This window comes from Actinomadura macra NBRC 14102, from assembly GCF_001552215.1.
Lineage (GTDB): Bacteria > Actinomycetota > Actinomycetes > Streptosporangiales > Streptosporangiaceae > Spirillospora > Spirillospora macra.
Genome location: NZ_BCQT01000029.1, coordinates 1 through 46,276 on the forward strand (window position 1 = coordinate 1; position 46,276 = coordinate 46,276).

42 protein-coding genes and 4 tRNA genes are annotated in these 46,276 nt (G+C 71.6%); 24 read left to right on the forward strand and 22 right to left on the reverse strand.

Annotation, left to right across the window (positions count from 1 at the left end):
- Positions 1-27: 27 nt before the first annotated feature.
- The 7 genes from AMA02S_RS37285 to AMA02S_RS37315 form a co-directional block, all read right to left on the reverse strand.
- On the reverse strand, positions 28-636 hold the full coding sequence (locus AMA02S_RS37285) for a TetR family transcriptional regulator (RefSeq protein WP_067468963.1): 609 nt from the start codon (positions 634-636) through the stop codon (positions 28-30).
- A gap of 6 nt (positions 637-642) precedes the next feature.
- Entirely contained in the window at positions 643-1,422 is a 780-nt protein-coding gene (locus tag AMA02S_RS40970) for a fatty acid desaturase family protein (protein WP_084266001.1), read from the reverse strand.
- Positions 1,419-2,963 carry a phytoene desaturase family protein gene (locus tag AMA02S_RS37295; RefSeq protein ID WP_067468966.1) on the reverse strand — a complete coding sequence of 515 codons (1,545 nt, stop codon included), beginning with the start codon at positions 2,961-2,963 and terminating at the stop codon, positions 1,419-1,421. Before AMA02S_RS37295 ends, AMA02S_RS40970 begins: the two co-directional genes overlap by 4 nt.
- Before the next feature lie 106 nt (positions 2,964-3,069).
- A complete protein-coding gene (locus AMA02S_RS37300) occupies positions 3,070-3,375 on the reverse strand; it encodes a YciI family protein (RefSeq protein ID WP_067468969.1) in 306 nt (101 codons plus the stop codon).
- A gap of 43 nt (positions 3,376-3,418) precedes the next feature.
- A complete protein-coding gene (locus AMA02S_RS37305) occupies positions 3,419-4,105 on the reverse strand; it encodes a DUF998 domain-containing protein (protein ID WP_218005252.1) in 687 nt (228 codons plus the stop codon).
- Between the two features lie 62 nt (positions 4,106-4,167).
- Positions 4,168-4,962: an ArsR/SmtB family transcription factor gene (locus AMA02S_RS37310; RefSeq protein ID WP_067468973.1), complete on the reverse strand. Its 795-nt coding sequence runs from the start codon at positions 4,960-4,962 to the stop codon at positions 4,168-4,170.
- A gap of 93 nt (positions 4,963-5,055) precedes the next feature.
- Positions 5,056-5,682 (reverse strand): TetR/AcrR family transcriptional regulator, encoded by a 627-nt coding sequence (locus AMA02S_RS37315; RefSeq protein ID WP_067468976.1) that lies wholly within the window; start codon positions 5,680-5,682, stop codon positions 5,056-5,058.
- Between the two features lie 101 nt (positions 5,683-5,783).
- Between AMA02S_RS37315 and AMA02S_RS37320 the strand changes: the two genes are divergently transcribed.
- The 5 genes from AMA02S_RS37320 (at position 5,784) to AMA02S_RS37340 (ending at position 13,440) form a co-directional block, all read left to right on the forward strand.
- Positions 5,784-7,502 carry an acyclic terpene utilization AtuA family protein gene (locus AMA02S_RS37320; protein WP_067468979.1) on the forward strand — a complete coding sequence of 573 codons (1,719 nt, stop codon included), beginning with the start codon at positions 5,784-5,786 and terminating at the stop codon, positions 7,500-7,502.
- A 56-nt stretch (positions 7,503-7,558) separates the two neighbouring features.
- Positions 7,559-9,091: an acyl-CoA carboxylase subunit beta gene (locus AMA02S_RS37325; protein ID WP_157431086.1), complete on the forward strand. Its 1,533-nt coding sequence runs from the start codon at positions 7,559-7,561 to the stop codon at positions 9,089-9,091.
- Positions 9,092-9,095: 4 nt separating this feature from the next.
- Positions 9,096-11,057, forward strand: coding sequence for an acetyl/propionyl/methylcrotonyl-CoA carboxylase subunit alpha (locus tag AMA02S_RS37330; RefSeq protein WP_067468984.1), 1,962 nt, complete (start codon positions 9,096-9,098; stop codon positions 11,055-11,057).
- Positions 11,054-12,208 (forward strand): acyl-CoA dehydrogenase family protein, encoded by a 1,155-nt coding sequence (locus AMA02S_RS37335; protein WP_067468987.1) that lies wholly within the window; start codon positions 11,054-11,056, stop codon positions 12,206-12,208. The genes AMA02S_RS37330 and AMA02S_RS37335 overlap by 4 nt, the downstream gene beginning before the upstream one ends.
- A 104-nt stretch (positions 12,209-12,312) precedes the next feature.
- The gene (locus tag AMA02S_RS37340; protein WP_157431082.1) at positions 12,313-13,440 is read left to right on the forward strand and encodes an RDD family protein; all 1,128 of its coding nucleotides are present in this window, start codon (positions 12,313-12,315) and stop codon (positions 13,438-13,440) included.
- Positions 13,441-13,444: 4 nt separating this feature from the next.
- On the opposite strand, the gene AMA02S_RS37345 is transcribed toward AMA02S_RS37340, so the two are convergent.
- The 5 genes from AMA02S_RS37345 to AMA02S_RS37365 all read right to left on the reverse strand — a co-directional run bounded on the left by AMA02S_RS37345 (position 13,445) and on the right by AMA02S_RS37365 (position 18,864).
- The gene (locus AMA02S_RS37345) at positions 13,445-14,005 is read right to left on the reverse strand and encodes a P-loop nucleotide/nucleoside kinase family protein (RefSeq protein ID WP_067468992.1); all 561 of its coding nucleotides are present in this window, start codon (positions 14,003-14,005) and stop codon (positions 13,445-13,447) included.
- Positions 14,002-15,057, reverse strand: coding sequence for an enolase C-terminal domain-like protein (locus AMA02S_RS37350; RefSeq protein ID WP_067469072.1), 1,056 nt, complete (start codon positions 15,055-15,057; stop codon positions 14,002-14,004). Before AMA02S_RS37350 ends, AMA02S_RS37345 begins: the two co-directional genes overlap by 4 nt.
- A gap of 78 nt (positions 15,058-15,135) precedes the next feature.
- On the reverse strand, positions 15,136-15,411 hold the full coding sequence (locus tag AMA02S_RS37355) for a hypothetical protein (RefSeq protein WP_067468995.1): 276 nt from the start codon (positions 15,409-15,411) through the stop codon (positions 15,136-15,138).
- Positions 15,412-15,556: 145 nt separating this feature from the next.
- Complete coding sequence (locus AMA02S_RS37360) at positions 15,557-17,047, reverse strand: LCP family protein (RefSeq protein ID WP_067468998.1); 1,491 nt, start codon at positions 17,045-17,047, stop codon at positions 15,557-15,559.
- 380 nt (positions 17,048-17,427) lie between these two features.
- A complete protein-coding gene (locus tag AMA02S_RS37365) occupies positions 17,428-18,864 on the reverse strand; it encodes a GuaB1 family IMP dehydrogenase-related protein (protein WP_067469001.1) in 1,437 nt (478 codons plus the stop codon).
- A gap of 705 nt (positions 18,865-19,569) precedes the next feature.
- On the opposite strand from AMA02S_RS37365, the gene AMA02S_RS37370 reads away from it, so the two are divergent.
- Complete coding sequence (locus AMA02S_RS37370) at positions 19,570-20,481, forward strand: Lrp/AsnC family transcriptional regulator (RefSeq protein WP_067469004.1); 912 nt, start codon at positions 19,570-19,572, stop codon at positions 20,479-20,481.
- A 130-nt stretch (positions 20,482-20,611) separates the two neighbouring features.
- Here AMA02S_RS37370 and AMA02S_RS37375 read toward each other — a convergent pair whose 3' ends face one another.
- The 5 genes from AMA02S_RS37375 to AMA02S_RS37395 all read right to left on the reverse strand — a co-directional run bounded on the left by AMA02S_RS37375 (position 20,612) and on the right by AMA02S_RS37395 (position 26,110).
- Positions 20,612-22,210 carry a Na+/H+ antiporter gene (locus tag AMA02S_RS37375; protein ID WP_067469007.1) on the reverse strand — a complete coding sequence of 533 codons (1,599 nt, stop codon included), beginning with the start codon at positions 22,208-22,210 and terminating at the stop codon, positions 20,612-20,614.
- A 48-nt stretch (positions 22,211-22,258) separates the two neighbouring features.
- A complete protein-coding gene (locus AMA02S_RS37380; protein ID WP_067469010.1) occupies positions 22,259-23,134 on the reverse strand; it encodes a LysR family transcriptional regulator in 876 nt (291 codons plus the stop codon).
- Between the two features lie 75 nt (positions 23,135-23,209).
- Positions 23,210-24,760, reverse strand: coding sequence for an MFS transporter (locus AMA02S_RS37385; protein ID WP_067469013.1), 1,551 nt, complete (start codon positions 24,758-24,760; stop codon positions 23,210-23,212).
- Positions 24,760-25,023: a ubiquitin carboxyl-terminal hydrolase 14 gene (locus AMA02S_RS37390; protein ID WP_067469015.1), complete on the reverse strand. Its 264-nt coding sequence runs from the start codon at positions 25,021-25,023 to the stop codon at positions 24,760-24,762. Before AMA02S_RS37390 ends, AMA02S_RS37385 begins: the two co-directional genes overlap by 1 nt.
- Positions 25,024-25,075: 52 nt before the next feature.
- On the reverse strand, positions 25,076-26,110 hold the full coding sequence (locus AMA02S_RS37395; protein WP_067469075.1) for a GDP-mannose 4,6-dehydratase: 1,035 nt from the start codon (positions 26,108-26,110) through the stop codon (positions 25,076-25,078).
- Between the two features lie 240 nt (positions 26,111-26,350).
- Here AMA02S_RS37395 and folP point away from each other — a divergent pair, with 240 nt between their 5' ends.
- Positions 26,351-27,190 (forward strand): dihydropteroate synthase, encoded by an 840-nt coding sequence (gene folP / locus AMA02S_RS37400; protein WP_067469078.1) that lies wholly within the window; start codon positions 26,351-26,353, stop codon positions 27,188-27,190.
- A gap of 140 nt (positions 27,191-27,330) precedes the next feature.
- Here folP and AMA02S_RS37405 read toward each other — a convergent pair whose 3' ends face one another.
- Positions 27,331-27,888, reverse strand: a complete 558-nt coding sequence (locus AMA02S_RS37405; protein WP_067469018.1) for a CGNR zinc finger domain-containing protein — start codon at positions 27,886-27,888, stop codon at positions 27,331-27,333.
- Between the two features lie 300 nt (positions 27,889-28,188).
- On the opposite strand from AMA02S_RS37405, the gene AMA02S_RS37410 reads away from it, so the two are divergent.
- Positions 28,189-29,766: a Na+/H+ antiporter gene (locus AMA02S_RS37410; protein ID WP_067469021.1), complete on the forward strand. Its 1,578-nt coding sequence runs from the start codon at positions 28,189-28,191 to the stop codon at positions 29,764-29,766.
- A gap of 52 nt (positions 29,767-29,818) precedes the next feature.
- Here AMA02S_RS37410 and AMA02S_RS37415 read toward each other — a convergent pair whose 3' ends face one another.
- The gene (locus AMA02S_RS37415; protein ID WP_067469024.1) at positions 29,819-30,391 is read right to left on the reverse strand and encodes a hypothetical protein; all 573 of its coding nucleotides are present in this window, start codon (positions 30,389-30,391) and stop codon (positions 29,819-29,821) included.
- 345 nt (positions 30,392-30,736) lie between these two features.
- On the opposite strand from AMA02S_RS37415, the gene AMA02S_RS42515 reads away from it, so the two are divergent.
- The 3 genes from AMA02S_RS42515 to AMA02S_RS37425 all read left to right on the forward strand — a co-directional run bounded on the left by AMA02S_RS42515 (position 30,737) and on the right by AMA02S_RS37425 (position 31,024).
- Positions 30,737-30,808: transfer RNA gene (locus tag AMA02S_RS42515), tRNA-Trp, on the forward strand.
- A gap of 15 nt (positions 30,809-30,823) precedes the next feature.
- A tRNA-Ala gene (locus tag AMA02S_RS37420) sits at positions 30,824-30,894 on the forward strand.
- Positions 30,895-30,939: 45 nt separating this feature from the next.
- Positions 30,940-31,024, forward strand: a tRNA-Ser gene (locus tag AMA02S_RS37425).
- 101 nt (positions 31,025-31,125) lie between these two features.
- On the opposite strand, the gene AMA02S_RS37430 is transcribed toward AMA02S_RS37425, so the two are convergent.
- Positions 31,126-32,463, reverse strand: coding sequence for a pyridoxal phosphate-dependent aminotransferase (locus AMA02S_RS37430; RefSeq protein ID WP_067469027.1), 1,338 nt, complete (start codon positions 32,461-32,463; stop codon positions 31,126-31,128).
- A gap of 169 nt (positions 32,464-32,632) precedes the next feature.
- On the opposite strand from AMA02S_RS37430, the gene AMA02S_RS37435 reads away from it, so the two are divergent.
- The 10 genes from AMA02S_RS37435 to AMA02S_RS37480 all read left to right on the forward strand — a co-directional run bounded on the left by AMA02S_RS37435 (position 32,633) and on the right by AMA02S_RS37480 (position 42,521).
- On the forward strand, positions 32,633-33,559 hold the full coding sequence (locus AMA02S_RS37435) for a LysR family transcriptional regulator (RefSeq protein WP_067469032.1): 927 nt from the start codon (positions 32,633-32,635) through the stop codon (positions 33,557-33,559).
- A gap of 250 nt (positions 33,560-33,809) precedes the next feature.
- The gene (locus tag AMA02S_RS37440) at positions 33,810-34,640 is read left to right on the forward strand and encodes a VC0807 family protein (protein WP_245668005.1); all 831 of its coding nucleotides are present in this window, start codon (positions 33,810-33,812) and stop codon (positions 34,638-34,640) included.
- Between the two features lie 114 nt (positions 34,641-34,754).
- Positions 34,755-35,936, forward strand: a complete 1,182-nt coding sequence (locus AMA02S_RS37445; RefSeq protein ID WP_245668006.1) for a L,D-transpeptidase — start codon at positions 34,755-34,757, stop codon at positions 35,934-35,936.
- A 196-nt stretch (positions 35,937-36,132) separates the two neighbouring features.
- The gene (locus AMA02S_RS37450; protein WP_245668007.1) at positions 36,133-37,314 is read left to right on the forward strand and encodes a L,D-transpeptidase; all 1,182 of its coding nucleotides are present in this window, start codon (positions 36,133-36,135) and stop codon (positions 37,312-37,314) included.
- Positions 37,315-37,350: 36 nt separating this feature from the next.
- Positions 37,351-38,706: a glycosyltransferase family 4 protein gene (locus AMA02S_RS37455; RefSeq protein ID WP_067469040.1), complete on the forward strand. Its 1,356-nt coding sequence runs from the start codon at positions 37,351-37,353 to the stop codon at positions 38,704-38,706.
- Positions 38,707-38,718: 12 nt separating this feature from the next.
- Positions 38,719-38,790 (forward strand) — tRNA-Glu (locus AMA02S_RS37460).
- Between the two features lie 182 nt (positions 38,791-38,972).
- A complete protein-coding gene (locus AMA02S_RS37465; RefSeq protein ID WP_157431083.1) occupies positions 38,973-39,455 on the forward strand; it encodes a hypothetical protein in 483 nt (160 codons plus the stop codon).
- A 147-nt stretch (positions 39,456-39,602) separates the two neighbouring features.
- Positions 39,603-40,787, forward strand: a complete 1,185-nt coding sequence (locus AMA02S_RS37470) for a sensor histidine kinase (RefSeq protein ID WP_067469044.1) — start codon at positions 39,603-39,605, stop codon at positions 40,785-40,787.
- A complete protein-coding gene (locus AMA02S_RS37475; RefSeq protein ID WP_067469046.1) occupies positions 40,780-41,889 on the forward strand; it encodes a hypothetical protein in 1,110 nt (369 codons plus the stop codon). The genes AMA02S_RS37470 and AMA02S_RS37475 overlap by 8 nt, the downstream gene beginning before the upstream one ends.
- Positions 41,874-42,521 (forward strand): response regulator transcription factor, encoded by a 648-nt coding sequence (locus AMA02S_RS37480; RefSeq protein ID WP_067469052.1) that lies wholly within the window; start codon positions 41,874-41,876, stop codon positions 42,519-42,521. The genes AMA02S_RS37475 and AMA02S_RS37480 overlap by 16 nt, the downstream gene beginning before the upstream one ends.
- Positions 42,522-42,599: 78 nt before the next feature.
- On the opposite strand, the gene AMA02S_RS37485 is transcribed toward AMA02S_RS37480, so the two are convergent.
- A complete protein-coding gene (locus AMA02S_RS37485; protein ID WP_157431084.1) occupies positions 42,600-43,010 on the reverse strand; it encodes a hypothetical protein in 411 nt (136 codons plus the stop codon).
- A 424-nt stretch (positions 43,011-43,434) separates the two neighbouring features.
- On the opposite strand from AMA02S_RS37485, the gene AMA02S_RS37490 reads away from it, so the two are divergent.
- The gene (locus AMA02S_RS37490) at positions 43,435-44,499 is read left to right on the forward strand and encodes a S1C family serine protease (protein ID WP_067469058.1); all 1,065 of its coding nucleotides are present in this window, start codon (positions 43,435-43,437) and stop codon (positions 44,497-44,499) included.
- A gap of 163 nt (positions 44,500-44,662) precedes the next feature.
- Positions 44,663-45,052 carry an STAS domain-containing protein gene (locus AMA02S_RS43120; protein WP_067469061.1) on the forward strand — a complete coding sequence of 130 codons (390 nt, stop codon included), beginning with the start codon at positions 44,663-44,665 and terminating at the stop codon, positions 45,050-45,052.
- Positions 45,053-45,070: 18 nt separating this feature from the next.
- Here the strand turns inward: AMA02S_RS43120 and AMA02S_RS37500 are convergent, their stop codons facing one another.
- Positions 45,071-45,580, reverse strand: coding sequence for a mycothiol transferase (locus AMA02S_RS37500; RefSeq protein ID WP_067469064.1), 510 nt, complete (start codon positions 45,578-45,580; stop codon positions 45,071-45,073).
- Positions 45,581-45,748: 168 nt separating this feature from the next.
- Between AMA02S_RS37500 and AMA02S_RS37505 the strand changes: the two genes are divergently transcribed.
- The coding region (locus AMA02S_RS37505; protein ID WP_157431085.1) for an MEDS domain-containing protein at positions 45,749-46,276 on the forward strand (528 nt) is incomplete at its 3' end.

Below are 46,276 nucleotides of genomic sequence, written 5' to 3' on the forward strand. Positions count from 1 at the left end.
GCCGTCACGGCGGGGCCCTTTCTGTTTTCAGAGTGGGGAACTGCCACCGCGGGCGAATGCGTCCCAAAGAATTGCTACCGGCTCCGCCGTGCTGAACAGCGACTCGATCCGGTTGCGGTCACCGTCGAGATGGGTGATGGTCTGGAGGCCGAGGAACATCGCGACGGCCATCAGGCCGATCTCGCGGGACGGGACGAGACTCTCCAGCGCGGTGCCTTCGACGAGGCGGCGGATCGCGGCGGCGGCGAAATCGGCCCACGGCTCCACGTGTGCGAGGAGTTCTGCGCGGAGGCGCGGTGAGGTGGACGAGGCGGCGAAGAGCTCTTGGACCGCGTCGATGTGACCTTGGTCCTGCATGTCCTCCGCGTACAGTTCGCGGAGGCGCGAGAGGAGCTCGGTGGCGTCGGTACAAGAGCCGAGCGCGTCCTCGTAGCAGGCCATTCGGATCTGGCTGGTGTGGCGGAGAGCGGCGAGGAGGAGATCCTCGAGGTCCTCGAAGTGGTAGTAGATGACGCCTGGCGCGAAGCCGCCGTTGCGGGCGATCGATCGAGCGGTTGTGCCGCCGTAGCCCTCGACGGCGAGGGTCCGGACGGCCGCTTCGAGGAGGCGTTTCCTGGCTTCCGCGCGTGGCGCCATCGAAGGTCAGATCACTTTCCAGGGACGGACGCCGGCTTCCGCGAGCACGGGGTCGAGGCGGCGGGCGAGCCGCGCCAGATGGTGGCTCGGCACCTGTGGGTAGAGGTGGTGTTCCAAGTGGTACGTCAGCTCCAGGAACAGCGCGGGGATGACGCGGCCGCGCAGGGTGCGGGTCTGCGTGAGAGGTGTGTCCCCATAGTGCCGGTGCGGCAGGTGGACGGTCAGCAGTGGATACACCCAGCTTCCCACGATCATCATGGTCGCGTACAAGAGGAGCCCTCGCCAGAACAGCATGCCCGCGCCGACCGCGGCGAAGGGGAGCGCAGCCTCGACGAGCAGCCACAGGCGCTGCCGCACACCGCTGTGCTGGTAGGCCCAGAACCATAGCCGGATGAGGAAGACCGGGCCGTACAGGATCGCGCCGAGCGCGGTCAGGTCGGCCGGATGTCCTTCGGGGTCGTCGTCGCTGGGGAACGTCCGGTGGTGTTGCAGGTGGGTGGCGCGGTAGGCGTGCCCGCTCTCCAGGAGCACGGCGCCCAGGAGGAACAGGGCCCATTCCGTCGCGGGTCGGCTGAGGCCGAGGGCGCGGTGGACGACGTCGTGGGTCGCGGTCACCACCGCGACGAAGATTCCGAAGGCGATCGGCGGAGTCAGCCACCACCATCCGGCGAGCGCCGCCGTGACGAACAGGGCGACCCCCGCGTACGGGAGCGACAGGGTGAGCAAGCGGCGCCGGCGCGTGGTGATTAGCAGGTCGGGGCCCAGGTCCGACAGTTTCGGGATCATCGGCGAGCCGCCGTCCGGCGGGCGGCCCTGAGCACGTCGTCCGCGACGATTCTGCTGCCGAGCGCGCAGGCGACGGTGCCGAGGCCCGGCCACGTGGAGTCGCCGACGAGCCACAGGCCCGGGACGCCCAGCGAGTGCGGGACGGCGTTCTGGTTGGTATTGCCGGGTGTCTGGTGGGCTCCACCGACTGCGCCGCGCGGCCGGAACGCGAACCGCTCGTAGGAGCGGGGCGTGCCCACGTCCCAGACGTGCGCCCGTTCACCGAGGGAGGGGTGGACGCGCCGTGCCAGCTCGACGAGACGTTCTCCGATCTCCCGTTTGCGGATCTTGTACGCGGCGTCGGAGAGTCCGGCCCAGCCGGCGAGCCCGGTGTGAGTGGAGATCATCACGGCGCGGTGGCCCGCCGGCGCGCTGTCGGCGTCGTCCGGCGCGGACACCGACACGAACATGTTGTTGCCGTCGCCGAGCGGCCTCCGGTAGTCCTGCAGGAGCTGGTGGTGAGTGAACTCCTGCCCGGCGACCTCGTCCTCAGGTACGCCGAGGAACACGACGATCGCGCCGCCCAGTTCTGGTTCGTCGCGGTCGAGATAGGGGCGAAGCCTGCCCGCGAGGTCGGGGACGACCCGGGCGGTGGTGGTCGCGGGAAGCGCGCTCACCACCTGCCGCGCGTGGACGACGCCGCGCCGGGTGTGCACCTCGAACGCGCCGGCTCGTCCGACGACCCGCTCGGCCGGGCACCCGGTGCGCAGTTGCCCGCCGAGGCCGCGGTAGTGGACGGTGAAGCGCCGCCAGAACCCGCGCATGCCGCCGTGCGCGCGGGTGAGGCCGGCACCGCGGATGGTGACGCCGAGGGCGGCGTTGATGAGCGGGGCCCGGTCGATGGTGCTGTGCACGGTGTCCTCGACCAGCATCGACAGCAGGCCGACGAGCGGTGCGTCGCCGCGCAGGCCGTGCCGGTGCAGCATCTCGCCGAGGGTGGTGTTCATGTGGCGGGCGAGCGGGACGCCGCGCGGTCCGAGAGCCCTCAGGTTGTGCAGGGCGTCCGAGGGCCGCCGGATCGGAAGGCGAACACCGGCTCGGCTCGCGTTCCAGAACACCGAGGCCAGCTGGTCGAGCCGGGTCCAGAAGGCTCTGTGCCGTGGGGTGCCGCCGAGCACGCGCAGCCGCTCGCGGTGCCATGCCCCAGTGTCGCGGTAGAGGGTGACCTCGCGGTCGGGGAGCCAGCCGATGTAGCCGGGCAGCCTGTCCCCGGGAACCGGGTCCATGCCGATGCTGTCGAGCAGTTCCGCTCCGACCCCGCCCGGCTCGAAGTCGACCATGGTCGTCGCTCCCACGTCGAACGAGAACCCGCGTCTGCGGTAGTAGCCCGCACACCCGCCGACATGGCCGTGCGCCTCGATCACCAGCGTGGACAGGCCCGCGGCCTGCAACCGGGCCGCCGTCGCCATTCCTGCGAGCCCGCCGCCGAGCACGGCGACCTCGCAGGAGGCGGGGAACCGCGTGTCCGCCCGCCGCGTTCGCTGAACGTCTGTTCTGAACATGTGTTCAGATTCTTTCCGCGGTGGGTCCCCGTCAATACCGGCGGGCGAGAACGGCAGGATCCGGCCCCGCTCATCGTGTGATGAGCGGGGCCGGAACAGAGGCAGATCAGAAGGAGGCGCCGTTGATGAGGGCGGTGAGGGCGGGGTGGATGCGGCCGGGGTCGACGGTGGTGATGGTGTAGCGGCCCACCCCGGCCCGGACGAAGGGGTCCTCACCAGTGATCTTCTCGGCGGTCGCCCTGTCGACGCCCGCGGCGATGATGAGCCCGCCGCCGGTGGAGGGAACGGTCTCGCCGGACAGCAGGAAGGTCCGGTCCGCGTGATGCCGTTCGAGGTAGGCGACGTGGTCGCGGACGTGGGGGGCCGCGGCCTGCTCCGTCCCGGTGTACTCCATCCGCAGCAGGTGCAGCATGCGCCGTCCTCCCAGGCCGGGTCGCGTTGACCGATCCAGTCTCTCAGCTTCGGACGGAAGGGTCGGTCAGCAGTTTCAGGGACAGCGCGGACGCCCAGAGCCAGACGACCGCACCGCCGACGATCAGCAGCCGGAAGTCCTCCGCGGGAAAGGCGGCGAAGCCCAGGAGGAGATAGAGGGAAGGCGCGGCCACACTGGCGGTCGTCCAGGCCGTGCGGCCCTGGCGGGCGAACCGGCGGGCGAACACCACGCAGGCCACGCTCAGCGCGAGGCCGATCCCGACGGGGGCGAGGTTGTGCAAGGCGCCGTGCCAGGTGACGTGGGCGGCGGCTCCGTCCGGGGTTCCCGCCGGGTAGCCCTCGGCCGGGTCGGTGCGGAAGACGCCCGCCCAGACCAGCCCGGCGCCGTAGGCGGCGATCAGGCGCGGGCCCCATGTCCCGCCGGGCGTGCGGCGGGCGAGGGTTCGTCTCAGACCGAGCGCGGAAGCCAGCACGAGTATGCCGCTGACCAGGAAGTTCGTGGTCTGGATCCAGCCCTGGCCGCCGAGGCTGAGCATGCTGAGCGGGTGCCTGGCCGGGTCGAATCCGGCACGGGTCGCCGCCTGGACCACGATCAGCAGGACGAACAGCGGGCCGGCGGCCACGCCGCAGGCGAGCATGATGCGGGTGCGGGCGTCCATCGGGCGGGTGCGGGCGGTGGGGATGTCGGTGCCAGCGGTACGGATGGTCATGGGAGTGCTCCTTGTGGGGTGGTGCCCGGGGTCGCCGGCGGCGACCCCGGGCTGGGGTGGGGTCAGCGGTAGAGGGCCTCGCCGGTCTCCAGCAACGTCTTCAGGTCGCTGAGGGTCTGGCTCCAGCCGCCGCCGGCCTCGGGGACCTCGCCGGCGCCCTGGGCCGCAGTCTGCGGCGCGCCGGTCACGTCGTGGGTGACGGTCAGCTTCGAGACACCGGTGCCGTCATCGTCGATCTCGTAGGTGAGCCGGGTGAACGGTTCGCCGAGGAACAGCGCGCGCCAGGTCTGGACGAGCCGGCGGGGCGGGTCGGCCTCGATGACCTCGCCGTCGAGCACCACGTCCGGTGCGCCGTGCTCCTTCATCGCCTCGCTGGCCAGCCCGCGGAAGGTGCCGCCGGGACGCAGGTCGTACTCCACCGGAGCCTGGTAGCCGAACTTCTCCGTCCACTCGGGCTTGGTGATGGCGTCCCAGATCGCCTCCGGCGTTGCCCGGATGTATACGCGGTAGACCTGGACGGTCTTGTCCTCTGTCGTCGTCATGCTTTGCTCCAGTTCTCTCTTGAGCCCGGCCAGGGCCGCGGCGGGCTGCTCGGTGTACTTGTCGATCCACCGGTCGTGGATCAGGCGGATCGGCACCGGGTTGAGGAAGTGCAGCTTCTCCCGGCCCGAGCGGCGCGTGACGACCAGCCCCGCGTCCTCCAGCACCCGTAGATGCTTGGCGACGCCGAATCGCGTCATCTCCAGTTCCGCCTCCAGTTCGCCCTGGGTGCGCCCGTCTCGGGTGAACAGCAGATCGAGCAGGAAGCGGCGGGTGGGGTCGGCCAGCGCCTTGAACGCCAGATCGTCGTCCGTCACACCTCGAAAATAGGTGACCAAAAGGTCACATGTCAAGCGTGGTTGAGAGGAAGGTGGGCGCGGTGCGTCGGGGATAGCGTCAATCGCCGCAGGTCAGCGGGCGGGGGAGAGGACGGTGTCGAGCGTCTCGGCCCACTGGTGGAGCAGGCGGTCGCGCCGCGTCGAGTCGTCGGTCAGGAGGTCGGCTAGGCCCAGGCCGCGGACCAGGTCCAGGGTCGCCTGGACGGTCTCGCGGACCCCGGGGAGCGATTCGTCCGCGCCGAGGGCCTCGACGGTCAGCCGGTGGGCCTCGCGGCCGACGCGGGCCTCCAGGGGGAGGACCTGGGCGCGCAGCTGCTCGTCGGAGCTGGCCGCGACCCAGAGCTGGAGCGCGGCGCGGAACAGGGGGGCGGTGTACATCTCGCCGAGCAGGGTGACGACGTCCAGGGTGGACGGGCGGCGGCCGGCAAGGGCGTCGAGGCGTTCGCGCATCTGGGTCATCCGCACTTCGGAGCCGTACTCGACCGCGGCGGTCACGAGCTCCTCGCGGGTGTGGAAATGGTGCTGCGCGGCGCCGCGGGAGACCCCCGCGCGCTCGGCGACCACGGCCACCGTGGTGCCCGCCCAGCCGACCGAGGCGAGGCAGTCGACGGCGGCCTCCAGGAGGCGCTGCCGGGTGGCGCGACTGCGGTCCTGCTGGGGTTCGCGGGAGGGGGCGCGGGGCACTGCCTGCGTGGTCATCTCGTCCTCGGCTCGGTGGGGTTCCAGTCAACCAAACGACGGCGGTTAGAAACAATCAAGCGCGATTGATTTTTCTCATCCGGGCTGGCAGGGTGCTGGCCATGGGTGGACCGCTGCGGATCGGCAACGCCTCGGGCTTCTACGGCGACCGCTTCTCCGCGGTGCGGGAGATGCTGGAGGGCGGGCCGCTGGACGTCCTGACCGGCGACTACCTTGCCGAGTTGACGATGCTCATTCTGGGCCGGAGCAGAATGAAGGACCCGGACGGTGGCTACGCCGCCACGTTCCTGCGGCAGATGGAGGAGTGCCTGGGGCTCGCCGCCGAGCGCGGCACCGCGATCGTCACCAATGCGGGCGGGCTCAACCCGCGCGCTCTTGCGGACCGGCTGCGCGAACTGGCCGGGCGTCTCGGCATCGCGGTGGCGGTCGCCCATGTCGAGGGCGACGACCTGCTCCCGGATGCCACACGGCTCGGCCTGGCGGACGGGCGGTACGGGCGGCCGCTCACCGCCAACGCCTATCTGGGCGCCTGGGGGATCGCCGAGTGCCTGCGGGCCGGCGCCGGCGTGGTGGTGACCGGGCGGGTCACCGACGCGTCGCTGGTGGTCGGTCCCACCGCGGCCCATTTCGGCTGGGCGCGCGACGACTGGGACGCCCTCGCCGGCGCGACGGCCGCCGGGCACGTCCTGGAGTGCGGGGCGCAGGCCACCGGCGGCAACTACGCCTTCTTCGAAGAAATCTACAATGTAAAGGCGCCGGGCTTTCCGCTGGCCGAGATGTACGGCGACGGCTCCAGCGTGATTACCAAACATCAGGGCACCGGCGGCACCGTCACCACCGAGACGGTCACCGCCCAGCTTCTCTATGAGCTCAGCGGCCCGGCCTACGCCGGTCCCGACGTCACGGCCCGCTTCGACACCATCGAGCTGCGCCAGGACGGGCCGGATCGTGTCCGGATCAGCGGCGTCCGGGGCACTCCGCCGCCCCCCACCACCAAGGTGTGTCTCAACCACCTTGGCGGGCACCGCAACGAGATGACGTTCGTGCTCACCGGACTCGGTATCGAGGCCAAGGCGGACCTCGCCAAGTCCCGGCTTGAGGACGCGTTCGGCGACGCTCCCCCCGCCCGGGTCGAGTGGACGCTCATCGGCACCGCGAAGCCCGATCCCGCCACGCAGGGCGAGGCCACCGCTCTGCTGCGCTGCGCCGTCCTCGACCCGGACCCGGAGAAGGTCGGCCGCGCGTTCAGCGGCGCGGTCGTGGAACTGGCCCTCGCGGGCTATCCCGGCTTCACGATGACGTCCCCGCCCGGCAAGGGTGCCCCCTACGGTGTCTACACTCCCGCCTACGTTTCCAACGCCGAGGTCGGCCACATTGCCGTGCTGCCAGACGGGGCGCGCGTCGTCCTCGCCCCGGCGCCGGCGACGGCCGAGATCATCGAAGACGGCCCCGCGCACGGTGCGCTCCCCGAGCCCACAGCCGATGCCCGCACCGTGCGTGCGCCGCTCGGACGGGTGGCGGGGGCGCGGAGCGGAGACAAGGGCGGGGACGCCAACATCGGCGTGTGGGCCCGGACGGACGCGCAGTGGCGCTGGCTGGAGCCCTTCCTCACCGTCGGGCGGCTCCGTGAGCTGTTGCCCGAGACGCGTGACCATCCCGTCCGGCGCTCTGTCCTGTCCAATCTCCGTGCGGTGAACTTCGTCGTCGAGGGGCTGCTGCAGGAGGGCGTCTCGGCCTCGACCCGGTTCGATCCCCAAGGCAAGGCCTTGGGGGAGTGGCTGCGGTCCCGGCTCGTCGATATCCCGGAGGCAGTTCTTTGACCTTCACGAGCGCGCTCGACACGCGGAACCCGGAGTACCGCAAGCGCCGCCGCGCCATGCTGGACAAGATCGCGGAGCTGGACGCGGAGCACGCCAAGGTCCTGGAGGGCGGCGGCGAGAAGTACGTCGCGCGGCATCGCGGCCGCGGCAAACTGATGGCGCGCGAACGCGTCGAGCTGCTGCTCGACCCTGACTCGCCGTTCCTGGAACTGAGCCCGCTCGCCGCCTGGGGGAGCGACTTCCCCGTCGGGGCGAGCGTCGTCACCGGGATCGGGGTCGTCGAGGGCGTCGAGTGCCTGATCGTCGCGAACGACCCGACGGTGCGGGGCGGCTCCAGCAATCCGTGGACGGTGAAGAAGAGTTTCCGGGCGTCCGACATCGCGCTGGAGAACCGGCTCCCGGTGATCAACCTGGTCGAGTCCGGCGGCGCGGACCTGCCGACCCAGAAGGAGATATTCATCCCGGGCGGGCGGATGTTCCGTGACCTGACCCGGCTGTCGGCGGCGGGCATCCCGACGATCGCGCTGGTGTTCGGCAACTCCACGGCGGGCGGCGCGTACATCCCGGGAATGTGCGACCACGTCGTCATGGTCAAGGAGCGCGCGAAGGTGTTCCTCGGCGGGCCGCCGCTCGTGAAGATGGCGACCGGGGAGGAGGCGGGCGACGAGGAGCTGGGCGGCGCCGAGATGCACGCCCGCACGTCCGGCCTGGCCGACTACATGGCGGCGGACGAGGTGGACGCGCTGCGGCTGGGCAGGCAGATCGTCCGGGGCCTCAACCACCGGCGCCTCGGCCCGGCACCGGGCCCGGTCACCGAGCCGCTGTACGACGTCGAGGAGCTCGCGGGAATCGTCCCGGAGGACCTGAAGGTGCCCTTCGACCCGCGCGAGGTCATCGTGCGAATCGCCGACGGGTCCCGGTTCGATGAGTTCAAGCCGCTGTACGGGACGAGCCTGGTCACCGGCTGGACGCGCGTCCACGGCTACCCGATCGGGGTCCTCGCGAACGCGCAGGGCGTGCTGTTCGGGGCCGAGGCGCAGAAGGCGGCGCAGTTCATCCAGCTCGCCAACCAGGGCGACACGCCCCTGCTGTTCCTGCACAACACCACCGGCTACATGGTCGGCAAGGAGTACGAACAGGCGGGCATCATCAAGCACGGCGCCTTGATGATCAATGCGGTGGCCAACAGCCGGGTGCCGCATCTCACGGTCGTGATGGGCGCCTCGTACGGGGCCGGGAACTACGGCATGTGCGGCCGCGCCTACGATCCGCGGTTCCTGTTCACCTGGCCGAGCGCGAAGTCGGCGGTGATGGGACCGCAGCAGCTCGCGGGCGTTCTGTCGATCGTCGCGCGGCAGGCCACCGAGGCGCGGGGCCAGGTGTACGACGAGGAGCAGGATCGTGCCATGCGAGAGATGGTCGAGACGCAGATCGAGGCGGAGTCGCTGCCGTTCTTCCTGTCGGGACGGCTGTACGACGACGGTGTGATCGATCCGCGCGACACCCGCACGGTCCTCGGCCTGTGCCTGTCGGTCGTCCACAACGCGCCCGTGCGCGGAGCCGACGGCTTCGGCGTCTTCCGGATGTGAGCAGATGATCAACACTGTGCTCGTCGCCAACCGCGGTGAGATCGCCCGCCGGGTCCTGCGCGCCTGCCGGGATCTCGGCATCGGGACGGTCGCCGTCCACTCCGACCCGGACGCCGGTGCGCCGCACGTCCGGGAGGCGGACGTGGCGGGACGGCTGCCCGGATCGTCCCCGGCGGAGACATACCTGTCGTCCGCGTTGCTCCTGTCCGTGGCCGAGCGCGCGGGGGCCGACGCCGTCCACCCCGGGTACGGGTTCCTGTCGGAGAACGCGGAGTTCGCGCGAACCGTCATGGACGCGGGACTGACCTGGATCGGGCCGCCGCCACAGGCGATGGCCGCGATGGGCTCCAAGATCGAGGCGAAGAGGCTGATGGCCGCCGCGGGCGTCCCGGTGCTGCCCGATCTTGACCCCGCGCGAGTCACGGCCGCCGATCTGCCGCTGCTGGTCAAGGCGTCCGCCGGTGGTGGTGGCCGCGGCATGCGGATCGTCCGGAGCATGGAGGGGAGGGAGGAAGCGGTCGCCGGGGCGCGGCGGGAGGCGGAGTCGGCGTTCGGCGACCCGTCGGTCTTCTGCGAGCCGCTGCTGGAGGGCGCGCGGCACGTCGAGGTGCAGGTCCTCGCCGATGCCCACGGGACGGTCTGGGCTCTGGGGGAGCGGGAGTGCTCCATCCAGCGCCGCCACCAGAAGATCGTCGAGGAGGCGCCGTCGCCGGCGGTCGGGTCGCGGCTGCGCGCCGCGCTGTGCGGCGCGGCGGCGAACGCGGCCCGCGCGATCGGGTATGTCGGGGCGGGCACGGTCGAGTTCCTGCTGGCGCCCGGCGGCCGGTTCTTCTTCCTGGAGGTCAACACGCGGCTACAGGTCGAACACCCGGTCACCGAGTGCGTGTACGGGGTGGACCTCGTCCGGTGGCAGATCGAGATCGCCGAGGGCGCGCGCCTCCCGGATGTGGTGCCGGCGCCGCGCGGCCATGCCATCGAGGTGCGCCTGTACGCCGAGGACCCGGCGCAGGGCTGGCGGCCCGCCACCGGCACCCTGCGTGCGTTCGAGGTGCCGGGCGTGGACGCCGAGTTCGCCGTCCCCTCCTCGTACGGGTTGCGGCTCGACAGTGGTGTGGAGGCCGGTACCGAGATCGGCGTGCACTACGACCCGATGCTCGCCAAGGTGATCGCGTGGGCGCCCACCCGGCCCGCCGCGGCCCGCAGGCTCGCGGCGGGGCTGCGCGGCGCGCGCGTCCACGGCCTGGTCACCAACCGGGACCTGCTCGTCCGGATCTTGGACGAGCCGGCCTTCCTCAGGGGCGAGACCGACACCGGCTACCTCGGCCGCGTCGGGCTCGCGGTGCTCGCCGCGCCCCTCGCCGGGGACGCCGCGGTCCGGGCGTCGGCGCTGGCCGCGGCGCTCGCCGCCGCGGCAGCTGACCGCGCGTCCGCCGGGGTGCTCGGCGGTCTGCCGTCCGGATGGCGGAACGTGCGTTCGCAGCCCCAGCGCCGCACGTACGACGGTCCCACGGGGCGTGTCGACGTCGATTACCACCTCGGCACGGACGGCCTGGTTTCCCGCCTGTGCCCCGGCACGTCGCTGGTGAGCGCGACCCCCGGGCGGGTCGTGCTCGACCACGACGGGCTTCGCGAGACGTTCACGATGGACGTCGCCGGCGACTCCGTGCACGTCCATTCCCGGCTCGGCCCGGTCACGCTCAGGACGCTGCCGCGCTTCGCCGACCCGGACGCCGAGGTCGCGCCGGGGTCACTCCTGGCCCCCATGCCGGGAACGGTCGTCCGGGTGGAGACCGAGCCGGGGGCCGCCGTCTCCGAAGGGCAGACCCTGGTCGTCCTGGAGGCCATGAAGATGGAGCACCGCATCGCCGCCCCCGTCTCCGGGACGGTCGCGGAGCTGAACGCCGGCGCCGGGCACCAGGTCGAGGCCGGAGCCGTCCTCGCCGTCATCGAAGGGACCCCCGCATGAGCTTCGTCGAGTCCGAGGAGCGGCGGGCCCTGCGCGCCGCCGTCGCCGACCTGGGCGCCGAGTACGGCGCGTCCTACTACGTCGGGAAGGCCAAGGCGGGGCAGAAGACCGACGAGTTGTGGACCGAGGCCGGGCGGCTCGGCTATCTCGGCGTCAACGTCCCCGAACAGTACGGCGGCGGGGGCGGCGGTATCGGCGACCTCGCCGCGGTCTGCGAGGAACTCGCCGCCGCGGGCTGCCCGCTGCTGCTCATGGTCGTCTCCCCGGCGATCTGTGCCACGATCATCGCCCGTTCCGGTACCGACGCACAACGTGAGCACTGGCTCCCGCGTTTCGCGGACGGCTCGGTCACGATGGCGTTCGCGATCACCGAGCCCGACGCCGGGTCCAACTCCCACCGCATCACGACCACGGCCCGCCGCGACGGCGGGGGTTGGCTGCTGAAGGGGCAGAAGACCTTCATCTCCGGTGTGGACGAGGCGGACGCCGTGCTGTTCGTCAGCCGCAGCGAGGACCAGAAGGGCACCCTTCGCCCGTCGCTGTTCATCGTCCCGACGGGCACGCCCGGCTTCACCCACACGCCCATCGACATGGAGATCGTGTCGCCTGAGAAGCAGTTCATCTGCCACCTCGACGACGTCCGGCTCCCCTATGACGCCCTCGTCGGCGACGAGGACGGCGGCCTGCTCCAGTTGTTCGCCGGCCTCAACCCCGAGCGGATCATGGCGTCCGCCATGGGGGCCGGGATCGGTCGTCTGGCCCTCGGCAAGGCGGCCGCCTACGCCAGGGACCGCCAGGTCTTCACGACGCCCATCGGCGCCCACCAGGGCCTTGCACATCCCCTCGCCGCCGCGAAGATCGAGCTGGAACTCGCCCGCCTGATGGCTCAGAAGGCGGCCTGGCTGTACGACGCGGGCGACGACGAGGGCGCGGGCGAGGCCGCGAACATGGCCAAGTACGCCACCGCCGAGGCGGCGGTCCACTGCGTCGACCAGGCCATCCAGACCCACGGCGGCAACGGCCTGACCACCGAGTACGGCGTCGGCATGCTCGCCGGCGTCGTCCGCCTCATGCGCATCGCCCCGGTCAGCCGCGAGATGATCCTCAACTATGTCGCCCAGCACTCCCTGGGACTTCCCAAGTCCTACTGAAATCTCGTACTGAATGGGGATGTGGCGAGGATGGGCCGCGCGCCTTACACTCCTGACGATCCCGCGCCTGGATCGTCCAAAGACCGCGATAGTTAGGGGCTTTCGTGTACGGCCCTCCGCCGCCCCCGGTGCACGTCCCGTACCCTCCCATCCCCGAACCGGGCCCTCTCGCGGGAGCTCCCCGCGGGCGCCGCCTGGCCGCGTGGAGCATCGACGCGGCCCTCATGGCCGGCGTCGCCGTCCTGCTCGCCATCATGACGTGGGGCCGCCTCAACGGCCTGCTGTCGGACGGCCTGTGGACGGACGCGCTCAGCTCGACCGGCGGCCTCCTGCTGTCGGGCGGCGATGTCGGGCAGGCCGCCGGGGACTTCGGCGTCAACCTGTGGGCGAAGGTCGCCTCAGCGATCGAGCAGGCCCTGCTCCTGCTCGTGCTCGCGGAGTTGCTCTACCAGTTCGCCGCGCAGGCGTTGGCGGGCCGCACTCTCGGCAAGGCCGTATTGGACCTGCGGGTCTGCGCCGTCCAGGGCGTCAAGATCCGCAAGGGGCGGGCCTTCCGCCGCGCGCTGGCCTCCACCGCGGGCGGCACGGGCCTGTACTGCACAGCCTGGATCCTGCTCCTGGAGGGCCTGTTCTTCCTCGCCCTCCTCACGTGGCTCGCCGCACTCGCCCTCCTCACGGCCAACAGCGTCCCGGCGCTCATCGGCGCCCGCCGTCGCACCTTCGCCGACCTGACCGCCGGCACCGTGGTCGTCCGCGCCGACGGCTACCGGCGCGCCGCCGAGGCCGCCCGGCAGGGCATCGGTGTCGCCTGGGACGGGACACAGGCGGCGGGGCAGGTCGCCGGGCAGGCCGTCCTCAGCAACGCCGCCCGCCTCGCCCAGGCAGAGCGGGTCCAGCGCGCCCTGGAGTCCGAACGCGCCCGCCAGGTCCACGACCTCGGCCGCCAATCCGCCGACCTGGTCCGCGGCGCCATGACCGGCGAGCGGTCCCAGCAGGTCCAGGACATGGGCAAGCGTCTGGGCGGCCGGCTCAGGGGCGCCTACGGTCAGCGCCGTGCCGCCAGGGAGGCCCGGCGGGCCGCGCTCCCGCCGCCGTACGGCCCGTTCGCGGCCCTTCCGCCGCCTCAGCCGGACGGTAACCCGTACCAGCAGCCCCTGCAGACCTACCTGCCCTACCCGCCCCCGGCGTCCCCCTATGCCCCTCCCAGGCCCCCGGAGGACGGCACGGGGTGACCGGTCAGGACGTCAGGTCGTCGAGCTGGGATTCGAGGGACCTGGGGGCCTCCAGGCGGTTGTCCACGGCGACGTGGGGGATCGGGGGCGGGACGTCCGGGCGCATCCGGGCGAGGAAAGCGTCGAAGGCGGCAAGCTTCGCGGTGTCGCGGGGGGAGGCGCGCTCGCGGAGCCGTTCGCCGAGCGTGGCGGCGTCGGTTCGGACCCAGACGAGGGTCACCGGCGGGCCGCCCAGGGCCTCGACCCAGGCCGCCCAGCGGTCCGGGGAGCGGACCTGCGCGGTGAAGGGGGCGCCGAGCAGGACGGGGCAGCCATGAGAGCGGATCTCGCGGGCGGTGGCGGTCATCCCCGCGTACTCGTGGGCCTTGACATGCGCGTCGTACCAGGCGCCCTCGCGCTCGCCGGGGTCGCGGGAGGCCGCGGCGAGCGTCGCCGCGACGAACCCGCCGTACATCGTGTCCTTGTCGAGCAGGGCGGGAACGGGACGCAGGCGCCGCAGCAGCAGACCGGCGACCGTGCTCTTGCCGCTGCCGGGCGGGCCGGCGACGACCCAGACGGGCGTCACGCCGACAGCCGCATCCGCCGGGTCGCCAGGCGGCGGATACGCTCCTCGTCGATCTCGTGGCCGAGCCCCGGCTGGGTGAGGGGCACGCCGACGACGCCGCCGGACGAGCGGACGGGCGGGGTCACGAACACCGGCCCGCCCGCCGGATCGGAGACGTCGCTCGGCAGCGTACAGCCGGGGAGGGCGGCCAGGGCGACGGCGGCAGCCTGGCCGATGCCGAACGCGCCGGAGCCGCTGCACCACACGTCCCACCCCGCCGCGTACGCCAGGTCGTGGGCGCTGCGGGCGGCGGTGAGGCCGCCGAGCCGGTCCAGGCGCAGGTGCAGGGCGCGGCCCGCGTCCAGGGAGAGCGCGGCGTCAAGGGTGTCGAGGTCGCCGATGTGGGGGGCGACGGCCGTGCCCAGCCTCGGCTGGAGGCGGGCGTGCGCCGCCAGGTCGGCCGCCGGGAACGGGCGCTCGATCGCCACCAGCCCGTAGGCGTCCAGACCCTCCAGGGCGGCGAGGTGCTCGGGGGACTCGGTGTAGGTGTGCCCGGCGTCGGCCACGAGCGCGAGCGCCGGATAGGACTGCCGGATCACGCGGACGGGCTCGATATCCCAGCCGGGACGGACGTCCAGGGTGACGCGGGTATGGCCGGCGCCGACCGCCTGGTTGACGCGGCCGGCGACCGTCTCCAGGACGGGCTCCGGGGCGATCCGCGCGCCCGTCACGATGGATGTGCGGGTGCCGCCGAGCGCGTGCGCGAGCGGCAGCCCCCGGGCTCGGCACCACAGGTCCCAGCACGCCACGTCGATCGCGGCCGCCGCGTCGCGGGTGCCGAGGTCGGCGGCCGCGGACACGTCCTCTGGACGGTCCCAGTCCAGCCCGATGAGGGCCGGGCCCATGCGCTCCTCGATGTCGGCCCAGACGGGGTCGGCGGTCCCACCGGGGACGGCGGCCTCACCCCAGCCGACCGCGCCGTCCGCGCCGGCGAGGCGGACGAGGACGCTCTCCGGCCGCCGCCCGCGGGGCATCGTCACGCGGAAGACGTCGCAGCCGTGGATCCGGGGCACCCGCACCCGCCCTCTCGGTCGGAAGTGTTCTCCCCCAATGATCCCCCCTCCGGGGACCGGGGATGACACCTCCGCCGGTCAGACGGCCCAGGTGACCTGGCGCAGGTCGCGCTCGACGGCGGCGGCCGCACGCTCGACCTCGCTGACAGGCGCGATACGGTCGGCCCACGACCAGTAGTACCAGCGGTCGCCGTGGCCGTCCCGCTCGCACAGGACCGTGCCGTGGCGGTCGGGCGAGGTCCGGTCGAGGACCTCCAGCCGTGGCCGGGGCCCGGTGACGAGCATCGTGAGGAACCCGTGGCCGGTGAGTGCCTGGCCGAGGTCGTCCAGGATGGAAAGATCCGTCTGCGCCATGGTCGTCGCCCCCTGTGCGGTTCGTGGCGTCAGTCTGTGTGACGCCCGCCACTGCTCCCGGGTTCGCCGGACGGACGGATTCGGCGGGATGAGCGGAGCGACGCGCCCGTGTGCAGCAGGTACGGCAGGTCATGGCCGGGAGCGGTCAGGACGGGCAGCTCGCCTCCAGCGACACCGGCTTGGTCTGCGGGTCGCGGGGCTTGGACGCACCTGGGCTCGGTGTGCCCTGCGCATTCGAACGGCCCCCGGTGGGGGAGGCGGACGGCGAGGCGCTCGGCGACGGGCTCGCCGAGCCCGGGTCGGTGCTGGTGGACTTGTCGGCCAGCTTGCGGATCAGCTCGAAGTCCGGGTTGCCGGTGCTGATCAGCGGCGGTACGAACGACAGGCTGTTGATCTGGGCGCCGTCCTTGACCTTGTTCGACAGCTTCATCAGCGCGGGCAGCAGTTCCTGCGGGATGTCGGTCGACAGGGTCCGCTTGGCGGCCGAGGCGAGCTTGTCGAACTTGGTCAGGACGGTCTGCGGGTCGGCCTGCCGCGCGATGGCCCGCATCAGGCACTTCTGCCGGCCCATCCGGACGTAGTCGTCGCTGTCGGTGCGGGACCGCCCGTACCAGAGGGCCTCCTTGCCCCCGAGCCGCCGCCTGCCGGGCTGGAGCACCGCACCCTCCAACCCGTACGGGATCGGCTGGGTGATCGAGACGGTGACGCCGCCCATGGCGTCGATGATGTCGGCGAAGCCGAACATGTCGACCAGGATGTAGTAGTCGACGCGGATGCCGAGGATCCCGGCGATCGTGGCCTTCAGCAGCTCAGGGCCGCGGTGGTTCTTGGCGACGCCGGGGACGATGTCGGGGTGCTCCTCGGCGTACTGGTAGACCTCGTTGAGCAGCCCGGGCGTCGCGGGACCGTCACCGGTGAAGCCGTAGGGGAAGCGGTCGCGGGCCGGGCCGGGGGGCAGCGGGAACCGCTCCAGGTTGCGCGGCAGGCTCAGCAGAACCGTGTCACCGGTCTTGGTGTCGACGCTGGCGACCGTCATGCTGTCGGTGCGCACGCCCTGCCGGTTCGCGGCGGCGTCGCCGCCGAGCAGCAGCACGTTGACGCGCCGCTCCCCGTTCCAGGGGTCGGAGGCGTCGATATGCCGGCCGTTCTCGCTGCCGCTGCGGAAGATGCTGGTCAGCGCGTCCCGGTACACGTAGGTGCTGTGCGCCGACCATGCCACCGGCACGGCGACGGCGAAGCACAGCACGGCGACGGACGCGCTGCCGAGGGCGCGGGCGCTCACCGACATCCCGTCGGGGCGCAGCACCTGGTAGGACCGGATGACGACCACGATCCACACCAGGCCGAGCGCCACGAGGCCGGCGGAGATCCGCTGCAGCGCGTCGGGCCGGACGGCGAGGTGGACGAGATCGGAGCGGTAGACGGTGAACGCGGTGCCGACCGCGGCGGCGATCAGCAGGTGGGCCGCGAGCAGCAGCCCCCCGGCGAGCCGGCGGCCGGTCGCCAGATGGGCCACTCCCCACAGCAGGGCGGACGCGAGCGTCAGCGCCAGCGCGAGGGGCAGACCCCCCGCCTCGTCGGAGGAACTCCCGGCGTCCTCCGCCGGGGCGGGCCGGCTCGCTGATCGACTCGACATGTACGCTCCGATTCCCCACCCGCGCGAACTCATCCAGCGGCTCAACATTATGGACGCGTGAAACCGGGCGAAGGTTGCGTGGAAGTCGACCGAATGCGAGCTTTTCGCCGCCTCACGTGCAGCTTCTTCCTAGAATATGCAATCTCGGTATGCGTTGGGGCGCCGACCCCGTCTTTCGGGCGGCGAGCCCTGCCAGGCGGGCGGTCCGGCCGTTCGGACAAGATCACCCCGTGCGGCGAATCGATGGGCGGTGACCTGGGCGACCCGCGCCCTTCCGGCCGACACGCCCCGCGCCGGGAGAGAACGCGGGGGAGATCGAAATTGACCGGATATTGGCACGCGAGGGCGTCCGCCGTCTCGGCGCCGGGACGGCGGCCGGGTCACCAGCTGGTGGCCAGCGGCATCCCCTCGGCATAGCCGGACGCGCTCTGGATCCCGACCGTCGCCCGCTCGTGGAACTCCTCCAGCGTCCGAGCGCCGGCGTAGGTGCAGGAGCTGCGCAGCCCCGCGACGATCGAGTCGATCAGGTCCTCCACACCGGGCCGCTGGGGGTCCAGGAACATCCGGGAGGTGGAGATGCCCTCCTCGAACAGCGCCTTGCGGGCCCGCTCGAACGGGGAGTCCTCGGCCGTCCGCAGCCGGACGGCGCGCGCCGAGGCCATCCCGAAGCTCTCCTTGTAGAGCCTGCCGTCGGCGGCCCGCTGGAGGTCGCCGGGCGACTCGTAGGTGCCGGCGAACCAGGAGCCGACCATCACGTTGGCGGCGCCGGCGGCCAGTGCCAGCGCCACGTCGCGGGGGTGCCGGACGCCGCCGTCGGCCCAGACGTGCCGGCCGAGCCGGCGGGCCTCGGCGGCGCACTCCAGCACGGCGGAGAACTGCGGGCGGCCGACGCCGGTCATCATCCGGGTCGTGCACATGGCGCCGGGGCCCACCCCGACCTTGACGATGTCGGCGCCGGCCTCGATCAACTCCCGGGTGCCCTCGGCGGTGACGACGTTCCCGGCCGCCACCGGGACGGACGGGCCCAGGCCCCGCACGGCGGCCAGGGCGCCGAGCATCTTGTCCTGGTGGCCGTGCGCGGTGTCGACGACGATCAGGTCGGCACCCGCCTCCAGCAGCGCCTCGGCCTTGCCCGCCACGTCGCCGTTCACGCCGACCGCCGCGGCGATGCGCAGCCGGTCCGCGCCGTCCACGGCGGGCTGGTAGAGGGTCGCGCGCAGCGCGCCGGTTCGGGTGAGGACGCCGGTGAGACGCCCGGCCGCGTCCACGACCGGGGCGAGCCGGTGGCCGCGCTCGTGCAGCCGGTTGAACGCCTCGCGCGGGTCCACCGCGTCCGGGAGGGTGACCAGGTCGCGGGACATGATGTCGCGAAGCTGGGCGAACCGGTCGACTCCCTGGCAGTCGGCCTCGGTGACCACACCGACCGGACGGTCGTCCTCGACGACGATCACGGCGTTGTGCGCGCGCTTCGGCAGCAGCGCCAGCGCCTCCCCGGCGGTGCTGGAGGGGTCGAGCCGGATGGCGGTGTCGACGACCAGGTCGCGGCGCTTCACCCAGCCGATGACCTCGGCGACGACCTCGGTCGGGATGTCCTGCGGCAGTACCGCGATCCCGCCGCGCCGCGCGACGGTCTCGGCCATCCGGCGACCGGACACGGCTGTCATGTTCGCCACGACCAGCGGCACGGTGGTTCCGCTGCCGTCGCGAGTGGACAGATCGACTTCCAGCCGCGACCCGACCGACGAGCGGCGGGGGACCATGAAGACGTCGTTGTAGGTGAGGTCGTGAGCGGAATGCTCACCGTTCAGCAGGCGCACGGCTGTACTACACACCAATCGCGGATAAAAGTGGCTGGGCCACCGTACATTGTGATCCATACCCGCCGATGCCTCCGCCAAGCCGAGGCGGGACCCGCTCGAACGGCCGCCGGGGCCTGTGCGCTGGGGTGATGACCCTGTGTCCCCGCGGCAGCCTTGAAAGATCCCCCGCGCTCCGTCCAGGCCCTCATGGCCGTAACGGCCGTGACTGGACGTGCAAGGCAGGAAAACAGTGCAACGTGAGGCTTAGCTCTCTGTAAAGTTACCTCTTGACGTAACTGCGCCCCCGATGCACTTTTCTTACATGTGCCTCACGCGAACGGCCGACCCGCCGTAGGGGCGTGACATCAGAACACCGGGAGAAGCGCATGCAGGCCACGCACTTGGACCCGGTCAGCCGCGCTCGTGCGCGCCGCGGGCCGCCCGCCCCGCGAGGTGATCCCCGAAGTGATCACTGCCACCACGCTCGCCCGCCGCCCGGCGCGCCGCCGCGCCGGGCGCGGTGCGTGGCCCGGCAGCGTTGCGCTCTCGTGGTGGTTTACCCGGCGTCGAAAACGTCGCCGCCGGAACCGGAAACCGACGCTTCGACGGTCTCCGGGCAGGACGAACACGGGCAAGATCAATATTTAACGTCAGACCGTCCTGAAATGGAATGATCTTGCAGTTGCTGGCAAAACGATTCATCACATGTCGAGGAGGACAGCCGTGCTGGATGCGGTCGACGCCGTGCTCGTCCGCGAGCTCCAGCGGGATGGCAGGGCGACGTTCCAGGCGCTCGCCGACCGCGTCGGGCTTTCCCGCACGGCCGTGCGGGCACGGGTGCAGAACCTTCTCGAGACACAAGTCGTCCGCGTCGTCGGCATCGTGCACGCCGCCGTCGTCGGCGCGGAGGCGATCGGGCACGTCTCGATCACCGTGGACGGTTCGGCCCGGGAGGTGGCCGCGGCGATCGCCGAGCATCCGGCCGTCAGCTTCACCGCGCTGACCGCGGGCCCGTACGACCTGGTCGTGCAGGTGCGCACCCGCGATGACTCGGCCCTCGCCGCCGAAGTGGACCACATCAGGTCCATCGACGGTGTGCGGACGGCGGAGGTGTTCCGTTCGGTCTCCACCGTGCGCGACACGCACGCGGTGGTTCGGGAGCTCGGCGAGGTCACCCTCGACGACATCGACTGGCGGCTCCTCCAGGAGTTGCAGCGCGACGGACGCGCGCCCTACACGCGGCTCGCGCACATCATCGGGCTGTCGCAGGCGGCCACCCGGGCGCGGGTGGTCCGGCTGATGCGCACCGGCGTCATCCAGGTCACCGGGCTCGCCGATCCGCTGGCGCTCGGCGCCGCCGAGCTCGGCGGTTTCGGCCTGGTGGTGACCGGTGGGCTGCGCAAGGTCGCAGAGGAGGTGGCCGCGCAGGAAGGCGTCCGCTACCTGGCGACCGGCTTCGGCCGCTACGACATCGTCGGGCAGGCCGAGGCGGCGTCCCGTGCGGAGCTGGTCGCGGTGCTGGACGCCATCCGCGCCGTGCCCGGTGTGACGGTGAGGGAGTCCTGGCACCACCTGGACGTGGTGAAGGAGTCCTACGCCGTGGAACTCCCCGAAAGGCCCCAGAACGGCGCTTGAGAGGGCTTCCCGGCCACGGTGCACGCCGTGGCCGGGACAGCGGGCCGGCCCCGGCGGCCCGCCACTTCGGCCTGCCCGCGCCGGGGCGACCCGCCGGGCGTTGCTCGGGCCGCATCGTCTCGACGATCCGCTAGTCGCGGATGAGCGCGACCTCTTCCAGGTCCAGTTCGTGCAGGACGCGGTTCAGAACCTCGTCGTCGATACGACGCTCGTCCCGCATGCGGACGAACACCCGCCGCTCCGCCGCCAGCATCTCTCGCCGCAGCCGCCGGTACGTCGCCGTCGGTACCTCCTCGCCGGCCGGTCCCGTCCCTCCGCCGAGCCGCTCCCAGGCCCGCAGCTGCCGGTGCTCGGCGAGCTGACGCAGCCGGTCCACGACCGCCGCGTCCAGTTCCTCCTCGGCGTCCAACTCCTCCAGCCGGTCCAGCGCGGCCCTGGCGGCGGCGTGCTGCGCGCCGGCCTCGGCCACGGTGTCGGCGTAGCGCTCCTGGGCACTGCCGACGCGCAGCGCCCGGATCAGCGCCGGGAACGTCAACCCCTGCACCAGCAGCGTCGCGAGGACGGTCGTGAACGTCAGGAACAGGATGAGGTCGCGGCCGGGGAACGGCTCGCCGTCCGAGGTCACGAACGGGATCGCGAACGCCGCCGCCAGTGACACCACCCCGCGCATCCCCGCCCACGACACCACGACGCGCCCGCGCCAGCCGACGTCGGCCTCCCGCTCCCGGACCCGTCGTGACAGCCACCGCGGGATGGCGGAGGCGGGGAACACCCACACGAACCGCGCGGCGACGGTCACCGCGAACACCGCCACCGCCCAGCCCGCCAGGTCCACCGGGTCGTGCCCGGACAGGCCGTCGATCATCGGCGGCAGCTGCAACCCGATCAGCAGGAACACCACCGTCTCCAGGACGAAGACCATGACCTTCCAGAACGAGTGCCCGATCAGCCGCGTCACCGCCGGCGACTCGGTGAACCGGTGGCCGAGGTACAACCCGGCGACCACCACCGCGATCACTCCGGACGCGTGCACGGTCTCGGCGATGAGGTAGGCCGCGAACGGTGCCACCAGCGCCACCCCGTTCTCCACGAGCGGGTCGTCCAGCCGGGTGCGCAGCCAGTGCAGCGGCGGGCCGATCAGCATCCCCACCGCCGCGCCCGCCACGGCCGCGAACAGGAACCGCAGCACCCCGTCCGTGAGGGTGAACCCGGCGCCCGTCGCCGCGATGACCGCGACCCGGAACGCCGTGAGCGCCGTCGCGTCGTTGAACAGGCTCTCCCCGACCAGCACCGTCACCGTCCGGCGCGGCAGCCCGAGCCGCTGCGCGACGCTCACCGCCGCGACCGCGTCCGGCGGCGCCACGATCGCGCCGAGCACGAACGCCGCCGACAACGGCAGCCCCGGCACCAGCATCGACGCCGTGTACCCGACGGCGAACGTGGTGAACAGCACGAGCCCCACCGACAGCAGCGATATCGACCGGACGTTCTCGCGCAGGTTGTAGTACGAGCTCTGCCACGCCGCGGAGAAGAGCAACGGTGGCAGGAACACATACAGCACGAACTCGGGGTTGAGCTCGAACTCCGGGACGCCCGGGACGAACGAGAACAGCAGACCGGCGATCACCAGGACCAGCGGCGCCGACAGCCCGAGCCGCCGTGCGCCGGCGGCCACGATCAGGGCGCTGACCGGTACGGCGAGCAGCCAGAGCGCGTGCGTCGTCTCCATCCGCCAGATGATTCCAGCTTTCCCCGGAAGCCGGTCACGGCGGGCCGGTCAGTGGTGGTCGCGGGCGGTCTCCTTGGCGAATGCGAGGAAGTCGCGGGCGGCGGGGGGAAGCTGCCGGTGCGCGTGCACGAAGCCGATCATGCGCGTGATCGGCGGCATGAACGAGCGGACGACCACGCCCTCGGTGTCGTCCAGCTGGTTGCGGTACCACAGCAGCGAGCCCATACCGGCGCGCACCCAGCCCAGCCAGGACCCGCGCTCGTCGGACTCCACCGCGGCCACGGGCGTCGCGCCGATCCGCCGCAGCATCCCGTCGATCTCGGCGCGGCGGGCGCTGCCCCGCGCGGGCAGGACGAGCCGCATGCCGTCCAACGCCGTCGGCGGCACGGGCTCGCGCACCCGCAGCGCGGGCGGTGAGATCAGCACCACCTCGCGCTGCTCGAACGGGTGCGCCGCCATGTCGCCGGGCACCGGCAGCTCGGCGAGCGCGAGGTCGGCGCGGCCGGCGCGGACCGCCGCCGCGACCTGGTCGCGGTCCTCGCAGCGCACCACCCGGATCCGGACGGCGGGCTGGTCGCGGGCGAAGCGGGGAATGAGCCGGCCGGTCAGCTCGGGCTCCAGGGACGTGGTGGTGGCGATGCGCAGCTCCGCGCCGGGCCTCCCGTTGGCGCGCGCGACCGACAGGCCCTCGATCGCGTCGACGGCCTCCAGCGCGACGCGCGCCTGCTGGACGACCTGCTCGCCGACCGAGGTCAGGACGACGCCGCGCCCCGAGCGCGCGAACAGTTCGACGCCGAGTTCGCGCTCCAGCTCCCGGACGGCCCGCGACAACGCGGGCTGGGCGACATAGAGCGCCTGGGCCGCCGACGTCATCGTGCCGTGGTCGGCGGTCGCCACGACGTAGCGCAGCTGCCGCAGATTCATGCCCCGACCGTATGCCAAGGCGCCGATCCGGTCCTGGACATAGCCGGATTCGGACCAAGATTCGCGCTCGGCCCGTTACACGGCGTCCCTCCCGGCGGCGGGAACGGTCTCCGGTTCGGGCTGCAACTGGGGCGCGCCGATGCCGCACTGCCTCCTGCACTGCGGCTCCCGGCGCTCGCCCGCCGGGCCGCGCAACGCATCGTCGCGGACGGTGAGGAAGCTCAGGACTGCCCCCGCGCCCAGGAGCGCCGCGCAGCTCGTCATCGCCAGCCGGAACCCGTCGGAGAACACGGCGGGGTTGGTGTAGGCGTCGCCGGTCAGGCCGGTGAGCGGCGGGATCGCCGCCACCGCCAGCAGCCCCGCGGCCCGCGCGACCGCGTTGTTGATGCCGCTGGCGACGCCCGCATGCCGCTCGTCGGCGGTGGCGAGGACGGTGGCGGTCAGCGGCGCGACCACCGCCGAGAGGCCCAGCCCGAACACGGCCACGGCCGGCAGGACGTCGGTCGTGTACGAGGCGCCCGCGCCGATCCGCCCGACGAGGAGCATTCCCACGCCCGCGACGACCAGCCCGACGGTCATCGGCAGCCGGGGACCGATCTTCTGGGCGAGCGCGCCCGCCCGCGCCGACAGCAGCAGCATCAGGACCGTCACGGGCAGCAGCGCCGTTCCCGCCGCGATCGGCGAGAACCCCCCGACCACCTGGAGGTTGAGGACGAACAGGAAGAACAGCACGCCCATCCCGCCGTACACGACGAACGTCACGACGTTGACGGCGGAGAACTGGCGGGAGGCGAACACCTCCAGCGGCAGCATCGGACGCGGCACCTCGCCGCGGGACCGGACGCCCGGCAGGTTCCGGCCGCGCCCTCGGGCACGCTCCACCAGCACGAACACGACGGCACCGAAAAGGCCCGCCGCGCCCGCGGACACGATGACCGCCGGCGCTGCACCGCCGCCGGGCGCCTCGGTCAGCGCGTAGGTCGTCCCGGCCAGGGCGAGCGCGGCCAGCGCCGCGCCCAACACGTCGAAGCGGCCTCGGGCGTCGGGGTCGACGCTCTCGGGGACGTGCCGCACCGCCACCAGGACCACGACCACCACGAGCGGGACGTTGAGCAGGAACACCCAGCGCCAGCCCGCCGCCTCCACCAGCCAGCCGCCCGCGAACGGCCCGACCGCCCCCGCGACGCCGCCGAGCCCCGACCAGGCGCCGACCGCGCGGGGCCGGTCGTCGGAGACGAAGGACGCCTGGATGATCGCCAGCGAGCCCGGTGTCAGCAGCGCGCCGCCGACGCCCTGCAACGCCCGCGACACCACCAGCATCCCGACATCCTGCGCCGCACCGCACAGCACCGAGGCCACCGCGAACCACACCACCCCGATGAGGAAGATCCGGCGCCGTCCGTACCGGTCGCCCAGCGATCCGCCGAGCAGGATGAACCCGGCGAGCGTCAGCGTGTAGGCGTTCACCGTCCACTGCAGGCCGGCCATGTCGGCGTCCAGGTCGCGGGCAATCCTCGGCAGTGCCACGTTCACGACGGTGGCGTCGAGCATCGCCACGCTCGATCCCAGCACCGTCGCCAGCAGGATCCAGCGCCCCGGTCCGGTACCCAGCCGGACGTCCGGCATCAGACGATCAGTTCGTCGACGAAACACCACCGCCAGTCCTCGCCCGGCTCGAACGACCGGACGATCGGGTGGCCCTCCTTCCCGAAGTGCCGGGTTGCGTGCCGCTGGGGCGAGGAATCGCAGCAGCCGACGTGTCCGCAGCTCAGACACAGCCGCAGGTGCACCCACCGGGTGCCCTCCGCCAGGCACTCCTCGCATCCCTGCGGGGTGTTCGGAGACGGGTCCTGCGCCGGGACGAACCGTACATGCTCACAGGTAGCCATGGCAGCATCGTCGCACGCCACCGGCCCTTCGATCACGGACGCCGGGCGGAGATCACCAGTGGTCGGGAGCGAACGGCTCGTCCTCGGGGCGCGCGGACTCCGACAGCAGCCGCAGATCCGACTCGACCATCATCGTCACCAGGCCCTCGAAGGTCACCTCGGGCTCCCAGCCGAGCTGCTCGCGCGCCTTCTTCGGGTCGGCGCACAGCAGGTCGACCTCGGCCGGGCGGGTGTACCGGGCGTCCAGGACGACGTGCTCCTCCCAGTCCAGGCCCGCCGTACGGAACGCGAAGTCCACCAGTTCCCGGACCGACTGCGTCTGCCCGGTTCCGATGACGTAGTCCTCCGGCGCGTCCTGCGCCAGCATGAGCCGCATCGCGCGGGCGTAGTCGCCGGCGTAGCCCCAGTCGCGCCGCGCCTCCAGGTTGCCGAGCCGCAACTCGCTCGCCACCCCCAGTTTGATGCGCGCCACGCCGAGCGACACCTTCCGGGTGACGAACTCCGCGCCGCGGCGCGGCGACTCGTGGTTGAACAGGATCCCGCTCACCGCGAACATCCCGTAGGACTCGCGGTAGTTCTGCGTGATGTAGTGCCCGTAGCTCTTGGCGACGCCGTACGGGCTGCGGGGGTGGAACGGCGTCTTCTCGTTCTGCGGCGTCTCCCGGACCATCCCGAACATCTCCGAGGAGGACGCCTGGTAGAAGCGGATCTGCCCGCCCCCAGGGGTCCGGGACGGGCTGATGCCCGACACCACGCGGATCGCCTCCAGGGTCCGCAGTACGCCCATCCCGGTCACCTCGGCGGTCAGCTCCGCCTGCTGCCACGACATGGGGACGTAGGAGATCGCGCCGAGGTTGTAGACCTCGTCCGGCTGGACCCGCTCCACCGCCGAGATCAGGCTGCCCTGGTCCAGCAGGTCCCCGGTGGTGATCTGGACGTCGCCGATGTGCTTGCGCAGCCGGGACACGTGCGGATTCGCCTGCCCGCGCACCAGACCCCACACCTCGTACCCCTGCTCAAGCAGATGCTCGGCCAGGTACGAGCCGTCCTGCCCGGTGATGCCGGTGATGAGTGCTCGCCTGGACAGCGGATCCTCCATGGCCGAAGGGAACAGACGCGTGACCGCCACGGGAAGAATCCCGCGGCGAGCGTGGCTTATGAGGTTAGCGACCCCCTTGCGATGCTGACGAGGGAGGGCGTCGTTTGAACCGAATTTGCTTCTGGTTCATGCCGGCGGTCCGTCCGCGCAGGTGCGCGGGGCCCGTCACATGGCGCGGGGCCGGTCACGTGGCGCGGGGTGCCCTCCCTGTGCCACGGTGTGATCACCATGAGCGATCCACACCTGGCCCCGCTGCGGCTGAACGGGCGCGAGATCGGTCCCCGGGCCATCATGGCGGTGGTGAACCGCACGCCCGACTCCTTCTTCGACAAGGGCGCCACCTACGCCTTCGACGCGGCCCTGGACGCCGCTGGACGGGCCGTCGAGGACGGCGCCGACATCATCGACATCGGCGGTGTCAAGGCCGGGCCCGGCGAGGACGTCGGCGTCGCCGAGGAACTGCGGCGCGTGGTGGACCTCGTCGCCGCCGTCCGCGACCGGTATCCCACCGTGGTGATCAGCGTCGACACCTGGCGGGCCGAGGTCGGCGAGGCCGTCGCGCGGGCGGGTGCGGACCTGCTGAACGACACCTGGGGCGGTCCCGACCCACGCCTCGCCGAGGTCGCCGCCGCGCACGGGATCGGGCTGGTCTGCTCGCACGCCGGCGCCCTGGACCCGCGCACCCGACCGCACCGGATCGGCTACGGCGACGTCATGGCGGACGTGATCGGCCATGTCACCGCCGAGGCCGAGCGCGCCGTGGCGCTCGGGGTGCGCCGCGACGCGATCCTCATCGACCCCGCCCACGACTTCGGCAAGAACACCCGCCACTCGCTGGAGATCAGCCGCCGGCTCGGCGAGATGACCGCGACCGGATGGCCGGTATTGGTCGCGGTATCCAACAAGGACTTCATCGGGGAGACCCTCGGCAGACCCGTCGACAAGCGCGGCGCCGGCACCCTGGCCGTCCTGGGCGTCTCCGCCTGGCTGGGCGCCCGCGTCTTCCGCGTTCACGACGTCCCCGCGGCCCGCAGCGCCCTGACCGCCGTCCAGGCCCTGACCCCCTGAATCGACATGCACGGACCGGTTGAGCATCGGCTGCCTGCCATCTGACGGACGCAACGACCGCACGTTCACGTGATGCCGCGCTCGCCCAAGCGCGGTCAGAGGGCGCGCCGCCAGGCGAGCCCCCCTGGGCCGGGATTGGGTTAGTGCGCAGCCTCTCGCTGGCGGGCGCGGTAGGCGGCCACGTGCATGCGGTTGCCGCAGGTGCGGCTGTCGCAGTAGCGGCGGCAGCGGTTGCGCGACAGGTCCACCAGGACGCGCGAGCAGTCCGGCGCCTCGCAGGTGCGCAGCCGGTCGAGCTCGCCCGCGGCCACCACGTACGCCAGCGCCATGCCGCAGTCGGCCGCCAGGTGCTCGCCCATCGGCGCACCGGGCGCGAAGAAGTGCACGTGCCAGTCGTAGCCGTCGTGATCGGTCAGGTGCGGGGTGGCGCGAACGCCGCCGATCACTTCGTTGACGAGCCGCACCGCGGTCGGCACATCGGTGGCGCGGAACACGGCGTGGAACTGGTCGCGCAGCCTCCTGGCCTGGGCCACGTCGGCCTCGGTGAGGTCGGGCACGTCGCTGAAGGCGTTGCGCCCGATGAACGCGCGCAGGCCGGGCAGCCCGTCGAGCTCCTCCGCGCCAGACGCCGCGGCACTGGTGTTGATCAGGTCGACGACGACGGCGAGCGCGTGCTCGGTGTCATGAGTGAAGATCACGATGACTCCAGTCTCGGGGGACCGGGGCCTCTGGCTCCAGGGGTTCCACCCCCAGACCCCCGGCGCGGTACGGGGGTCGTACGCCCGGCGTCGTCGCCGGGACCGGAACGCGGCCCGGCCTCAACCATATGACGGCGGAGCACCTCGTCCGCGCAGGGTTCGCACTGAGACCTCCGGCGAGCCGCGCCCCGCGGTCCCGCCGTCGCTCGCCAGCGGGCCGGCGTGCGCCCTGCCGGAACGTTCCAGCAGCGGTTGCGGGCGCGCGCGAGTACCCCGCGGCGTTCGGGACATGATCACGCCGTGGGGGAGGACCGGCTCTTCATCGTCTTCCTGGTCGTCGCCGTGGTGGTGCTGCTGGCCCGCGCGCTCGCCGGGCGGCTGCGCGTGCCCGACGCGATCCTGCTCGTCCTGCTCGGCATGGCGGCGGGTTTCGTGCCCGCGCTGCCCGAGGTGGTGGTCTCGCCCGACCTGGTGCTGTTCGGTTTCCTGCCGCCGCTGGTCTACCACGCCGCGTTCTTCACCGCGCCCCGTGAGGCCCGCGCCGACATCGTGCCCATCGTCACCCTGGCGTTCGGGCTCACCACCGTCACCACGGTCGCGGTCGCGGGGACGGTGCACGCCCTGCTGCCCGGGCTCGGCTGGGCCGCCGCGCTGGCATTCGGCGCGGCCGTTTCGCCCACCGACCCGGTGGCCGCGACGTCGGTGATGCAGCGGCTCGGTGCGCCGCCCCGGATGGTCACGATCCTGGAGGGCGAGAGCCTCATCAACGACGGCGCGGCGCTGACCATATTCGGCCTCGCGGCCGAGGCGCTCGGCACCGGCTTCACACCTGCCGAGGGCGCCGGACGGGTCGTCCAGGTCGTCGCCGGGGGAGTGGCGTACGGGCTGGTGCTCGGGATCGTGATCCGCCGGGTACGGCGCTCCATCAAGGACCCGGTCAGCCAGATCATCGTCTCGCTCGTCACGCCGTACCTGGCGTTCATCCCGGCGGAGAACCTGGGCGCGTCCGGTGTGCTGGCGACCGTCGTCGCGGGGTTCTCCATCGGCACGCATGGCGAGGGGGTGCTGCAGCCCGCGTCCCGGCTGGTCGGCAACGCGTTCTGGCAGATTCTGACGTTCCTGCTGGAGTCCGCGCTGTTCGTCCTGCTCGGCCTGGAGATCAGGGAGGTGCTCCGCGAGCCCGGCGGGCATACCTGGGGCGAGGTGGCGCTGACCACGCTCGCGGTGTCGGCCGTGGTGATCGGCGTCCGGCTGCTGTGGCAGCTCGGCAGCGGGCCGCTCGCGGCCGCGGTGCCCGGCGGGCGGCGCAGCCAGGAGGGGCCCGGGTGGCGGCAGCGCACCGTGATCGGCCTCGGCGGGATGCGCGGTGCGATCTCGCTCGCCATCGCGCTGTCGCTGCCCGCCGCCGTCGGCGCCGAGCGCGGCGTGCTCATCCTGCTCACCGCACTGGTGGTGCTGATCACCTTTATCGGCCAGGCGCCGCTGCTGCCGGTCCTGCTGCGCGGGCTCGGCCTGATCGAGTCCGAGCTGCGCCGCCGGGAGGCGATGATCGCGCGCAAGGCAGGGCTCCAGGCCGCGCTGGCCCGGCTGGATGAGCTGGCCGAGGACGACGAGGTGGACGAGCAGACCGCCGAGGCGTTCCGCCAGCTGCTGGAGATCCGGCTGGATCGCCTCCGGTACTTCCTGAACAGGGAGGACACCGATGAGCAGTCGCGCCCGCCCAACACCCGGCACGTCCGCTCCGAGCTGGTCCGTGTCCAGCGCGCGAAGCTGGCCTCCCTCTACGAGCGAGGACGGATCGGCGCCGAGACGCTGCGCGAGATCAGCCGCGAACTCGACTTCGAGGACCCGGTCGTGATCAAAAAGGCGGGCTCGTAGCCGCCGCCGGTGCCGCCGGGCGTCACCCGGCGGCGGTTCGGTCAGCGTACGGTCAGCGGGCGTAGTGCGGGTCGGCGACGACGGGGTAGAACGCGTCCGCGTGCTGAACGCGCATCGTCACGATCGTGCCTTCCAGCGCGTAGTCGGCCTTCACCTGCCGGAACATCGCGTCGCTCGCCCACGGGTTGTAGAGCCGGCCGACGGTCGCGCCGTAGCGCAGGTGGACGACGTCGTAGCCCCCGGAGGGCATCGCCTCCAGCGCCAGGCCGTCGGGGAGGGAGAGCGCGAAGCGAAACTCCGAGGGCGCGTCGGGCCCGTGGATGATCGTCAGCAGCCGGACCCCGTTGTCGGTCGTCTGCGCGACGATGTCGGTGTCGAGGTCCACGCCGACGAACACCCGCAGGCTGGGCCGCAGCACCTGGGCGACCTTGTCGGACGCCGCGACGTCGATGCCCACGTGCAGGCGCTGCCCGTCCTTGGTGGGCACCCAGACGCCGTCCCGGGCGCGCTGTCCCCACGCGACGTCCGGGTTCTCCAGCTCCTGAGGCTCGTTCTTGCCCCGTGCGACGAGAATCCTTGAGGCCGCGTTCATCGCCGCGGCAGCCCCATCCCGTGCATGCCTCATGGCGGGCCCCCTCGCCTTCTTTCTTCACTCACGTGACATCACGCTTGTCTCGGGTTTACCACGGGATGGTCCGGCAGGACGCCACTTGGCCTGCAGTCGGTGGGATCGTGACGTTCGCCCCGTGCGTCGTTGGACCTTACACCACCCTTATACGCGCCGGTCGGGCGGCTATGGAACGCGCCGAGACACGGATGATAAGAGGGCGATCAATGACGCCGGGCCCGCACTATCTGCGACTCGAACCTTCCGCAGAGTGACCGTGGGTTTCGGCATGCTGACGGAAAATCCTTTGCGTGAGGTCCTGCGGTCACCCCATCCTTGACCATGTCGGGAACGAAGGTTCGAAGGGGTGAGCCACCGGTTAGGCGGCTGGTCTCCAAAACCAGCGGAAAGGGGGTTCGACTCCCTCCACCCCTGCTGGAAGTGATCGACGGGCTTGTGGTGTAACGGAAGCACACTTCCCTTGCAAGGAAGCGATCAGGGTTCGACTCCCTGCTGGTCCACGTGGGCGGCACCGGCCGCCGGTCGGGCGCCCCCGGCGTTGTTGAGGAGGGTTGGCCGAACGGTAAGGCAGCAGTTTCGAAAACTGACGTCGAGGTGAAACTCGAAGGGGTTCGACTCCCTTACCCTCCGCAGACGCCGGGCCGGCAAAAGGACCGGTGGAAATGATTCAGGCCGTGCACGCCGCCGCAGCGCGGTGCGCCGCCGTGGCCCTCACCGCCGGCCCCGGAAGATCAGACGGGAACGGGCTCGCCCACGTTCGCGGTCTCCTTCAGGTCGGTGAGGACCTCGGTCAGCCGGTCCAGTGCGCGCGCGATCCAGGGCAGATCCGCTGGAGAGGGCGAGGCCAGGGCGGCCAGACGCTGTTCGTCGTCCTCCCCGTAGAGCAGGCTCGGAGCCACCCGCATCCGGAGCGCCGCCGGGGCGTCTCCGAACGCGCTACCGGGCAGGACGCCCATTCCGTACCGTTCCAAGAGCAACCCGGTGAGATCGGGAGCCGTGCGGATGCCGTGGCCGTTCCGCAGCGCGTCCCGCAGCGGGCCGAAGTCCGGATAGAGGTAGAAGGCCGCTTCCGGCCGCGCGACCAACGCCCCGGCGGAGGCGAACCGATCGGCGACGGCACCGGTGATGGCGGCGTGCAGGCGGCGGCTGCGGTCGACGTGCTCGACCAACTCGGGCGGCTCGGCGAACGCGTAGGCGGCGGCGTGCTGCATCGGGGCCGGGGCGCTGGACCAGATCTCGCTCGCCACGCCCAGCACGCTGTCACGCAGCTCGCGGCCGAACGGGCCGTCCGGCAACCGGGCGACGCCCAGCCGCCACCCCCCGGCGGCGAGGCTCTTGCTCAGCGCGGTCGTCACGACGGTCCGCTCCGGAGCGAACCGCGCGGGGCTCGACACCGCGCGTCCGGGAACGTGCACCAGGTCGCGGTAGATCTCGTCCGAGACGATGACGAGGTCCAGGTCCCGTGCCACCGCGCACAGCCGGCGGACGGTGTCCTCGGAGGCGATGGTCCCGGTGGGGTTGTCGGGCAGCGTCACGATCACCGTGCGGACGGTGCGCCCCCGGGCGCGGGCCCGGACCACGGCGTCGGCGAGCAGGGCCGGGCTGGGCACGCCGCCCTCGCCGGGCGGGGTGGCCACGTGCACGGCCTCGGCCCCGGCGAGCGAGGTCTGCGCGGCGTAGGAGACCCAACTCGGCGTCGGCACCACCACGTCCCCGCCGAGGGACATGAGCAGCGCGAACAGCAGCGGTTTGCTGCCGGGGCCGGCGACCACCACGGACGGGTCGGTGGGCAGCATCCGGCGGGTCCAGTAGCCGGCCGCGGCGGCGCGCAGTGCGGCGGACCCGGCGACGGGCCCGTAGCCGCCGCGGCCGGCCGCAGACTCGAGCTCGCGGGTCAGGGCGGGGTGAATGGGGATGCCGGCCTCGCCGAACCCGAGTGGGAGGACGGGCACCCCCTGCTTTTTCTTACGTGCGATGGCTTCGTTCACGGCGAGTGTGGCGGACAGGGGCACCGGACGTGGTGTGAAGGACAGCGGCCGGGCGGGCGTGGACGGGCTCTGGGCAGGCATCACGGCTCCAGACAAGACATAACAGGCATAAGGGAAGAGGGCATGACGGAACTACGGTCGGTGACAGATGGATCCCCGTGTGCGACCCCGGCCGGGTGTCGCTTCATGCTTGCCCGCTTTTAGCATCATCACAAGCGAGTCTCGTCGATGGTGACCGTAAGATGAGCTAATGCTAGAGCTGCGCCGCCTGCGGCTTCTCGCCGAGTTCGCCCGCCGTGGCAGCATCGCCGCGACCGCCTCGGCCCTCGGTTACACACCTTCGGCCGTCTCCCAGCAGTTGGCCACGCTGGAGCGGGAGGCCCGCATCCCGCTGCTGGACCGCACCGCGCGCAGCGCCGAACTGACCGACGCCGGGCGCCGCCTCGCGGCGCGTGCCGAGGAGATCCTCACCCTCGTCGAGACGGCCGAGGCGGAGCTGTCCGCCCAGGCCGACACCCCCATGGGTCGCGTGGTGGTCACCGCGTTCCCGACCGCCGCCGTCGCGTTCGCCCCCGCGTTGGCGCAGAGCCTCGGCGACCATCCCGGGCTGACGTTCGTGCTGCGGCAGACCCGACCCGGGGACGGCATACGGCAGGTACAGAACGGTGAGGTGGACATCGCGCTTATCGACGACTGGACGGGCAAGGTCCCTGACCAGTCGCCCGCTGTGCTGGAGTTCTTCCACCTGCGCCGCGACCCGCTCGTGCTGGTGGTCCCGTCCGCGCACCCGATGTCGGACCCCGGGCGGCCCGTCCGGCTGCACGAGCTTCGGGACGAGCCGTGGATGGCGGCGCCGCCGGGCGAGCCTTCGCGGCAGGCCGTGGAGCGGCTGCTGGACACCGTCGGCGGCGCGCGTCCCGTCCCCTGGGAGTTCGAGGGCCTGCACACGATCCTCAGCCTGGTCGCGCGCGGTATCGGGATCACGGCCGTCCCCGCGCTGGCGCTCGCGGCAGGTGACCAGGGAGTCGCGGTGCGGCGCATCCCGGAATGCACACTGGCCCGCGAGGTGTACGCGGTCACGCGGACGGCGAGCGTGCGCAGGCCGTCGGTGGCGGTGACACTGCGGGCGATCTACGCCGCCGCCCGTGACGTCCAGCCGCCGCTCCCCGAAGGCTGAGCGAGGACCGGCGGAGCCGGGCCGAGCCCCGTCGGCACTGATCTCCCCAGCGAAAGGGATGAATTGGATGAATCGGGCGGTGCGGGCGATACGAAAGGGGCAAAATAGTACGCAGCGGACGGAGTTCCGGTTCGGCTCTGACCGTATCCGGCCGGGTCCCGGACCCGGGCGGACCCCCATCCGAACCATCGGTCGAGCGGCGGGTTCCTCGCCAAAGCGGGTGGACACACGCCGCACATCACGTACGGTGGTGCGAATCGTCACCACCGGGTTCATGCACATCCAGTTCATGCACACCGAGTTCACAGACACCGAGTCCATGCACACCGATCGGGGAGCGCAGCGCTCGATGGAACGACCGGCGACCACGTCCGCGGAACCGCCCGAGGAGGCGGTGCCCGCGTCCGATCCGACTCCGACCGTGCCGGCGGGCGAGGCGGGGCACGACGGCGGGCACCACTTCGAGCTCCCGCGTGTGACGGCGCTGCTCATGCACGCGTTGCCGCGCTTCGTCGAGGGGGTCATCGCCCCCGTCGCGGTCTTCTACGCCGCTCTCGTCCTTCTCGGTCTGAACGGCGCGCTCATCGCCGCCGTCGCGTGGGTGTACGGCGGGATCATCTACCGGTACGTGCGCGGGCACCCCGTGCCAGGGATGCTGCTGCTGGCCGCGGTCGGTGTCACCGTCCGCGCGGCACTGGCGGCCGCCACCCACAGCGCCGTCGTCTACTTCCTCCAGCCGACCCTCGGCACGCTTCTCGTGGGCATCTCCTTCCTCGCCTCAGTGCCGCTGGGCCGGCCCCTGGCCAAGAAGCTGGCCAAGGACATGGCACCCATCCCCGAGGCGTTCCTGCGGCACGAGCGGGTCCACCAGTTCTTCCTGCGCATCTCGCTGCTGTGGTCGATGGTCCTGTTCACCAACGTGATCGTCAGCCTCTGGATGCTGTTCAACGAGTCGATCGGCATGTACCTGTGGTTCCGCACCGGCATTGTCGCCGGGCTGGGCGCGATCGGTGTGGGCGTCTCGGTCTGGGGCTTCAAGCGCTGCCTGCGCCACGTCAACGCCGAGCCGTCCAAGGCGTGAGCGGCCCGTCCCGGACGATCCGGTGGATCGGTTTCGATCCACGCCGAACTTTCGGTCTGTTTGGGACGTCTCCCCTAGTCAGCTAGTTTTCACCACACGTGGTGGAAAGTGACTTTGGGGGGATTTGTGGGTGGCAAGGGGCGTTTCGGGCTTGTCATGGCCGGCGGCGCGGGCGCGGTGGCGCTGCTCGCGACCGGCTGCGGAGGCGGTGGCGAGGGCAAGCTGGCCTCGGGGGCGTCTGCCGCCGTGACGATCACACCTGCGAACGGGACCGCCCAGGTCAAGCCGGACGGGACGATCGAGGTCAAGGCATCGGACGGCAAACTGGAGAACGTCACCGTCCAGGGGAACCAGGGGGCCGCGATCACCGGCCAGATGGCCGGCAACCGCAAGTCCTGGCGCTCCACTCGGACACTGACGCCCGGCGCGTCCTACACCGTCACCGCGCAGGCCCGTGACGACGGCAAGACCAGCACGGTGACCAGCGCGTTCACCACGCTCAAGCCGGAGAAGACGCTCTCGATCACCGACGTCACGCCGAACCTCAAGGGGGAGAAGGTCGGCGTCGGCATGCCGATCATGCTCCGCTTCAACCGTCCAGTGACCGACAAGGCCGCGGTGGAGCGGGTCCTGCAGGTCACTCCGGACAAGCCCGTCGAGGGTGCCTGGAACTGGGTGGCCCCTGACCAGGTCACCTACCGGACGAAGACGTACTGGCAGCCGCACCAGACGGTGCGGTTCCAGGCCAGGCTGGCCGGGGTGAACGCGGGCGGCGGCGTCTACGGAGCCAAGGACGCCCAGCAGACGATCACGATCGGGGCCGCGCAGATCACGACCGGTGACATCGGCCAGCACCGCATGACGGTGAAGCGGGACGGCCAGAAGGTCCGCACCATCCCGTTCAGCGCGGGCAACGGGCAGACGCGCGAGTTCACCACCACCAGCGGCGTTCACCTGCTGATGGAGAGGGGCAACCCCGTCACGATGGTCTCTCCGGGCCGCCAGGAGGGCGACGCCGGCTACTACAAGACCGTCGTCAACCACGCGGTCCGCTTCTCCAACAGCGGCGAGTACGTCCACTCGGCGCCCTGGTCGGTCGGCTCGCAGGGTTCGGCGAACGTCAGCCACGGCTGCCTCAACGTCAGCCCGTCCGACGCCCTGTGGTTCTACAACACCATGCAGCGCGGCGATGTGATCGACCTCACCGGCAGCGACCGGGAGGTCGAGCCTGACAATGGCTGGGGGCAGTGGCAGGTGCCCTTCGAGAAGTGGAGGCAGGGCAGCGCCCTGACCTGAACAGGGCCGTCCGGGGGCCACGCAGAGGCGCCGTCTTGCAACGCTTTGATTTCGGACTCCTGCCAAAACCCCGGGTCGAGGCATGATCGTCGGCTTTTGTCGCTAATGTCTCCCTGGTAGATGGCGGGTTCGGGAGGTTCAGGTGCAGCGGAGGGTTTCCGCAGGGGTCCGGGCCGGCGCTGGAGTGGCGGGGGCCGTGCTGCTCCTCACGACGGCCTGTTCCGGGGGAGAGAAAGACGACGGGGTCACCGTCGGGGGCAAGGGCGATTCGGCCGCCCCCCAGGTGACGGTGAACCCCGGCAACGGGGACGGCAAGGCACGCCCGGAGGCGGGCGTCGTCGTGACGGCCGCGGGCGGGACGCTGGAGCAGGTCAGCGTCACCCGTAAGGGCAAGCCGGTCGATGGTGCCATGGCGGCCGACAAGACGAGCTGGAAGTCCCGGACGCTGCGTCCGGGCACGCAGTACGAGGTGTCGGCCGTCGCCAAGAGCCCGAAGGGCAAGTCGACGACGGTGAACTCCAGGTTCGTCACGCTGAAGGCGGCCAACGAACTGGACGTCGCCGACGTCAGCCCGACCAAGGGCGAGAAGGTCGGCGTCGGCATGCCGATCATCGTCACCTTCAACCGGGCCGTCGGGGACCGCAAGGCGGTCGAGCGGGCCCTGGAGGTCAAGTCGACCAAACCCGCCACCGGCGCGTGGTACTGGGTGAGCGACACCCAGGTGATCTTCCGGACGAAGAACGGTCAGTACTGGCAGCCGAACCAGTCCGTCACGTTCACCGCGAAGCTGTCGGGAGTCAAGTCAGGCAAGAAGACCTACGGGATCTCCGACTACACCCGCCGGTTCCGCATCGGTGATTCGCACATCATCAACGTCAGCACCAAGACGCACAGGCTGGTCGTCAAGAAGAACGGCAAGAAGGTCAAGAGCTGGGGCATCAGCGCCGGCCGTGGCGGCCGGGTCGTCAACGGCGTCGACACCTACCTCACCACCAGCGGCATCCACCTGACCATGGGCAAGGAGAATCCGGCGATCATGACGTCGGAGTGGATGGGCGTCAAGCCGGACGACAAGAAGAACGGCGGCTACAAGGAGGTCATCCCCCACGCGGTGCGGATCTCCAACAGCGGCGAGTACATCCACTCGATGGCCGCGACCGTGTGGGCGCAGGGTCGCCAGAACGTCAGCCACGGCTGCCTCAACTCCCCGCCCGCCTCCGCCCGGTGGTTCTACAACTGGTCCTACCGCGGCGACCCGGTGATCATCACCGGCAGCAAGCGCGGTCTGGACTGGAGCAACGGCTGGAGCTTCTACCAGATGCGCTGGAGCAGGTGGGTCAAGGGCAGCGCCCTCGATCGCACCGTGACGACCGGGTGACGTTGCCCGGCGCCTGATCCCGGGCAGTAGACCCGGATGAGCCCTTTCAAGCACGCCCGGCGAAGCGCGCACCGCGTCCTCCGCCGGGCGGTGCTGTGGGCGGCTCGCCCGCTCGGGTGGCGGCGCGTCCCGCCACCGGGAGGCCGGCTCCGCGTCCGCGTCCTCCTCCAGCACGCGCACGGCACCGGCGGCACGGTTCGCACCGTGCTGAACCTGTGCGGCCACCTCGCCCGCGACCACGATGTCGAGATCGTCAGCGTCGTCCGCAAGCGCGAGCGGCCGTTCTTTCCCCTTCCGCCGGACGTCGGCGTGCGGTTCGCCGACGACCGCGTCCCGCCGCGCGCCGGCCCGGCCCGTGTCCTGTCCCGCCTCCCCAGCCTTCTCACCCCCGTGGACGAGGCGTCGTTCCGCGGCATGAGCCTCTGGACGGACCTGCGGCTCCTGCACGCCCTCCGCGGCACGCCCCCGGACGTCCTCATCGCGACCAGGCCGTCGCTCAACCTCCTCGCCGCCGAACTCGCCCCGCGCGGCGTCGTCACGGTCGGCCAGGACCACATGAGCCTGCCGGCCTACCGGCCCCGCCTCGGCCGCCAGATCGTCCGCCGGTACCGCCGCCTCACCGCCCTGGCGACCCTCACCGAATCCGCCCGCGCCGGGTACGAGGCGGCACTGGAAGGCGCACCCACCCGGGTCGTCCGCATACCGAACGCCCTTCCCGACCTTCCTGGCGGGCCGTCCCGGCGCGACGCCGCGGTCATCCTCGCCGCCGGCAGGCTCATCCATACCAAGGGCTTCGACCTGCTCATCCGGGCCTTCGAGCCGCTGGCCGCGGCCCACCCCGGCTGGACCCTGCGCATCTTCGGCTCCGGCGCCGACCGGTCGCGGCTGCACGCCATGATCGCCAAACACGACCTCGCCGGCCGTGTCGAGTTGCGCCCGGCCACGGCGAGTCTGGCCGCCGAGATGGAGGCCGCGTCGGTCTTCGCCCTGCCGTCCCGCCGCGAGGGCCTGCCGATGGTGGTGATCGAGGCCATGAGCAAGGGCCTGGCGGTCGCGGCCTTCGACTGCCCCACCGGCCCCGCCGACCTCATCACCTCGGGCCACGACGGCCTTCTCGTCCCCGCCACCGACGTTGCCGCGCTCACCGCGGCCCTGGGGGAACTCATGGCCGATCCCGCCCTGCGCGACCGGCTCGGCGACGAAGCCCGGCACACTGCGCGCGCCTACGACCTGTGCCATATCGGTTACCGGTGGACGCGCCTGCTGGCCGAGCTCCGCCCACGTAATCCGATTGCGCCCGGACCTGCCCATGTCCCATTCTCGAACCACTCGACAGGAAGGGAGAGCGACGCCATGACCGGTGAGCGCGAACGTTCTCCCGAAGGCCCGTAGGCGCGCTGCTCAGGCCGGGTCGACTAATAGTAGGTCCTCTCATTTTCACTGCGGAAGGCGCGGGTTCGAACCCCGTCCCGGCTACAGAAAGCCACACCCCCGGTGACCCCCGAACGTCGGTCATGACAGCGGTGATCGACTGAAGTTAGTTTTGAGTCAGCCCACCATCGGTGGACGGGGTGCAGGCTCGGCGGGGGAGAGAGTGTCCACAGAGCAGGCATCGGACATGCGAAAAGACTCGCTGCACGTTGTGCTAAGGAGACGTCATGGTCGACCAGTGCCTGTCCTATCCACGACCTCCGGATCCCGGAAATGTGTTCACGGCGGCCGAGCTCGTCGCGCGAATGCGCGAGCTGAAAGCGTGGTCCGGTCTGACGTTCAGGCAGATCCAGCGGGAGGCCGCCGCAGCCGGACACCATCTTCCGCACAGCACCATCGCGGGAGCACTGGCCCGGGAGGCGCTGCCCCGCGAGGACCTTCTCACGGCGTTCATCGCCGCGTGTGGGGGTGATGACCAGAGCATCGACCAATGGCTCCTTGCCCGGCGGGAACTCGCAGTGACAGAACGGCGGGAAGAGAACGAGACAATCCAGCAAATCGGGTCTGCTATCCCAGGAATAGGTGGCGAATCCATTACTGACAGGGAGGGAAAACTGGCTCGGAAGCGTCCGGCCTTTGGGGTCACCGCGCTGCTGGCCACATTGACGGGAGGTTGCGTGTGGCGCTGGTACGTGAGGCGTAGGCCATAGAGCGTGACAGCACGCTCACGGTCGTTCCGGATCGCGGAAACACGGCGGCCGGGATAGGCCGTTCCGCGCCGGGTGTGATGATCTTCCGGCGTGCCGCATTAAGGTCGTGTTGCTCCCTGCCCCGACATGACCTAGCGGATAACACACATGGCTGTACTGAACTCCCGGCAGGGCGGGACGGTCCGGCGGCCGGGACCGTCGGACTACGCCCTGGCCCAGACGGTCCTGCGCTTCACCATCGCCCTGCGCGCCGGCGGCGTGGCTGCGGCGATCACCGCCGCGACCCTCGGTGAGGGAGCGGGGATCTCCCGCGCCTGGCAGGTCGCGGTGCTTGGCGGGCTGGCGGTATGGGTCGCGATCTTCACCGCGACGGCGCTCCGGTACGGCCTGAGGCCGCCGATGGTCGCCGCCGACAGCGGCGTGATCTGTCTCGCCCTGCTCGCCCAGCCGAAGATCGTCCCCACCGAGATGCTCGTCGACGAGACGACCTGGGCCATCATGCTGGCGAGCACCGCCATCTACGTGGCACAACTCGCGCTCGGGCAGATCGCGGCGCTGGTGCTGTCAGCAGTGGTGATCACGGCGTACGTCGCCGGCGCGCCGGCGACGACGTCGCTGGTCCGCATCCTGTTCGTGCAGGCCGTGGTCGTCAACGCCATCATGTGGCTGCTGCGCCGAGGCGGCGGACGCGCCGACGCTCTCGTCGCCGAGCGGGACCGCGAGCGGCAGCGGATGGTGCTGGAGGCGGCGCGCCGGGCCGACGAGCGTCACTACCGGTCGCAGATGCACGACTCCGTGCTCGCCACGCTCACCATGGTCGCCTCGGGTGCCGTGCAGACCGGTTCGCCGGGCCTGCGCCGGGGCGCCCGGCGGGCGCTGGAGGTCATGGAGGACGTGTCGGCCCCGCTCCCGGCCGGCCAGGGCCCGCAGGTCGATCTCGTCGCGGATCTGGCCGGGCTCGTCACCGAGATGAGCGCCGAGGTCGCCGCCGATCTCATCGTCGCCCCGTCCGCCCGGGCCGGGCCCACCCGGATCGAGGTCCCGGAGGTGGTCGCGTCCGCGATCACCGGCGCGGTGGGCGAGGCGCTGCGCAACGTCGCCCGTCATGCGGGCGTGAGCCGGGCGTCGGTCCACGCCGGCCGGCATGGCGCGGCGGTGACGGTGACCGTGGCCGATCAGGGACGCGGCTTCGACCAGGCGCGCGTCCCGGCCGACCGGAGCGGCATCCGATGCTCGATGGTCGAGCGGATGGCGGTCGTCGGCGGAACCACGACGGTGGAGTCCCGCCCGCGGCGGGGGACCGTGGTCACCGTGCGGTGGGCCCATGGCTGACGCCTCGGCGGTGGGCGCGTTCGCCGTCTGGTTCAACCGCGCGTTCGACGTGGCCGCGATCGTCGCCGTCGCCCTGTGGCAGGTGTGCGCCGCCGGTACCGCCCTGCTGACGTATCTCGGCCACTTCCGCTCACCCCCGGCCGCGGTGGCCGTCTGGGCGGCCCAGCTCCTGCTCATCGCCACGGCCGCGATCCTGCTGCTGCGGCGCAGACACTGCTCCACCACGACGACCTGGCTGCTCGCCGCGGCGGACCTGGCCACCGGGATCGTCATGGCGGCCAACTGCCCGGGGGACGAACAGCTCAAGATCAACTGGGCCTGGGCCACGGTCGGGCTCGTCGGCGTCCTGCTGCTGATGCACCGCCCCGCGCGCGAGTACGTCGCGCTGCTGGCGCTGAACGCGGGCGTCGTGCTCACCGCGCTGGTGGCCGCCGGGCACCTGAGCCGGCACGACACCGCCGGGTTCGTGACCCTGCTGTACGCCTCGGCCAGTATTCAGCTCGCCTTGATCGCCGGAGCCCGGGTGTTCCGGTTCAGCGGCGGGATGGCGGCCCAGGCCGCTGCGGAACGATGGGAACTCGCCGCCCGCGAGGCGGTCATCGCCGAGGTCGCCTCCTCGCGCCTACGCCGGTACCTGGAAACGCGAACCCTGATCGCGCCGATCCTGCGCGGGCTGGCCGAGGGCACCGTGGACGCCGCCGATCCGCTCGTGCGCCGCCGATGCGCCACCGCCGAGGCCATGCTCCGGCAGTTGCTGGCCGAGCAGGAGGACGTCCCCGACCCGGTACTGCGCGCCCTGCGCCCCGGCCTGGATCAGGCGATGCGCCGCGGCGTCGTCATCGACATGGTGCGGGTCGGGGTTCCACCGCCGATGGGCGAGCGGACCGTGGCACGGCTGGCCGAGGCCCCGCTCGCCGTCCTGGCCGGCACCCGGGACCACGCCCGGGTCACGGTCGTCGGCACCGGCACCCACGTCAGCATCGCGGTGCTGGCCAAGGCCGACGTCGTCGTGCCCCCGCGCCCGGCGGCGGACGGAGTCGTGGTGACCACTGATCACGACGGGGACCTGCTCTGGGTGGAGGCTCGATGGGAGAAGCCGTGACCATCGCCGTGATCGATGACCAGGACGTGGTCCTGTCGGGAGTCGAGATGTGGATCGCCGAGGATCACGGCCACCGCGTCGAGATCGTCCACACCGGCACCGATCTCGCCGACCTGGACAGCGGCCCGGCGGCGACGGCCGACGTCCTCGTGATCGATCTGCGCATCGACGGGGAGTTCGTCTTCGACCAGATCGCCGCGCTGGCCGCCCGGGGCCGCCGGATCGTGGTGTTCTCCCAGCACGCCGAGCCCGACATTGTCCAACGCGCGGACATGGCGGGCGCGCTCGCCTACATCACCAAGGAGGCCAACGAGGGGCGGAGCCATCTCATCGACGCCGTTCTCGCGGTGGCCGCGGGCGAGAAGTACACCACCCCGTCCCAGGCCGGCGCCATGCTCGCCGGCACCGCGCACGTCCAGCCCAAGTTCTCCCAGCAGGAACTGCGCACGATGCGCCTCTGGCTCGGAGGCCTCACCCGGGCCGGCGTGGCCCGCCAGATGGGGATCAGTGAGCACACGGTCAAGCAGTACCTCGAAAGGGCCCGCGAAAAATATGCCAAAGCCGGCCGCGAGGTCGGCACCAGAGTGGACTTCTACCGTGAGGCCAGACGTGATGGAATTGTCGAGGAATGACATTTCCGGTCCGCGCTCCGCCCCCGCCGAGGCGGAGGCGGAGGCGGAGCGAAACTCGCCGGCTACCGTCGGAAAGACCTAGCAGGTGATCCGGGCGACCGGACTGGTCCGGTTGTCGCCGTTCTCATGGTCGATGATCGCCCGGTAACTTTCGGTTTCTCCCCGGTTGCAGGCGAACCGGAGCGTCTTGGTGCTGTTACCGGACCACTCGACGGAGTCCAGATTCCTCCAGCTGCCGATCGAGGTCCGCCATTGCAGGACGCCCCGCCAGTGACGGCCGCCACATCCGGCGGCGGACACCTTCGCGTAGACCACCTGGCCGCTCTTGTACGGCTTCTTGGCGTCCCAGTTGCAGGCCGCGCTGGACTGCGAGGACGCGCTGGAGACGGTGGACGCCGACGCTCCGGCGCCGGTGCCCAACCCCACTCCGCTCGATAGCGCGACGGTGGACGCGAAGAGGATGCCCACACGAGCGATTGTCGTTCTCATTTACATCTCCTTGGTTCCGGTACCCGCCGGGTTCCGGTATCTCGATGGTGGTGGATTCCAGTTGTCGAATGACGCTCCTCACGTCGAGGGATGTCCAAAGCATTGCCCAGTGAAAAAAGCCGGTCAACGCATTCGATGTCCGAGGCAGTACGAGCCTGTCCGAGTTCGTGTACGCCCCGACTAAAGGGTGTTGCCGACGGGTCTCCACAAAAGAGTCGGTGCCGGCGAGACTCGCGGCCGCCGAACTTTTGGCCGGATCTTTGCCGTGACGGTGGGAAGCCGACGATCCCCTGTGAGCCGCTGACCTCGTTTCGCTGTGGGAGGTGCCTGCTTTGCCCTCCGTTCAGCGCGGCGCGCGCCGTCTCCACCCGATTCCAGGCCCGCGCCTCCATGGCGGGGAAGGACTCGTGCTGGAGGTGGGCCCATGGGCTGGTCACGCAATATCGGGATGGGCATCGGAATGGCGGTAACGCTCGCGGGAGTCCTCGCGCTCGGCGGCTGCAGCGACGGGGACGCAGGGGCGGCGCGGAGACAGCCGCCCATGCCGTCCGGGGGAGCGGCGCAGCTTGAGGGGCAGTACGAAAAGGTCGTGGGCGCCGTGCTCCCGTCGGTCGTGAAGATCGAGACAGACCAGGGCGAGGGGTCGGGCGTCGTCTTCGACGGTGACGGCCACGTCGTCACCAACGCGCACGTGGTCGCCGGTGCCAAGAAGGTCCAGGTCACGGCGGCCAGCGGCGGCGCCCCGCTGAAGGCGACCCAGGTGGGCTCCTTCGCGGCCGACGACCTCGCCGTGGTCAAGGTGGCGGGAGGGACGCTGCGGCCGGCCGCGTTCGGCGACTCGGCCAAGATCGAGGTTGGGCGGATCGTGTTGGCGATGGGCAATCCGCTGGGCCTGGCGGGCAGCGTCACGAACGGCATCGTCTCGGCGCTCAACCGCACCGTGTCCACCAAGCAGGAGGGCGATTTCCCCGGTTCGACGATCGCCGACGCCGTCCAGACCAGCGCCGCGATCAATCCCGGCAACAGCGGCGGTGCCCTGGTCGGCCTGGACGGGCAGGTCATCGGCATCCCCACCGCGGCCGCCTCGGACCCGCAGATGGGCGGCGCGGCCGTCGGCATCGGGTTCGCCACGCCCAGCAACACCGTCAAGCGCATCGTCCCGCAGCTGATCCGCGACGGGCGGGTCACCGACTCCGGCCGCGCGGCGATCGGCGCGACGGTGCGGACGATCGTCGACCCGTCCGGCGGGGAGGGAGGCGGTGGCGTCGCGGTGGTCGAGGTCGCGCCGGGCGGCGGCGCGGCGACGGCGGGTATCCGGCCCGGTGACGTGATCCTGTCGGCGAACGGCACCCCGACACCGGACCAGACGGCGCTGTCCGCGGTCCTCGCCGCGCTGAAGCCCGGCGGCACCGTCAAGCTGGAGATTCAGCGTCCGGATGGGTCGAAGCAGACGCTCGACGTCACCCTCGGCGAGCTTCCCGCGGACTGAGGGCCGCACGCGCCGGCCGCCGGGCCGGTTTCGGTCAGGAATCGGGCCGGACGATTCCCTGGGCGCCGCTCTCTTTCCCGCCGGGACGGGGGACAATCGGGCGTTGCTGGAACGCCGCAGTGCCGGACGCCAGGCGTCCGGGTGTGAGGGGTGGGGAGGACCGATGACCGTGTGCACCGTCACCTGCAGGGCCGAAGGCCCGCGCACCGTGATCGCCCTGGCCGGGGATCTGTCTCTGCCGACCGTGCAGCAGGTCGAGCGCGACATTCGCGCCGGCCGCCGCGAGCACGGCGAGCATCTGGTGTTCGACCTGGAGCGCCTCGCGTTCCTGGACTCCAGCGGGCTGAGCCTGTTGCTGAGGTTCTACCTGGCCGCCGAGGGACGCGGTGGGAGCGCGGCGCTGGCGGGTCCGGTGTCCGAGCGGGTCGCCCGCGTCCTCCAGGTCACCAACCTGGACCAGCGGCTGACGATCCATCCCAGCCTCGGGGCGGCTCTCGCCGCCCCGCCCACGCAGGTGGACCGGCGGCCGGGCGCCTGTGCCACCGAGCCCTGACCGCTCAGGATCGCTGCTTCAGGATCGCTGGGCCAGGCCGCGGACGAAGGCCGCCTGTCCCGCGTGCTGAAGGGCGTCGGAGACCACGCTGACCAGCCGGACCGACAGGGTGACGGGAGGGTCCCACGCCTCGTCGACGACGCGGTCGAGATCCCCGTCGGTCAGCGTGCCGACATAGGCGACGGTCCGGTCGTGCACCGCGTCGTGGTAGCCGGTGAGCAGGTCCGCCGACTCGACCCGCACGGCGGCGACCTCGGCGCGGGTGTGCCCGTAGCCCGTTTCGGACGAAGCGAAGGGCAGCCCGAAGCGCCCCTCCCAGCCGTCCGACGTCCAGATCTGCGGGGTTCCGGCGGCGTCGGCGATGTGATCATCCTGGACACGGCTGAGATGCCACACCAGCCACGCGACCGTGTTGGCGTCGGCGTCGGCGCGGAAGACGAGTTGGTCAGGTGTGAGCCCGCCGGCAGCCTCGTGGACGATCTCCTGGATCCGGTCGAACGCGTCGGTGAGTAGTTCTGCACTGGTCATTGATCAGACGCTACCCCCACACGGCGTGCCGTTTCAGGCCGGCCCGGCGCCAAGGATGGACCGATCAGCCCGTTCCGCTTGATACGCAACGTGATCAGCGCAATCCTTGGCGTCACCACGGAGAGGGGGGTCGGTGTCGCGAGCGGGGGGTCGGCCGGGGGGTGAACCATGCCCGGTTCGCTGACCACGGTGTTCGGCGTCGAGCAGGGCGACCACGTATGGATCGGCTACACCGGCGAGGACGAGCGCCGCGCGCTGTGGGCGGCCCACGTGACCGCCGCGGTGGAGCGCGGCCAGCGGGTGCTGTTCATCGACGGCGGCACCTGGGCCGCGTCTCTCAACACCCACATGCTTTTCGACCGCGGCCAGGTGACGGTCCAGCCGCCCTGCGACGCGGGGTTCGCCGCAGGCCGGCTCGACGTGGACCGGCTGCTGACCGTGCTGGAAGGGCAGTCGGCCCAGGCGGCCCGGCTCGGTCTGCGCGGGCTGCGCGTCTGTGTCGACCTCACCGAGATCGTGCGGCCCGGCGTCGCGGTCGGCTCCGGGTGCCTGCTGGCGGCGGTCCACTCCGTCCAGGCCCGGCCGCCGGCGCTGATCTGCCATGGCGACCGGATCCGGCTGCCCGCCGGACGGCTCGGCGCGCTGCGGGACGGGCACGCGCCGGCGCTGGAGGCGAGCGAGGTCCTGCGGCCCGGC

What these genes read in the sequence shown, in the direction of transcription:
- AMA02S_RS37285 (WP_067468963.1), bottom strand. Translation starts at nt 636, where the DNA reads ATGGCGCCACGCGCGGAAGCCAGGAAACGCCTCCTCGAAGCGGCCGTC.
- AMA02S_RS40970 (WP_084266001.1), bottom strand. Translation starts at nt 1,422, where the DNA reads ATGATCCCGAAACTGTCGGACCTGGGCCCCGACCTGCTAATCACCACG.
- AMA02S_RS37295 (WP_067468966.1), bottom strand. Translation starts at nt 2,963, where the DNA reads ATGTTCAGAACAGACGTTCAGCGAACGCGGCGGGCGGACACGCGGTTC.
- AMA02S_RS37300 (WP_067468969.1), bottom strand. Translation starts at nt 3,375, where the DNA reads ATGCTGCACCTGCTGCGGATGGAGTACACCGGGACGGAGCAGGCCGCG.
- AMA02S_RS37305 (WP_218005252.1), bottom strand. Translation starts at nt 4,105, where the DNA reads ATGACCATCCGTACCGCTGGCACCGACATCCCCACCGCCCGCACCCGC.
- AMA02S_RS37315 (WP_067468976.1), bottom strand. Translation starts at nt 5,682, where the DNA reads ATGACCACGCAGGCAGTGCCCCGCGCCCCCTCCCGCGAACCCCAGCAG.
- AMA02S_RS37320 (WP_067468979.1), top strand. Translation starts at nt 5,784, where the DNA reads ATGGGTGGACCGCTGCGGATCGGCAACGCCTCGGGCTTCTACGGCGAC.
- AMA02S_RS37325 (WP_157431086.1), top strand. Translation starts at nt 7,559, where the DNA reads ATGCTGGACAAGATCGCGGAGCTGGACGCGGAGCACGCCAAGGTCCTG.
- AMA02S_RS37330 (WP_067468984.1), top strand. Translation starts at nt 9,096, where the DNA reads ATGATCAACACTGTGCTCGTCGCCAACCGCGGTGAGATCGCCCGCCGG.
- AMA02S_RS37335 (WP_067468987.1), top strand. Translation starts at nt 11,054, where the DNA reads ATGAGCTTCGTCGAGTCCGAGGAGCGGCGGGCCCTGCGCGCCGCCGTC.
- AMA02S_RS37355 (WP_067468995.1), bottom strand. Translation starts at nt 15,411, where the DNA reads ATGGCGCAGACGGATCTTTCCATCCTGGACGACCTCGGCCAGGCACTC.
- AMA02S_RS37360 (WP_067468998.1), bottom strand. Translation starts at nt 17,047, where the DNA reads ATGTCGAGTCGATCAGCGAGCCGGCCCGCCCCGGCGGAGGACGCCGGG.
- AMA02S_RS37375 (WP_067469007.1), bottom strand. Translation starts at nt 22,210, where the DNA reads ATGGAGACGACGCACGCGCTCTGGCTGCTCGCCGTACCGGTCAGCGCC.
- AMA02S_RS37380 (WP_067469010.1), bottom strand. Translation starts at nt 23,134, where the DNA reads ATGAATCTGCGGCAGCTGCGCTACGTCGTGGCGACCGCCGACCACGGC.
- AMA02S_RS37385 (WP_067469013.1), bottom strand. Translation starts at nt 24,760, where the DNA reads ATGCCGGACGTCCGGCTGGGTACCGGACCGGGGCGCTGGATCCTGCTG.
- AMA02S_RS37390 (WP_067469015.1), bottom strand. Translation starts at nt 25,023, where the DNA reads ATGGCTACCTGTGAGCATGTACGGTTCGTCCCGGCGCAGGACCCGTCT.
- folP (WP_067469078.1), top strand. Translation starts at nt 26,351, where the DNA reads ATGAGCGATCCACACCTGGCCCCGCTGCGGCTGAACGGGCGCGAGATC.
- AMA02S_RS37415 (WP_067469024.1), bottom strand. Translation starts at nt 30,391, where the DNA reads ATGAGGCATGCACGGGATGGGGCTGCCGCGGCGATGAACGCGGCCTCA.
- AMA02S_RS37430 (WP_067469027.1), bottom strand. Translation starts at nt 32,463, where the DNA reads ATGCCTGCCCAGAGCCCGTCCACGCCCGCCCGGCCGCTGTCCTTCACA.
- AMA02S_RS37435 (WP_067469032.1), top strand. Translation starts at nt 32,633, where the DNA reads ATGCTAGAGCTGCGCCGCCTGCGGCTTCTCGCCGAGTTCGCCCGCCGT.
- AMA02S_RS37455 (WP_067469040.1), top strand. Translation starts at nt 37,351, where the DNA reads ATGAGCCCTTTCAAGCACGCCCGGCGAAGCGCGCACCGCGTCCTCCGC.
- AMA02S_RS37465 (WP_157431083.1), top strand. Translation starts at nt 38,973, where the DNA reads ATGGTCGACCAGTGCCTGTCCTATCCACGACCTCCGGATCCCGGAAAT.
- AMA02S_RS37470 (WP_067469044.1), top strand. Translation starts at nt 39,603, where the DNA reads ATGGCTGTACTGAACTCCCGGCAGGGCGGGACGGTCCGGCGGCCGGGA.
- AMA02S_RS37475 (WP_067469046.1), top strand. Translation starts at nt 40,780, where the DNA reads ATGGCTGACGCCTCGGCGGTGGGCGCGTTCGCCGTCTGGTTCAACCGC.
- AMA02S_RS37480 (WP_067469052.1), top strand. Translation starts at nt 41,874, where the DNA reads ATGGGAGAAGCCGTGACCATCGCCGTGATCGATGACCAGGACGTGGTC.
- AMA02S_RS37485 (WP_157431084.1), bottom strand. Translation starts at nt 43,010, where the DNA reads ATGAGAACGACAATCGCTCGTGTGGGCATCCTCTTCGCGTCCACCGTC.
- AMA02S_RS37490 (WP_067469058.1), top strand. Translation starts at nt 43,435, where the DNA reads ATGGGCTGGTCACGCAATATCGGGATGGGCATCGGAATGGCGGTAACG.
- AMA02S_RS43120 (WP_067469061.1), top strand. Translation starts at nt 44,663, where the DNA reads ATGACCGTGTGCACCGTCACCTGCAGGGCCGAAGGCCCGCGCACCGTG.
- AMA02S_RS37500 (WP_067469064.1), bottom strand. Translation starts at nt 45,580, where the DNA reads ATGACCAGTGCAGAACTACTCACCGACGCGTTCGACCGGATCCAGGAG.